The following is a 57,671-nucleotide window of genomic DNA, read 5'->3' as shown; positions in this document are numbered from 1 at the left end:
GCGCAATGACCGAACGTGATCATCGGATCGCATGTTTATGCCTTTTGCCGCAACGGATTCCGAAGCAGTTCCGACGTTGACGCGATCAATACGCCCAAGGTTCCATTGCGGCCCGGGAGCGACTGGACCAGATACCCAGCGACCAGCCAGCGGAGGCGATACCGCTCCCACCCCAGGACCGCACAGAGCCGATCGGAAGCCACATGACCGACACGCTTCGCCCGCCACAGACCGTAGCCGCCTCGGCGGCCGGGGCGGCCGCGCCCCAGCAGCTCAAGCGCTCGATCGGCGTCGTGGGCGGAACACTGCTCACGCTGTCCTGCGTCACCCCGGCGTCGACGCTGTTCGTGATCGTGCCGGAGCTGTTCTCCAGCATCGGCAGCGCCACCGCCCTGGCCATCGCCATCGGCACCGTGCTCTGCGTCGCCGTCGCGTTCTGCTACTCCGAGCTCGGCACCCTGATCCCCAGCGCCGGCGGCGAGTACGCGATGGTCGGCACCCTGGCCGGACGGCTGATGGGCTGGCTGGTCTTCGTGCTCTCGCTGATCGTGGTGATGATCGTCCCCTCGGTCATCGCGCTCGGCACCGCCGACTACCTGGCCCCCGTGCTGCACGTCGACAAGGCCATGACCGGCGCCGCCGTGATGCTGGCCGCCACCCTGGCCGGCCTGCTCGACCTGCGCGCCAACGCCTGGATCACCGGCATCTTCCTGGTGCTGGAGGTCATCGCGGCCGGCGTCGTCTCGGTGCTCGGCTTCGCCCACGCCAACGACCACGCCCCCAGCCTGCTGCACGGCGTGGTCACCGGGGACGGCGGCGCCACCACCACGGTGAGCATCGGCGCCATCGTCGGCGCGCTCGGCATCGCCCTGTTCATCACCCAGGGCTTCTCCACCGCCGTCTACCTCTCCGAGGAGCTGGAGAACCCCCGCCGCAACGTCTCCCGCACCGTGCTGTGGACGCTCGGCATCTCCTCCGCCGTCATCCTGATCCCGGTCGTCGCCATCACCATGGGCGCCCCCGACCTGCAGACCCTCACCTCCGGCGACATCTCCGGCATGGTCACCGCCTGGAGCAACTCCGCGGTCGGCACCTTCATCAGCCTCTGCGTCGCGCTGGCCATCATCAACGCCGGCATCGTCATGGTCATCCAGAACTCCCGGGTGCTGTTCGCCTCCGCCCGTGACAAGGCCTGGCCGGAGCCGGTCAACAAGGCCTTCGGCACCCTCGGCCGCTTCGGCTCCCCCTGGATCGCCACCCTGGCGGTCGGCCTGCCCGGCGCCGCGCTCTGCTTCGTCAAGGGCGAGCTGCTGAGCAACATCACCGGCGTCGCCGTCACCGGGATGTACCTGCTGGTCGCGATCGCCGCGCTGCTCTCCCGCCGCGCCCACCACAAGCACGCCCCCGCCTGGCGGATGCCGCTGTGGCCAGCCGTCCCGGTCGTCCTGATCGCCGTGCTGGTCTACGTGATGACCCAGCTGGACACCGAGCCCCTGCTGTGGACCGGCGGCATCACCGCCGCCGCCACCCTCTACTGGCTGTTCTACCTGCGCCCCCGGCAGGACACCCGCTGGGTGATCAGCCTCCCCGAGGACCAGCAGGACTGACCCCCACCCCCTCCCCCACCTCCCCCACACAGCGGTGCCCCGGGCCTCCCCCAAGCCCGGGGCACCGCCGCGTTCGCACCGCTACTTCCCGGCCTTCCAGGCCGGGCTGAGGGCGATCGCCCGCAGCTGCTCCTCGGTGAGCAGCGGCTTGCCGCTCGGGCCCTGGGCGGCCGTGACCGCGATGCCGTTCGGGTGCAGGGCGTTCACGGTGAGCGGCATCTTGTCGGCGCCGTCCGGGCCGCCCCGGGTGAGCACCTTGTTCCCGTCGGGCAGGGTGAGCGCGTCCTTGTAGGCCTGCTCGTCCGCGGACTTCGCGCGGTTCTCCACCCGCAGCACCACCGAGCCGGTGGTCTGGCCCTGGGCCAGCTGGAAGGTGGCCGCCAGCGGACTGCCGCTGCGACCGGTCACGGTCACCCCCGGCGGCAGCAGCCGGGTCAGGGTGGCCTCCCGCTCCTCCAGCGACAGGCCCGGGTCGAGCGCCGTGACGTCGACGCCGTCGAACCCGACCGACGCGACGACCCGGTCCCAGGACTTGTCGGTGACGATCGCCTTCAGCTGGTCGAGGGTGAGCGGCGGCTCGGGGCGGCTGTCCGGCGCACCCTTCTCCGCGGCCGCGTTCCACTCGCTCAGACTGATCTCCCGGCCGTCCGGACCGGTCAGCAGGGCGTGCCACTCCTTGGTGGTGGCCCGCTTGTCCGGGTACTCGTACCCCTGCAGGAGCTGGAGCCGGGAGCCGTCGGGCAGGGTCGTCCCGGTGCAGGAGTCGAGCTGGGCGAGCTTCAGGTCCGCCGGGCAGCTGTTCGGCTGCCCCTGGCCGGGGCGGTGCTTCTGGATGCCGATCTGGATCAGCGACTTGCCCCGGCCGTCGTCGAAGACCACGTCCGCGGCGGCGAAGGTGCCCTTCGTCTGCTCGTCGTCGGTGCCGCGTCCCTTGCCCTGGGTGGTCTCGCCCTTGGGCAGCAGGGCCCGGAGGGTCGCCAGCACCTCGTCGCCGGTGACCACGTTCGGGGCGGAGGGCTGCGCCGTCGTCGGCGTGGCCACGGGGGTGCCGCTGCCGGCGGTGAAGGTCCGGACGGGGGACGCGGCCACGGTGCCCGCGTCCTTCGCCGGGTGGCCGACCAGGTACACCGCGCCGGTGCCCACCAGGGCCAGCGCGGCCGCGCCGCCGACCAGGGCGGCGGTCGAGCGGCGCCGCCAGCGGCGGCGGCCGCGCTGGTAGCCGCCCGCGACCAGGCCGCCCTGCTCGGCGCGGAAGCCCTCACCCGTACGAGTGATGGCATAGAGAAGATCGTCCTCGAACTTGTCCGGTTCGGACATGGCTGTTTCACCGTCTCCTTGGGTCACGGGTCACGGGTTGCGGGAAGTGCCGGTCGGGGCCGGGGCCGGTCTCAGCGGACGGCGAGCTCGGCCAACGAGTCGCCGAGCAGGGCACGCAGCCGGGCCAGCGCACGGGTGGTGCGGGTCCGGACGGCGCCGGAGGACACCCGCATCACCTCGGCGGTCTCCTCGACGCTGCGGTCCTCCCAGTAGCGCAGCACCAGGACGGCGCGGTCCTTGGGCGGCATCCGGCCGAGCGCGTCCAGGAGGGTCAGCCGCAGGCTGCTGTCGGCGTCCTGCCCCGGCGAGTCCGGCAGGGCGTCGGTGGGCCGCTCACCGCTGGAGCGGCGTCGCTGCTGGGCGAGGAAGGTGCGCACCATGACGGTGTGGGTGTACGCCGCCGGGTTGGCGATCCGCTCCCGGCCGCCGGTGAAGGCGCTGCGCCGCCAGAGCACGTACATCCGCCCGAGGGCCTCCTGGACGAGGTCCTCGGCGTAGTGGGTGTCACCGCTGGTGAGCAGGCAGGCCGAGCGGTACAGGTGGTTGGTGCGACCGGCGACGAGTTCCAGGAACTCCGCGTCCTTGGCCTCCCGGCCGGTCCTGATCCACCCCATGTCCGCCGCCCCCCGCGGTCCGTCCTCCCCGACACTTCATCGATGCGGTGGGAGGGCGGCGGTGTTACACGCGTGGCGGAGGAACTTTCCGGGACGTCCGGATCAGTCGGCGGACTTGCGCCGGTGGTCGCGCAGCACCACGCCGCCGCCGACCAGCAGGGCCACCAGCAGCGCGCCGACGCCGAGGACGTACGTCGCGGTGCGGCCGTCGCGGTCGGCCTGGGTCTCGCCGAGGCCGACCGGCCGCGGCACGATCGGCACGGAGGCGAGCTGCACCGGGGCGTCCGGGGTGGCGGCCATCGGCGCGACGTCGGGAGCCTTGGTGACGGCCTTGACCGGGTCCACCACGCCCCAGCCGACGAAGACGTCCGGGTCGCGCTGGGTGCGCTGGGCGGTCTGCTCGATCCAGGCCCGCACCTGGGCCGGCTTCCAGTCCGGGTGGGCGCCGACCAGCAGCGCGGCCAGCCCGGAGACGTAGGGGGCGGCGAAGCTGGTGCCGTTGTCCACGCACTGGCCGCTGCCGGGCACGGTGGACAGCATGTCGACGCCCGGCGCGGCCACCTTCACGAAGGAGCCGTACTGGGAGAACGGTGCGCGCTCGTTGTTGCGGTCGGAGGCGCCGACGGACAGCACGGTCGGGAAGGCACCCGGATAGGTGTCCCCCTCCTTGCCGTCGTTGCCGGAGGAGGCGACCACCACGACCTTGCTCGACTCGGCGAACTCGACCGCGGCCTTCAGCTCCTGGTAGCCGCCGAAGCGCGCGTCACCGGCGCCGCGCACGTCCTGCGAGATGTTGATGACCTTGGCGCCCTTGGCGACGGCCTCCCTGATCGCCTGGACCAGGGTGGCGACGTCGCCGTTGCCGTCGCTGTCGTTCTGCCGGATCGACAGGATCTGGGCGTCGGGGGCCAGCCCGACGAAGCCGGTCTTGTCGCTCCTGCGGGCCGCGATGATGCCGGCCACCTTGGTGCCGTGACCGACCGGGTCCTCGTACGAGTGGCCGGGGATCGGCTCCTTCGTGTCCCGGTTGACCAGCAGGTTGGAGCCCTCCTGGACCTTGTCGACCAGCGTCGGGGGGTTCTTGTCGACGTTCGGGTCGGTGGCCACGACCTGGCCCGCCAACTGCTGGTTGACCCGGTCGACCCCGGTGTCGATGACCGCGACCTTCACGCCCTTGCCCGTGGTCCGCCCGCCCTGCCACAGCTCGTCCAGCAGCATCCGCTGGAGCGACCACGGCACGGTCTGCACGTCGGGCGCGTTCTTCGGGCAGTCACCCGCGGCGGCCAGGCCGGTCCCGCCGTCGGCGTACGCCGGAGCGGCGAGCGGGCCGCCCAGCACCGCGAGCGCGGCCAGTGCCGCGGCCGCCTTCCGGTACCCGCGTCCGGCCACCCTGCCACCCCTCATGTCGTCCACCCGTGCCGCGCGCCGAGGGGCGGGTGCCCGGAACCCGGGTACCCGCCCCTGTCGTTCCCGATGGGAACCCGTGATCAGTTGTGCCAGAGGCTGGCGTTCTTGTCCTCGGTGGTGCGGTAGCTCTGCGCCGCGCTCTCCAGCGAGGCCGCGATCTGGTTGCAGGTCGTGTGCAGGTCGTTGGCGGCCGAGTCCCACTTGTCCTGCTGGATCTTGTAGCCCTCCTGGGCCTTGCCCTGCCAGCTCTGGGCGATGCGGGTGACGTCCTTCTTCAGGTCGCTCAGCATCTGCTCGATGCGGCCGGCCGAGGCCTTGACCTCTTCGGCGGCGTTGTGAACGGTCTGGAAGTTGACGAGAATGTGGTCGGACACGTTGTCTCCCTTGACGAGGGTGCGGAGCGTCCCGCGGTCAGTCGCGGACACCCCGCCGAGCGGCGGTTCGGAACAGACCGGTGATCAGCGCGGGTGCGCCGATCAGCCCTGGGTGTTGGAGAACATCGCCTTCTGCTCTTCCTCGGTGGTCGCGTACTGCTTGGTGGTCGCCTCGATCGCGTGCTTGATCGCGGTCAGCGACTCCTTGAGCTTCCCGATGTCCTCGTTGACCCTGTTCTGCAGGTTCGTGTAGGCCGTCGCCGCCTGGCCCTGCCAGCCGACGGTGATGCCCGAAACCGTGCTGATCAGCTTGGCGCGCTCGCCCTCGATCTGGCCGATGGCCTGCTCGATCTTATTGGCGAAAGCCAGCATTTCCTGAGCAGTCATCGTGAACTGACCCTGAGCCATGCTCCACCGTCCCCCATGAGACAACAATTGCGTGTGCGGAGGGCCCCGGAGGACCCGACCGCCGCATCACAGGCGTGATGCCCAGCAGCACTGTAGTCGGCACACGCAGCTCGCCCAACACTGAGCACGGAGTAGTTACCAGACCATGACACTGCGGCCAATTCCGTTGCCGCGCTTGGCCGGTCAGGCGTTCTGCGGCTGCGCGGCGCTCTTCGCGGTGAGCGGCGGGCCCGCCGGCACCAGGTCCGACCACTCGTGCGGCACCGGCAGCGGCTGGAGGCCCTGGTAGCCCAACCGCGCCTGGTTGCCGCCGGTTTCGTCCTGCGGCGGCCCCGACTGCTGGCCCTGCTGCTGGTCCGGCGCCCCCGGGTTCGGGGTGCTCGCCGGCGGGGTCGGCGGCTTCGCCGCACCGCTCTGACCGGGCTGCGCGCCCGGCGTCGGGGTCGCACCGCGGCCGCCGTCGCCGTTCGCCGGAACGGCGTAACGCAGCCCGGTCTCGGTGATCAGGAAGTCGGTGCCGGAGCCGGCGGTGGTGTTGTTCAGCGCGCGGTAGAACAGGCCGTGACCCGGGGTCACGTACGCGGCGCCGGCGCCGTTGTTGTACGGCGCGGGGTACGAAGTCCCGGCCCAGACGCTGCGCTTGGGCGCCTTCCCGTCCTCGGCGACACCGTCGAAGGTGCTGCACACCACCAGCCGGGCGTCCTGGCGGTCCTGCCAGTTGTTCACCGGCGCACCGGACTTCAGCGGCCAGTCGGCCGCCGTGCCCGGCAGCGGGGTCTCGCTGCCCGACACGGACTGGTCGGCCGGGGTCATCTCGTCGCTGCGCGGCTTCTTGTCCTGGTCGTACTTGTAGAGCATCTGGAACGCCGGGTTCTGCCGGATCAGGTCCGCCTGGAACTGGGTGACCAGGAAGAGCCGGTCCTTGCCGACCACGTAGTTGCGGTCCTGGTAGTGCACCAGCCGGCCGATCCGGCGGTCGGCGGCGTTCCCCAGCTGCACGGTGGAGTTGGCGTTCTGGCTGTCCGCCGCCCCCTCGACCTGCGGGAAGGTGATCGGAGTCCCGGTGACCAGGGTCTCCAGCCAGTCCCGCTTCACCCGCTGCGGCACCGCGTTGGGCCCGAAGACCGCGGTGATCAGCGACTTGCGCTCCTTGTCGTCCGACTGCGGGGAACCGATCTCGTGCTTGCGGCCCTGCGCGTCGACCAGGAAGACCTTCGGGCCCGTGGCGGCCTGCTGACCCGGCGCCGGCGCGGCGGAGACCTGCTGCTCGTCGGCCTGCTGCACCAGCATCAGCTGGTCCTGGCCGAGCTTCCGGTCCTTGGCCGCGAGCGCCGCCGCGTCCGCGCCCGCCGCCACGAACACCGCCTGGTTGACGGTCTCCTGCTTCTCGTCCGAGCCCGGGCGGTCGCACACCGTCCACTTCATCGACTGGCTCGCGTTGTCCTTGCTCGGCAACTTGTCCGGCGCGTACGGGATGCCGATGGTCGGACCGTGGTTCGGGTAGCGGTCGAGCACCCCGTCGTCGACCACCACGACCTTGGCCTCGGCGGGCAGCACCAGCCGCGCCGAGGACATGTTGAGCACCTGGTGCAGCCGCTTGGTCTTGCCGTCCGGGTCGGTCAGCACCACGTACCGGGTGGTCGACTGCTTGCCCTGGATGATGTTCTTGCCGTCGTCCCACTTCAGCGGGGCACTGGGCTTGAACACCCCCCAGACCCCGAACCCGGCCACGGCCACCGCGCCGACCAGGATGCTCGGGAGCACCGCCTTCACCGGACGCGGCGCGTCCTCGTCGCTCCCGCCGCCGGAGGGCAGCAGGAAGGCCCCCACCGTCCGCTTGCGCGCGAAGGTGTAGGCGTTGAGCTCGTCCCGGCGCGATGCCATCCTCGTCGTCCCCCTAGTCAGACGTTGTCGGACGTGTCAGACCGACCTGCCCCGTGGTCCACCCGCCGGGCGCGAACCGGCGCGAACCCTCTACGATGCGGCAGCAGACGGTGAGTACGGTACGGGTACGGTCCGCGAACCAGCCAGCCGGGCCGCGACAACGGATCAGAGAGGGCCACCGGGGGATGCCAAGCCAGACCGCTCCAGGACGCCGCCGCAGCGTGGGCGGCGGGAGGTCGCGCCGGTCCGGCCGGGCGCAGCAAGGCGGCCCGGCCGCCGAGCCGGGGCCCGTCCGACCCCAGCCGGACGCGGGTGGCGGCGGCGCCGTCCAGGTCCGCGTCAACCCCCGACCCGGGCTGCTCGGCGGGCGGCTGAAACTCCAACAGCTCGTCCTGGTCGAGGTCGCGGTGGCCCTGGTCGCGATCGGCTGGACCATCAGCCGCCCGGTCGCGGCCGGCTTCGGCGCGGTCGCGCTGGTACTGCTCGTCCTCGCCGCCGTCCCGGTGCGCGGCCGGACCGTCCCCGAGCTGCTGCGGGTCCGATCCGCCCTCAAGTCCCGCCGCAAGCAGGCCCGTACGCTGCTGCCGCCGGCCGGCACCGACCCGGCCCTGGCGCCGGCGCTGGAGCTCGAACCGGGGCTGCGCACCTGCACCCACGCCACCGAGGCCGAGTTCGGCGGCCGCCCGGTGCGCCGCGAGACCGGCATGGTCGGCGACGGCACCTTCCTCAGCTCGGTGCTGCTCGTCCAGGCGAAGGACCAGCCGCTGCGCCCGGTGCGCACCGCCCTGCCGCTGCCGCTGGACGTGATCTGCTCGGCGCTCACGGTGGACGACATCACCCTGGAGTCCGTGCAGCTGGTCCAGCACACCCAGCCCGCCCCGGCCCCGCACCTGCCCGAGCAGTCGCTGGCGGCCCGCGCCTACCGCGAGCTGCCGGACGGCACCTCCACCCCCGGGCTGCGGCTGACCTGGGTCGCCCTCAAGCTCGACCCGGAGCGCGCGGCGACCGCCGTCCGCGCCCGCGGCGGCGGCGAGGAGGGCGCCCGCAAGGCGCTGCAGCGGGTGACCGACCAGCTGGCCGGACGGCTCAACAGCGCCGGGTTCAACGCGACCGTGCTGGACGAGCGCGAGCTGATCGCCGCCCTGTCCATCTCCGCCTGCGCCAACCCGATCGCGACGGCCGGCCGCCAGGGCACCGGCAGCGGCGGCGGCGGCACCCGCCGCACCCAGGAGGGCAACCGGTTCTGGCGGATCGACGACCGCTGGCACACCACCTACTGGATCTCCCGCTGGCCGCAGCTGAGCCGCCCCGGCGGCTCGCCCGGCCGGATCGCCGCGCCGGACCTGGTCAACCTGATCACCGGCACCCCGGCCCTGGCCAGCACCTTCAGCCTGACCGCCGGACACGGCACCGGCGGCTCGGTGACCGTCAGCGGACACCTGCGGGTGACCGGGCGCAGCGAGAGCGAGGTCGGCCAGGCCGGCCGCCAGGTGGAGACCCGGGCGCAGAGCGCGGGCCTCGGCCTCGTCCGCCTCGACCTGGAGCAGGCCCCCGGCATGCTCGCCACCCTGCCGCTGGGAGGAGCGTCCTGATGGCGTACCAGACCTATCCCGCCCTCGGCCCGCAGCCCGGCGCCGAGCAGCGCCGGACCCGGCCGCGGATCCTGCCCGGCTTCGGGCTGCGCGGCCCGCGCCGGGAGAAGCACGTGCTCGAACCCGCCGACCTCGCCGCGCTGGCCTTCCCGGTCGGCGACGACGGCGTGGTCATCGGCGTCGACCCGCAGGGGCTGCCCGCGGTGCTCGGCCTCTTCCGCCCCAGTGCGTACGACCTGGTGCTGGTCGGCGGCATGTGGACGGCGCAGGTCATCGCCCTGCGCGCGGCCGCGATCGGCGCCCGGGTCGTGGTGGAGACCGCCCGCGGGCAGCTGTGGGGACCGCTGGCGCAGGCCGCCGGCGGCGGACAGCCGTGCGTGACGGTCCACCAGGTCGGCCGGCTCGGGCCGCAGGGCGCCTCGGTGGCCTCACCCGTCCTGGTGGTGCGTGACCTCGGCGCCCGTCCGCCGCGCAGCCGGCTCTCCGCCGCGCCCTGGCAGACCACCCTGACGCTGCTGCCGTACCTGGGGCCGAACGCCTCCCGGGTGCTCAACGCCGCCGACCTGGTCGGTGTGCAGCGGATCTCCCCTCAGGAGGCGGAACTGACCGGCCGGGTGCTGTCGCTCCCGCCGGAGGACGTGGCCACGCTGCCCACCCTCGGCGACGACCTCACCCTGTGGGCGACCCGGATGCGTCGCCAGTACGTACGGGCCGTGGCGGGGCAGGCGGAACAGCAGGTGCTCGGCGGCCCGCGCCGGATGGACTGAGCGGTGGCTCGCCGCACCCGGCGGGCCGCCGCGGAACCGAAGCCGCCTTCAGCAGGGGTTGCCGTACGGCCTAGTCTTTGATGCGGCAACGGCACCGCTGAACAAGCGGCGGCGAACACGAGGGAGCCAGAGTGAGCAGCGATCGGGACGGCGTCTACGTCGGCGACAACGCGGCAGAGGACGACGACGACTGGTCGGACGCGCCTGACTACACTCCCCCGTCCTGGTACGTGCAGACGGACGCCCCGGCGGTTCCGGTGAGCCCGTCCGCCGGGCCGGCCGACGCGCCCGCGCAGGTGCCCGCGCCCGCGCCCGCGCCCGCCGCGGAGGCGGCGCACCCGGCTGCCCCGGTGGCGGCGCAGGCGCAGGCTCCGGTGCAGGCGCAGGCTCCGGTCCCGCACCAGGCGCCGGCCCCGACGGCCGCGCCGGTTCCGGCCCCGGTCCCGACTCCGGTGGCCGAGGTCGCGCCGACCGCCGTGCCGGCCCCTGCCCCGGCACCCGTCCCGGCCACGGCGCCGGCCCCCGCACCCGTCGCGCCGGTGCCCCCGGTGCCGCCCGTGCAGGCCGAGGCCCAGCACGTCCCGTTCCCGACGGCCACCCCGTCGGCCTCCGCCGCCCCGCAGCAGCCGCAGGCCGCCGCCCCGGCCTGGCCGGCCGCGGAGGCCCCGGCACAGCAGCCCGCGCCCCAGCCGTACCCGGCGGCCCCGGCACCCACCGCGACCGCGCAGCCGGGGCAGCCCGTCCCGCCGCAGTCCTACGCGCAGCCGCCCGCCCAGCCGCTCCCGCCGCAGAGCCCGCAGGGCTTGCAGGGCCCGCAGCACCCCCAGGAGCAGCCGGCCGCCTGGGACCCGCAGGCCGCGTGGGCGGCCCAGCAGGCGGCGGCCCAGGCCCAGCAGGCCCCCGTCGCCCAGCAGCAGCCCGCTCCGGCCCCGCAGGCCGGCCCGCTGGACCCGCGCCAGGGCGGCTGGCCGCAGCCCGCCGCGTACCAGCAGCCCGGCCAGCCCCTGCCGGGCCAGCCCCAGCCCGGCCAGCCGCTCCCCGGCCAGCCGCTCCCGGGCCAGCCCGTCCAGCCGCAGCAGACGCAGCAGCCGGGCCCCGCGCAGCCGTGGCAGCAGCAGCCGCAGGCGCAGCAGCCCGCCGCCTTCCAGCAGGCCGCCGCCCCGCAGCAGACCGCGCACGGCGCGCCGCTCGGCTACACGGCCGCCGTCGAGCTGTCCTCGGACCGGCTGCTGCGCAGCCAGCCCAAGCAGCAGCGCCAGCAGCCGCGGTTCCAGTTCGGCGGCAAGGCCGCGGCGGCCGAGAAGGCCCGCAGGCTGGAGATCATCCGTACGCCGGTGCTGAGCTGCTACCGGATCGCCGTGATCAGCCTCAAGGGCGGGGTCGGCAAGACGACGACCACCACCGCGCTCGGCGCGACCCTGGCCAGCGAGCGCCAGGACAAGGTGATCGCGATCGACGCCAACCCGGACGCGGGCACCCTGGGCCGCCGGGTCAAGCGCCAGACCGGCGCGACCATCCGCGACCTGGTCACGGCCATCCCGCATCTGCGCAGCTACATGGACATCCGTCAGTTCACCTCGCAGGACCTGAACTCGGGCCTGGAGATCCTGGCGAACGACGTCGACCCGGCGGTCTCCACCACGTTCAACGACTCGGACTACCGCCAGGTCATCGACGTGCTGGGCCGCCAGTACCCGATCATCCTGACCGACTCCGGCACCGGCCTGCTCTACAGCGCGATGCGCGGGGTGCTGGACCTGGCCGACCAGCTGATCATCGTCTCCACCCCCAGCGTGGACGGCGCCTCCAGCGCCTCGACCACCCTGGACTGGCTGTCCGCGCACGGCTACGCGGACCTGGTCCAGCGCAGCATCACGGTGGTCTCCGGGGTGCGCGAGACCAGCAAGATGATCAAGGTCGAGGACATCGTCGCGCACTTCCAGACCCGCTGCCGAGGCGTGGTCGTGGTGCCGTTCGACGAGAGCCTGGCGGCCGGCGCCGAGGTCAACCTCGACATGATGCGGCCCAAGGTCCGCGAGGCGTACTTCGAACTGGCCACCCTGGTCGGCGAGGACATCGCCCGGGCCCAGCAGGCCGCCGCCCAGCAGTCCGCCTGGCAGCAGCCGCAGGCCCCGCAGCCGCAGCCCTACCAGGGCCAGGCCGCGCAGGCCCCGCAGCCCGCCCCCGGCGCGCCCTGGGGGCCACAGCAGGGCACGCCACGGCCGGGTTACGACTACGACTGCTACCAGGTCGGCCAGGGCCAGCCTCCGGCACCCGCACCGGACGGCTACCAGCCTCCGCCGCCGCCGCCCGGCTACGGCTACCCGCCCGGCCAGGGCCAGCCCCCCGCGCCCGCGCCGCCGGCCGCACCGGAGGGCTACCAGCCGCCGCCCGGCTACGGCTACCCGCCGCAGGCACCGCGGCAGTGACGGAACGGGAAGGGCCCGCCGGCACCAGGTCGGCGGGCCCTTCCGGCGTCCCCGGGGCTCGGAACCCCGTCGACGCCGCTAGCGCGCTCAGGCGCCGTCGGTCAGCTCGCGGGCACGCTTGACGTCGTCGGCCATCCGGTCCAGCAGCGCCTCGATGGAGTCGAACTTCTCCATCCCGCGCAGGTAGACCAGGAAGTCCACCGCGACGTGCAGCCCGTACAGGTCCAGGCCGACCCGGTCGATGGCGTAGGCCTCGACGGTGCGGGCGGTGCCGTCGAAGGTCGGGTTGGTGCCGACCGAGATCGCGGCCGGCATCCTCTCGCCGTCGGCGGTCAGCCAGCCCGCGTACACGCCGTCCGCCGGGACAGCGCTGTGCGGGACGGTCTCGACGTTGGCGGTCGGGAAGCCCAGCTCGCGGCCGCGCTGCGCGCCGCGCACCACCTCGCCCTCGACCCGGTGCGGGCGGCCCAGCACCTCGTTGGCGCCCGCCATGTCCCCGGCCTCGACCAGCCGGCGGGTCAGGCTGGAGGAGAACGGCTCGCCGTCCCCGGCCGTGCCGCACACCTGCAGGTCGACCACCTCGACCTCGAAGTCGTCCGCCCGGCCCAGCTCCGTGAGCAACGCCACGTCCCCCGCGGCCCGGTGCCCGAAGCGGAAGTTGGGTCCCTCGATGACGACCCGCGCGTGCAGCGCGTCCACCAGGACCTGCCGGACGAAGGTCTCCGGGGACTCCTTCGAGAACTCGGTGGTGAACGGCAGCACCAGCACCGCGTCCACGCCGAGCTCCGCGATCAGCTCGGCCCGACGCGGGTGCGGGGCGAGCAGCGGCGGGTGGCTGCCCGGGCGGATCACCTCGCGCGGGTGCGGGTCGAAGGTCACCACGACCGAGGGGAGGCCGAGTTCGCGGGCACGCTCGACCGCCTGCCCGATGATCAGCTGATGCCCGCGGTGCACCCCGTCGAACGAGCCGATGGTGACGACGCTGCGTCCCCAGTCACCGGGGATCTCCTCCAGGCCACGCCAGCGCTGCACCCGAACCGCTCCTTGTTCCGTACGGCGCGTACCCTCTGTACGCTCAAACGCTCAAAACCCGAACCCCTATAGCGTGCCATGCGCCTGCCCCGGCTCAGGCACCGGAATACGGGTTGAGCGCACCGGCGGCCGTACGGCCCGGTCCGGCGCCGTGCGTTCCGCCTCCGCGGCGGCGTACTGCGGGTCCCGGCCGGCCGCCGTCAGGGCCCGCATCCGGGCCAGCCGAGGGCCCTCCGGCGCGGCCGGGGCGGCGTCGCTCGGCCACCGGACGAGCAGCCGGGCGAAGGCCGCGGAGTGCCCGGCGCAGCGCACCAGCAGCCCGTCGGCGTCCGCCAGCGCGGTCGTCGTCCGGGCCAGCACCGCGCGGGCCCGGGCCGGCTTCTCGGCCGCGCAGTGCTCGGCCAGCCGCTCCACGACGGCGGTCAGCACCGCCGGGTCGGTCTCGGTGGCGAGCAGGGTGTCCAGCAGTTCGCAGCGCAGCGCGTCCGCCGCCGGGTCGGCCACCGGGACGGACAGCACCTCGGCGAACGGCCGCCGCACCGCCGCCGCACCGGCGGCCAGCGCGGCGCCGAGCAGCACCCGCAGCTCCAGCCGGTCGGCCGGGCCGGCGCCGGACGCGCGCGCCAGCCGGCGGCCGAGGTAGTCGACGGCGACCGGACCGGCCAGTCCCGGGTGCGCGGCCAGCAGCCGGGCGGCCAGTTCGGTACCCCGCCGCACGGCCACCGGCGCCGAGGCGTCGGCCAGCACCCGCAGCGTCTCGGCGGCGGCCGGGTCGGGCGCGGCCAGCCGGTCGGCGAGCGCGGCCAGGACGGGCCCCGGGTCGCTCTCCAGGGCCGGGGCGAGCGCGCTCGGGGTGAGGAAGGCGTCGCCGCCCGCCCGGTGCAGCGCGAGCGCGGCTGGCAGGTACTCGGCCCGGGTCGCCGGGTCGCCGACCAGCAGCGCCAGCGCCGCGCCGTGCAGGCCGGGCTCGTCCTCGCGGGCGAGCAGGGTCAGCGCGGCGAAACGCAGCAGGTCCGCCGCGGCACCGGTCGCGTACGGGGCGGTCCGCAATGCGTGCGCGGCCGCGGCGACGTGCCGCTCGGGCCGCGGGTCGTGGCTCCAGCGGTCCACCGCGCGGCAGAGCGCGGACGGCTCCTCGGCGGCGAGCACGGTGAGCAGCGCGTCCGCCCTCGGGTGCGCGGCGTCGGCCAGCGCGTCGACCAACTCGTCCAGGGCGAACCACCGGTGGGTGTACAGCAGGTCGTGCGCGAGGTCGGCGACGCCGGGGCACCCGTGGGCGCCCGGGCGGCCCGGCAGCCCGCGCGGGTCCTCGAACCAGGCGCAGAGCAGGGGGAACACCGTGACAGGGTCGCTCCGCAGCCGCCCGGCCACCGCGGCGAGGTAGCGCCGGCCGGGGCCGTCGGCGACCACCAGCCTTCGCAACAGGTCGAGTTCGGCCTCGACCGGCAAGCCGAGGCCGGCCCAGAACGCCGGGCCGAAGGAGCCGAGCCCGGCGGCCGGGAGCACCGCCGCCCCGCCTGCCGCGCCACCCGCCGCAGCGGCCCGCTCGGCGATCCGGCCGGCCAACTGGTCGAGCAGCGCCCGGTGTTCGACCGGTTCGGGGCTGGCGGCCAGGCCGGCGGTGAGCAGCCGGGCCGCCCACCAGGCGGGGTCGCTGCCGGGCGGGCGCAGGTCCAGTGCGCGCCAGATCCGGTGCAGCCACGGGTCCAGCGCGGGGGCTCCCCAGGTCTCGCCCACCCGGCGCAGCGCGGCGGCGACCGGGCCGATCCGGTGCCGCGGGACGGAGTTCGCCCCGGCGGCCCGGCCGCGCTCCGCCGGCGCCCCGGCGGGCGACGGGGGCGTGTCCGCGGCCTCGCCGAGCAGCAGCCGCAGCGCCGCGTCCAGGTCCAGGTGCAGGCCCTGCAGCCAGTCGGCGAACTCCCCGTGCGCGAACCGGAATCCAGGCCCGGCGGGAACGAACAGGCCCTCGGCGAGCACCGCCGTGGCCCAGCCGCCGTCGACCGGGAACAGCTCCTCGAAGCCGGCCCGGTCCAGGCCGCCGGGCTCGCTGCCGAGCATCCGCCGGGCCGCCTCGTGCACCCGGCCCGCCACGGCCGCCGCCAGTCGGCGCACCCGCCCGTGGCGCGGTCCCTGCGGCCGGGCCGCACTCCGGCGGTGCGCGCCGGGGCGGCGCGGCCGGCCGCCATCGGCCAGCCGCTGGGCCACCCGCAGGCAGCGCAGGTCCAGGAAGGCGCCGAACAGCTCGCCCCGGCGCACCGGCCCGTCGCGCAGCCCCTCGGCCCACAGCTCCCCGGCCAGCCGGACGGCCAGCGGGTGCCGGGCGTCCTCGGCGGCGGCCGGGCGGCCGGGCGGCAGCCCGTACCGGCGGCGCACCCGCTCGGCGGCCTCGACCGGCAGCGGACCGAGCCGCTGCCCGGCCAGGCTCGGCGCGCCCGGGCCGCCGCCGTCCATCCGGACGGTGGGGGCGCTGCTGAGGTCCCCGTCCGGGAGCGGCTCCCCGGCGCGCTCCGCGCCCGCCGTGCCGCTGCCCCAGGTCTCGGCCGCCAGCCGCTCCCAGAGCTCCTCGCCGCAGGCTGTCACCAGCCGTGCCCCGCAGCCCGTCAGCCACTGCCCGGCGCCGCGCAGCCAGCGGGCGTCCAGCCGCGCCGGGGCCTCCTCCGGGCCGTCCAGCACGACCAGCAGCGGCCGTCCGGCCGCCGCGCACAGCGCCGCGACCGGCTCGGGCGCCGGTGCCGGGATCTCCAGCCCGGCCGCCGCCGCGGCCAGCGCCCGCTCCACCGGTTCGGCCAGCGAGCGGTCCTCGGCACGCAGGTCGGCGCCGCGCAGCCAGAGGGTGGGCAGCGGACGGGCGGCGCCGGAACGGCGGGCGGCCAGCGCGGCCAGTTCGGTGGAGCGCCCGCTGCCGGGGGCGCCGACCAGCGCGGTCACGGTCGCGGCCGGCTCGTCCCCGGTCAGGCCGTCCGGCCGGTCCACCCGGTCGGCGGCCAGTGCGGCCACCCGGCCCGGTCCGGCCCCGGCGCCGGCCAGTTGGGCCGCAGCCAGCCTCAGCACCCCGGCCAGGTTGAGCGCCGGGCCGTACGCGGGCACGGCCGCCGCATTGCGCGCCAGCAGCCCGGCCAGCGCCTCGGCGACCTCCACCGCCCCGCCCGCGACCGCCACCGCCGGCAGCGCCCCGCCGTGCTGCGGGCCCCGGACGGCGGGCGCGGCCAGCGCGACCACCGCCCCGCTGCGGGCGTCCAGCACCGGCGAGCCGGCCGGCACGGTGACGCCGCCGACCACCGGCACGTCCAGCAGCAGCACCCCGCCCAGCCGGTGCCCGCCGTACCCCGCGCCGGTGACCCCGAGCAGCCCGCAGCGCAGCACGACCGCCCGGCCGTCGTCGCCCGCCAGCGCCGGCAGCAGCACCTCGTGCCCGCCCCCGACGGCGGCCGCCGGCAGCGGGGGCACCGGCAGCCCGCCGACCGCGTCGGTGCGCAGCAGCGCGAGCCCGTGCTCGGGCAGCGGCAGGACGGCGTCCGGGCCGAGCACCCGGGTCTGCCCGCCGGGGGTGTGCAGGACGACGCGGTCCAGCCCGGCCACGCTCTCGTGCGCGGTGAGCACCCCGCCCTGCGGGTCGGCGACGAACCCTAAGCCGTGCAGCCGCCCGTTGAGGTCGCGGATCCGCAGCAGGTACCGCCCCGGATCGCCCTCCGGAAACCCCGACATGAATGCCCCTTCGACCGTCGCTCGCTCACCGCCGGGAGCCTGCCCGCCGGGGCGGCGCGCCGACCGCGCCCACGCCGCTCACCACGGGCGTTCACCTCGTGCGCTCCCTCGTGCGGGTGATCCGGTCCGACCGGAGGGTCCCCCGGAACGGGAAATCCCCGCCGGGAGTCCCGGCGGGGATGTCGCGCAGTACTGGAGCTGCGGGCGGCGGCGGGGCCGCGGGCGACGGTGGGGCCGCGGGCGGCGGTGGGCCGTCAGCCGACGAAGACCGCGACCGGCTTCGCCTGCCCGCCCTTCTCCTCGACCAGGGCGAGGAAGCGCCCGTCCGGGCCGAACACCGCGATCGGCCCGTCCACGCCCAGCCCGGGCGCCTTGAGCCGCGCGCCGTGCGACAGCTTCTGCGCCGAGGCCTCGTCCAGGTCCCAGCGCGGGAAGGCGGCCGCCGCGGCCTCCGCGATCGGCAGCACCTCCAGGCCCGTGGCGGAGTCGCCGGTGACCGCCTCCTCCAGCTGTTCCAGGGTGCGCGCCGACTCCACCCCGTACGGCCCGACCTTGGTGCGCCGCAGCGCGGTCAGGTGCCCGCCGACGCCCAGCCCGGCGCCGAGATCCCGGGCCAGCGCCCGGATGTAGGTGCCGGAGGAGCACTCGACGGTCACGTCCAGGTCGATCACCGGCGTGCCGTCCTCGGCGACCGCCGCGCGCTGGTCGTGCACGGTGAAGGAGTGGATCGTGGTCGGCCGGGCCGCGAGCTCGAAGTCCTCGCCCTCGCGCACCCGGGCGTACGAGCGCTTGCCGTCGATCTTGATCGCGCTGACCTTCGACGGCACCTGCATGATCTCGCCGGTGAGCGCCGCGATCCCGGCGTCGATCGCCTCCCGGGTGACGGCGTCGGCCGGGGTCGAGGCGGTGACCTCGCCCTCCCGGTCGTCGGTGACGGTGGTCTGGCCGAGCCGGACGGTCGCCTCGTACGTCTTGGCGGTGAGCATCAGGTGGCCGAGCAGCCGGGTGGCCCGCTCGACGCCGATCACCAGCACGCCGGTGGCCATCGGGTCCAAGGTGCCCGCGTGCCCGACCTTCCGGGTCCCGGCCAGCCACCGCAGCTTGGCGACGACCCCGTGGGAGGTGATGCCCTCGGGCTTGTCGACGATCACCAGGCCGTCCGGGCCGGTGCCTTTGCGCTTCATCGAGTTCTTTCTCTGAAAACTTCGGAATACGTCAGCAGGTGGTCAACGTACCGGGCGCAGTGCGCACCGGAACCGCTCGACCACGGCGGCCACGTCCTCCCGGACGCTGAATCCGGCCGCGTAGACGTGCCCCCCGCCGCCCAGTTCGGCACAGGCCGCGGCGACGTCCACCGCGCCCTTGGAGCGCGAGGAGCCGCGCAGCGTGCCGTCCGGGTCCTGCTTGAGCACCAGCGCCACCTCGGCCTCGGCCGGGCGGCGCACGATGTCGATCAGCCCCTCGATCTCCTCGACCGTGACGCTGAACAGCGCCAGGTCCTGGTACGGCACCCAGGTCCACACCAGGCCGAGGCCGTCGGCCGCGTCCGGCTCGTAGACGGCCCGGTCGAGCGCGCCCGCGAGCACCTTGAGGTACCCGAAGGAGGAGGTGTCCCACAGCTGCCGGGAGATCAGGTCGTGCCGGATGCCGGTGGCCAGCAGCCGCCCGGCGAGTTCGTGGGTGGCGGGCGTGGTCGCCCGGTACTTGAACGAGCCGGTGTCGGTGGCGACGCCGGTGTAGAGGCAGGCGGCCAGGTCCCGGTCGAGCTCGACGCCGAGCCGGCGCAGCAGTTCGTCGACCAGGACGGCGGTGGCCGGCGCGGTCGGGTCGATCAGCTGGTGGGTGCCGAAGCCCGGGTTGGAGGCGTGGTGGTCGAACACCACCAGGACGGGCGCGGCGAAGGCCTTGTCGTGCAGCAGGCCGAGCCGGCTCTCCGCGGCCACGTCGAAGCACAGCACCAGCTCGGGCACGTCCGGCACCTCGGCGGCCGGCACGATCAGCTCCTGGCCGGGCAGGAAGGCCAGCGACTCGGGCACGACCTGCGGGTCGTCGCCGAAGGAGACCCGCACCTGCTTGCCGAGCGCGCGCAGCGCCAGCGCCGCCGCCAGCGAGGAGCCGAGCGCGTCGCCGTCCGGGCAGATGTGGCAGATCAGGTCGATCGAGCGGGCCCGCCCGATCTCCGCCACCACCTGCTGCCAGACCAGCTCGAACCCGCTCTCCTCGGCGCGCGGCCCCGGGAGCGCCGCGAGGGCACCCTCCACCGTGATGGTGGAGGGCGCCCCCGTGGTCGATCCGGTTCGCGAGGCGGCCTTCGCCGGCTCACCCGCCATGACTACTCGTCCTCGTCGTCACGCTCGGACGCCGGGACCCGGTACGGGTCCGCGTCGCCGGCGTAGGTCGCCCCGGCGGCCTGGGTGCGCACCTCGGCGTCGGAGTGCCGGGCGCGGTCGAGCAGGTCGTCGATGTTCCGGGCGTTGTCCGGCAGCGCGTCCGCGACGAAGGTCAGCGTCGGGGTGAAGCGCACCCCGATCTTGCCGACCTCGGAGCGGATGACGCCCTTGGCGCTCTCCAGCGCGGCCGCGGTGGCCTGGCGCTCGGTCTCGTCACCGAAGACGGTGTAGAAGACGGTGGCCTCGCGCAGGTCGCCGGTCACCCGCGTGTCGGTGATGGTCACGAACCCCAGCCGGGGGTCCTTGATCCGCCGCTCCAGGGTCTGGGCGACGACCACCTGGATGCGGTCGGCGAGCTTGCGCGCCCTTGCGGTGTCGGTCACGTTGCCTCCTCGTGCAGTGGGCCCGGTACCCGGGCGAGCTGCGCACCCGTCGGGGCCCAAGCCCCAAAGTACCGGCCCGCGCCCGGCCTTGCGGGCGCTCTCGGTCCTGATCTGTGTGAGAACGGCGACTTCCGCCGACCGGCTCCACAGCTCTCATTCGTCGTCGTCGTTGTGGTACCTCCTCCTCGCGGAGAGGAGTTGCACCTCGGGGCGGCCGGCGACCAACCGCTCACAGCTGTCCAGGACCTCGGTGACGTACCCGGCTTCGCCGGCCACCACCGCGAGGCCGATCTCGGCCCGGCGGTGCAGATCCTGGTTCCCGGTCTCGGCAGCGCACACGCTGTACTTGCGCTGCAGTTCGGCCACGATGGGCCGCACGATCGAACGCTTCTCCTTGAGCGAGTGGACGTCGCCCAGCAGCAGGTCGAAGGTGAGTGTTCCCACGAACATGTGTGACAGGTCTCGCCGACCTGGAAGGCCTCGGGGGGCAGCCCGGAACGGGCTGACGCCGCTACGTCTGAACTACCCCGGACCCTACACAGCGAGACCGGGGCCGGTCGACGGAAATACCACCCGTCGACCGGCCCCGGCTGACACCGACTAGGCGCGCGGCTTCTCGCGCATCTCGTAGGTCTCGATGATGTCCTCGACCTTGATGTCGTTGAACGACCCCAGGGTGACACCGGCCTCGAAGCCCTCGCGGACCTCGGTCGCGTCGTCCTTGAAGCGGCGCAGACCCTCGATGGTGAGGGCTTCCGCCACGACCTTGCCGTCGCGCAGCAGGCGGGCCTTGGCGTTGCGGCGGATGATGCCGTCGCGGACCAGGACACCGGCGATGTTGCCGAACTTGGAGGAGCGGAAGACCTCGCGGATCTCCGCGGCGCCGAGGCGCACCTCCTCGTACTCCGGCTTGAGCTTGCCCTTGAGGGCGTTCTCGATCTCCTCGATCGCCTGGTAGATGACCGAGTAGTACCGGACGTCCACGCCTTCCTTGTCGGCCGCGGTACGCGCACGGCCTTCGGCGCGCACGTTGAAGCCGATGATGATGGCGTCCGAGCCCATCGCCAGGTCCACGTCGGACTCGGTGATGGCACCCACACCGCGGTGCAGGACCCGGAGTTCGACCTCCTCGCCCACGTCCAGCTTGACGAGGGCGTCCTCAAGGGCCTCGACCGAACCGGAGACGTCACCCTTGATGATGAGGTTGAGCTGCTCGATGGAGCCGGCGGCGATGGCCTTGTCCAGGTCCTCCAGGGACACCCGGACCCGACGCTGCGCGAAGGCGGCGTTGCGGTCGCGGGCCGAGCGCTTCTCGGCGATCTGGCGGGCGGTGCGGTCCTCGTCGACGACGATGAAGCTGTCGCCGGCGCGGGGCACCGAGGTCAGACCGAGCAGCAGCACCGGGCGGGACGGGCCGGCCTCGGCGAGGCTGTTGCCGTTCTCGTCCAGCATGGCGCGGACGCGGCCGTAGGCGTCGCCCACGACGATCGAGTCACCGACGCGGAGGGTACCGCGCTGGACCAGGACGGTCGCCATGGCGCCGCGGCCCTTGTCCAGGTGGGCTTCGATCGCAATACCCTGCGCGTCCTGCTCGGGGTTGGCCCGCAGGTCCAGCGAGGCGTCCGCGGTCAGGACCACGGCCTCCAGCAGCTGGTCGATGTGCAGGCCCTGGCGCGCGGAGATGTCGACGAACATGGTGTCGCCGCCGTACTCCTCGGCCACCAGGCCGAACTCGGTCAGCTGACCGCGGACCTTGGTCGGGTCGGCGCCCTCGACGTCGATCTTGTTGACGGCGACCACGATCGGCACACCCGCGGCCTTGGCGTGGTTCAGCGCCTCGACCGTCTGCGGCATGACACCGTCGTTGGCCGCGACCACCAGGATCGCGATGTCGGTGGACTTGGCACCACGGGCACGCATGGCGGAGAACGCCTCGTGACCCGGGGTGTCGAGGAAGGTGATCGGACGCTGCTCGCCGTTCACCTCGGTGACCACCTGGTAGGCACCGATGTGCTGGGTGATGCCACCGGCCTCGCCGGCCACCACGTTGGACTTGCGGATGGCGTCCAGCAGGCGGGTCTTACCGTGGTCGACGTGACCCATGACGGTGACGACCGGCGGGCGCGGGGCCAGCTGGTCCTCGTCGCCCTCGTTGGCACCGAAGTCGATGTCGAACGACTCCAGCAGCTCGCGGTCCTCGTCGTCCCGGCTGACGATCTCCAGCTGGAAGCCCATCTCGCCGGCCAGCAGCTCAAGGGTCGCGTCGGAGACCGACTGGGTCGCGGTGACCATCTCACCGAGGTTGAACATGACGGAGACGAGCGCGGCCGGGTTGGCGTTGATCTTCTCCGCGAAGTCCATCAGCGAGGCGCCGCTCGACAGGCGAACGGTCTGGCCGTTGCCGCGAGGCAGCATCACACCGCCGACGGACGGGGCCTGCATGGCCTCGTACTCCTGGCGCTTCGCCCGCTTCGACTTGCGACCGCGCGCCGGGCGACCGCCCGGGCCACGACCGAAGGCGCCCTGCGTGCCACCACGGGCACCCGGGCCGCCGGGACGACCGCCGAAGCCGCCGGGACGCGGGCCGAAGCCGCCGCCGCCACCCGGGGCACCGCCACCGGGACGCGGACCGCCGAAGCCGCCGCCACCGGCCGGACGCGAGCCCGGACCGGCCGGACGACCCTGGAAGCCCGGACGGGCGCCACCGGCACCCGGACCACCCGGACGGCCACCGGGGCCACCCGGACCACGGCCACCGGGACCCGGACGCGGGCCGGCCGGACGCTGCGGCATCATGCCCGGGTTCGGGCGCGGCATGCCGGACGGGGTCGGGCCGCCGGGACGCGGCGCGGCCGGACGCGGCATGCCGTCGGGACGCGGACGGTCGCCACCCGGACGGGGAGCGCCGGCACCCGGGGCACCGGCCGGACGCGGACGGTCGCCACCCGGACGGGGGGCACCCGCACCGGGACCACCCGGACGCGGAGCACCCGGACGGGGAGCACCGGCACCCGGGGCACCGGCGGGACGCGGACGGTCGCCACCCGGACGGGGGGCACCGGCACCGGGACCACCGGCCGGACGCGGACGGTCGCCACCCTGGGCGCCCTGGCGGCGGTCGCCGGGGCGACCCATGCCGGTGGCGCTGCCCGAGGTGAACGGGTTGTTGCCCGGACGCGGGCCGGCCGGACGGGGGCCCGGACGGGCGCCGCCGGAGGCCTGGCCGCTCGGGCGCGGGGCCTGGGCGGCGGGACGCGGGGCGTCACCGGCCGGAGCCGGCGAGGAGAACTCGGCCGCGGGCGCGGCCGGGGCCGCCGGAGCCGCCGGGGCGGCGGGACGCGCGGCCGGGCGCGGGCCCGGAGTCGGCGCACCCGGACGCTGGGCAGCGGGGGCGGGGGCGGCCGGAGCGGCGGGAGCCGATCCGGCAGCGGGACCTGCGGTCTGTGCGGGGCGGGGACCAGGGGTCGCGCCAGGGCGCGGACCCGGGGTCGGAGCACCCGGCTTGGGTGCACCCGCGGCACCAGCCGCGGGCTGGGGCGCCGCGGGCTTCCGCGGGCCAGGCTTGGCAGCGCCACCACCGGTGGGGGCCACACCAAGCGCGTCAGTCAGCTTGCGCACGACCGGCGCCTCGATCGTCGAGGACGCCGAACGGACGAACTCACCGAGCTCGGTCAGCTTGGCCATGACGGCCTTGCTCTCCAAGCCAAGCTCCTTGGCGAGTTCGTAAACCCGGACCTTAGCCACTTCACTCCTGTCTATGAGTCCGGGGGTCTCGTCCGCCGGACTGTCGCTACTTCATGGGCGTACCCATCGCGTACTCATCGCGTACTCATCGAGTGCTCATCGCAATCTCGACCTACTTCCACATCGCGAGGTACCTGACTGGTGCACGGCGCGCGGCTTCCCGAACGCTGTGCTTGTTGCGGTGGTTCTTCCGCCGCGTGGAGCGGCGGTCGTCGCGGGAGGTGGCCCGCCTAAGAGGCTCCGCCTACCCGCTCCCCGATGAACTCGCGGAGCCGCTCCGTGTCGAGCGCGCCCTGGAGCCGGAAGGCCCGGGGGAACGCCCGACGGCGGACCGCGAGGTCGAGGCAGGCCGGTTCGGGGTGCAGGTGAGCGCCCCGGCCCGGCAGTGCGCCACGGGGATCGGGGACGCACTCGCCCTCGACCGCCGTGACACGCAACAGCTGGTGCTTGGCCGCTCGCTTGCGGCAGCCCACGCAGGTGCGTTCCGGGCGTGCTCGGACGTGCGTCCGGCCAGACGAAGGCAAGTCTACCCCTCCGAAGCGACATGGCGCCGCCCCGCAGATCCCGGGGGACCGGCGAGGACGGCTACGACAACACGCACGACCGGTCGGGCTATTCCCGGCCGCCGTCCTCCGACTGGCCCTCGGTGTCCGGCCGGATGTCGATCCGCCACCCCGTGAGACGGGCTGCCAGACGGGCGTTCTGCCCCTCCTTGCCGATCGCCAGCGACAGCTGGTAGTCCGGCACGATCACCCGGGCGGAACGCTGGGCGGCGTCCACGATCTCCACGCTGGTCACCCGCGCGGGGGACAGCGCCGCGGCGACCATCTCGCGGGGGTCCTCCGACCAGTCGACGATGTCGATCTTCTCGCCGTGCAGCTCGCCCATCACGGCGCGGACCCGGGAGCCCATCGGACCGATGCAGGCGCCCTTGGCGTTCAGCCCGGCCCGGCGGGACCAGACCGCGATCTTGGTGCGGTGGCCGGCCTCGCGGGCGATGGCGGCGATCTCCACGCTGCCGTCCGCGATCTCCGGGACCTCCAGCGCGAACAGCTTCTTCACCAGGTTGGGGTGGGTGCGCGACAGCGTCACCGAGGCCCCGCGGACCCCGCGGCGGACCGCCACCACGTAGCACTTCAGTCGGGTGCCGTGCCGGTAGTCCTCGCCCGGGACCTGCTCCTGCGGCGGCAGGATGGCCTCCAGCTTGCCGATGTCGACCAGCACGTTCTTCGGGTCGTTGCCCTGCTGGACGACACCGGTGACGATGTCGCCCTCCTTGCCCGCGTACTCGCCGAAGGTCTGGTCGTCGGCGGCGTCGCGCAGGCGCTGCATCATCACCTGGATGCCGATGCTGGACGCGATCCGGCCGAAACCGTTCGGGGTGTCGTCGAACTCCTTCGGCTCGACGCCCTCGTCCAGCTCCGTCGGGTCCTCCATGGCCCACACGGTGACGTGGCCGCTCTTGCGGTCCAGGTGCACCCGGGCGCGGCGGCGCGAGCCCTCGGTGCGGTGGTACGCGGTGAGGAGGGCGGACTCGATGGACTCGACCAGCAGGTCGAAGGGGATGTTCTTCTCGTTGACCAGCGTGCGCAGGGCACTCATGTCGATGTCCACGGCTACGCCTCCTCGTCTTTCGTCACGTTCGTCATGGTCGTACGGCACCCGGGGGTCACTCGGCGCCGTCGTCCCCCTCGTCGAAGTCGGCGGCCTCGTCCAGGAGCTTCTCGTCGTCCTTGCGGTTGAACTCGACCTGGACCCGTGCCCGGGCCACCTCGCCGTACTCCAGACGGCGCTCCTTCGGGCGGCCGCGCCCCTTCACCGGCTGCACCTCGACCAGCGCGCCGTCCTCGTCGGCCTCCAGCACCCGGGCGACGATCTCCCCGCCGTCGACCAGGTGGATCGCGGCCAGCCGGCCCTCGGCCCGCTGCCAGTGCCGGGGCAGCACCAGCGGACGCTCCGCACCCGGCGAGCCGACCTCCAGCAGGTAGGCGTCGTCCCCCATCAGGTCCGACTCGTCCAGGGCCTCGCCGACCACCCGGCTGAACTCGGCGATGGTGTCCATGTCCACGCCGCCGTCGGTGTCGACGTCGATCTGCACCTGCCGGCGGCTGCCCGCCTTGGTGACCCTGACGTCCTCCAGGTCCAGTCCGGCCTGTGCGGCCAGCGGCTCCAGCAACGCTCGCAGCCGGTCGGTGTGGGTGGTGCTCATCCGGGTGGACTCCTCGGCCGCGTCTGCTGTTGTCAGAAGGTCGCCCCGCGCCCTCGGCGCCACACCGGGTCACGGCAGCTCGGCCCAAAGCCTAGCCGGTGAAGCCCCCAACCACCGATTCCGGACCACCCCCGACCGCTCGCACGCCACCCACTGCGAGCAAGCTCACACGCGCCCACCCGGGGCCCGGTGTACCCGAACCGGGCCACGGAACGTGGGGATTCTGTAATCATTCACGCCAACGAGGTCCGGCGGGGAGGCCGTCCTCCCGTACACGCCCCGGAGTGACCCCGATGCAGCCGCACAGCCGACGGACCTTCCTGGCCCTCGGACTGCTCACCCTCACCGCCTGCACCGCCGACCACACCGGCCCCGCCTCCGGCACCGGGGGCCTGCGCCCCGACCCGGACACCCCCGTCCGCCTCCGCGCGATCGCCGCCACCGACGCCCTCCTCGCCGGGTACGACACCCTGCCCCCGCCGCCCGGCGTCCGGAGCGCCGACCTCCGCGCGGAGGTCGCCCGGCAACGCGCCGCCCTCGCCGAAGGCCTGACCGCCGCGGCCGTCCCCACGCCGCCCGTGACCACCGCTCCCACGTCCGCCTCTCCCTCCCCCGCAGGTCCCTCCCCCGCAGATCCCACCCCCGCCGGTCCCGGCCTGGCCGAGCTGGAGCGCAGGACCGGCGAGTCCCGCCTCGCCGACCTGGACGCCGCGAGCCCGTCCCTCGCCCGTCTGCTCGCCTCCGCCGCCGCCGCCAACGGCGTCCACGCGGCGGTCCTGGGCGCCCCGGCCCCACCGGCGCCCGCCCGCGCCACCGCCTCCCCGTCGGCCCCCGCTCCGAGCCCCACCCCCGCGGCCCTCACCGCGCTCCAGAACGCCCTCGGCGCCGAACACGCCGCGGTCTACGGCTACGGCGTCGTCGGCGCCCACCTGCCCGGGGACCCCCGACTCGCCGACGCCCGCACGGCCTACGCCGCCCACCAGGCCCAGCGCGACACCTGGCAGCGCCTGGTCGCCGCCCTCGGCGCCGCCCCCACCCCCGCCGCCGGCGGCTACCGGCTGCCCTTCCCGGTCGCCTCCGCCGCGGACGCCGCCGGGCTCGCCGCCCACCTCGAAACCCGCCTGACCACCGTCTACGCCGACCTGGTCGCCGCGGTCCCCGCCCCGCACCGGCTCACCGCCGCCCTCGCCCTACGTGACTGCGCCCTCCGCGCCCACCGCTGGGGCGCCCCCGACCAGCCCTTCCCGGGCATCCAGGACCAGGCCCCGACCCCCTCGCCCACCGCCGGCTGAGAACCGGGAACCGCGACACCCACCCGCCCGAGCACCCCGCCCGCGCCGCCGAAGCCCGACAATGGACCCATGTCGGGAGCCGCACCCACCATCACCGTCCCCACCTGGCTGACGGACACCGTCACCGCCACGCAGGGCGAAGCGGGCCGCCAGTGGCTCGCCGCCCTCCCCGCCCGGGCGGCCGCCCACCTCGCCGCCTGGGACCTCACCCTGGAACGCGTCCTCGACCCCGGCGGCAGCCTGAGCCTGGTCGCGTACGTCCACCGCGACGACCTCTCACCCGCCGTCCTCAAGGCCGGCCTGCTCACCCCCGAGACCGCCCACGAGCACGCGGCCCTCACCCACTGGGCCGGCCGGGGAGCCGTCCTCCTGCTCGACGCCGTCCCCTCCGAGGGCGTGCTCCTCCTGGAACGCCTGCACGGCGAGATCCCGCTGCGCTCCCTCGCCGAGCCCAAGGCCATGCTGGAGGCCACCAGCCTGCTGCACCGGCTCTGGGTGGAACTCCCCGGGGAACACCCCTTCCCCACCCTCGCCCAGCGGGTCGCCGCCACCGCCGACCGGGTCGTGGAGCAGCGCGCCCACCCGGCCGCCGCGGAGGCGCAGGCCCTGGTGGACGAGGCCCTGGAGACCGCCCGGAGCCTGGCCGACTCCGCCGCGGAGTCCTTCCTGCTGCACGGCGACTTCCACCACGGCAACGTCCTCGCCGCCGACCGCGCCCCCTGGCTGGCCATCGACCCGCGCCCCGTCGTCGGCGAGCGCGCCTACGACCTGGCCCGCCTCGCGCTGGACCGCGCGGACACCCTGCTCGGCTCCCCCGGCGTCCCCGCCGCCGTCCGCCGGCGCCTCCACCAGCTGTCCGACGCGCTCGACGTGGACCAGGAACGCCTGCGCGGCTGGGCCCTCTTCCGCTCCGTCGACCTGGCGCTGCGCTCCCTCGCCGCGGACCGCCGCGAGGACGCCGAACTCCACCTCGAACTCGCCGGCTCGCTCTGACCGCGCTCCGTCCGGGCGGCCCCGCTCAGCCTCCCGACCTCCGCAGCGGCAGCCGGGCCCCCATCACCGCGTACAGCCGCTCCGTCGCCGGGAAGCGCACCGCCCGCGCCAGGTCCTGGTACCCGAGCGCCCGGTACAACCGCCGCGCCGGCGTCTCCGCGTCGATCGCCGACAGGATGCTCCGGTCCAGCCCCGAGCGCTCGCACAGCGTCCGGATGAGCCGCGAACCGACGCCCTGCCCCTGGAACTCCGGCAGCACGTGCAGTTCGGTCACGGCGAAGACGCCGTCCAGCCAGTCCGCGTGCCCCCGGACGGTCAGGTAGGGCTCGATCACCGTGCTCCACCAGTGCTCGCGCTGGTTGGGCATCCCGTACCCGAAGCCGACCAGCCGCCCCTCGCTCATCGCGCCGAACGCGATCACCCCCGGCTGCTGGGCGTGCCGCCCGACGATGTGCAGCCGAACCGCGACCTCCTCGGGCGTCAGCCCGAACGCCACCGCCTGGACCTCCAGCGCCTGCGGCGCCCAGGCCGCAAGGTCGATGGCCCCGATCGTCACCCCGGTCAGCTGATCCATGCTCCGGACGTTACTACCAGCGGCCCCGCGACGCGGCGGAAGATCCGAACACCGCGGTCCGGTGCGGACGACGGCCTCAGAACAGCACGCTCATGAACGCCCCGACCTCCCGGAACCCCACCCGGCGATAGGCCGCCCTGGCCCGCAGGTTGAAGTCGTTGACGTACAGCGACACCACGGGCGCCACCTCCCGCAACGCGATGTCCAGGACGGCCGCCATCCCCGACTTCGACAGCCCCCGGCCCCGGTGCTCCGGCGCGACCCAGACGCCCTGGATCTGGCAGGCGCCCTGCGTCACGGCCCCGATCTCTGCCTTGAAGACGACCTGCCCGTCCTCCCCGAACCGCGCGAACGACCGCCCGGTGGAAACGAGTTCGGCGACCCGGGCCTGGTAGAGCAGCCCGCCGTCCCCCGCCAGCGGCGACACCCCGACCTCCTCGGTGAACATCGCCACGCAGGCCGGCATCAGCGTCTCGACCTCGTTGCGGTGCACCCTGCGGACCAGCGGATCCGGCGCGATCTCCGCCGACGGCACCGAGGTGGCCAACAGCGGCTGGTGGCCGCGGACTTCACGCGCCGGGCCCCAACTGCGCTCCATCAGCGCCCAGAACCCCGCGGTGGCCTCGGCCGGCCCGACGATCGAGGAGCAGCGCCGCCCCTGCCGGCGGGCCCGCTCGGCGAAGGCCGCGACCGCCTCCGGCCCGGCGTCGACCAGGACCAGGTTCGCCCCGGCGTAGCAGAGCGCGTCCAGCGCGCCGTCCCCGTCGTACCAGCCCCACATCTCCCCGCCGAGCCGCCACGGGTCGAGCCCGACGGCCTCGACGCGGGTCGCGACGAAGGCGTTGGCGACCGGGTCGCGGTGGAGGATCTCCAGGGCGTCCGCGAGGTCGGGCGGCTCCAGCACCCGGGTGGTGGCCAGGGCCCGGGCGGCCTGGAAAGAGCTCGGGAGCATCACACCTCGATCGAGCATCGAGACAGCACCTCACTGAGACGACTCTGGCCGCACCCTACTCCGTGGCCCCACCCGGCTACGGCTGCGGGGCCGTCCACGAACGGACGGCCCCGCTTCCGGAAGACTTCACGCGGGCATCCCCGCGCCATCAGGACACGCTACGGGTTCACTCGCCCGCGACGACGGTCGGCGCCCCCGCCTCGACGCCGGCCGCCTGCATCTGCTCGGCGAGCTTGAGCGCCTCCTCGATCAGGGTCTCGACGATCTTCGACTCGGGGACGGTCTTGATGACCTCGCCCTTGACGAAGATCTGGCCCTTGCCGTTGCCGGAGGCGACGCCCAGGTCGGCCTCGCGCGCCTCGCCCGGACCGTTCACGACGCAGCCCATGACCGCCACCCGCAGCGGCACCTCCATGCCCTCCAGGCCGGCGGTGACCTCCTCGGCGAGCTTGTAGACGTCCACCTGGGCGCGGCCGCAGGACGGGCAGGAGACGATCTCCAGGCCGCGCTCGCGCAGCCCGAGCGACTCCAGGATCTGGTTGCCGACCTTGATCTCCTCGGCCGGCGGGGCGGAGAGCGAGACCCGGATGGTGTCTCCGATGCCCTCGGCCAGCAGCGCGCCGAAGGCGACCGCCGACTTGATGGTGCCCTGGAAGGCCGGACCGGCCTCGGTCACGCCGAGGTGCAGCGGGTAGTCGCAGGCGGCGGCGAGCTGGCGGTAGGCGTTGATCATCACAACCGGGTCGTTGTGCTTGACCGAGATCTTGATGTCGCGGAAGTCGTGCTCCTCGAACAGCGAGCACTCCCACAGCGCGGACTCGACCAGCGCCTCCGGGGTGGCCCGGCCGTACTTCTCCATCAGGCGCTTGTCGAGCGAGCCGGCGTTGACGCCGATCCGGATCGGGACGCCCGCGTCCTTGGCGGCCTTGGCGATCTCGCCGACCTTGTCGTCGAAGGCCTTGATGTTGCCCGGGTTGACGCGCACGGCCGCACAGCCGGCGTCGATCGCCGCGAAGACGTACTTCGGCTGGAAGTGGATGTCCGCGATGACCGGGATCTGCGACTTCTTGGCGATGATCGGCAGCGCGTCGGCGTCGTCCTGCGAGGGCACGGCGACCCGGACGATCTGGCAGCCGGACGCGGTGAGCTGGGCGATCTGCTGCAGCGTGGCGTTGATGTCCGAGGTCACGGTGGTGGTCATCGACTGCACCGAGATCGGGGCGTCGCCGCCGACCGGCACGTTGCCGACCATGATCTGCCGGGAGTGCCGGCGCTTGGCGAGCGGCTTGAGCGGCAGGGACGGAATACCGAGCGAGATCGCGGTCATGTGCGCAGGGTTCCCCGGGGTAGAGGTGTGGTCGACCGCCCGGCCGTTGGGACGGCCGAGGCCGGGTGCGCTGACGTCGCGCACCCGGCCTCAACGGTACGGCACGGCAGCGGGCCCCAGCACACCCGCCGTACCCGAGCGCCCTAGCTGATCTTCACCGGGTTCACCAGGTCGGCGACCATCACCAGCAGCGTGAAGCCGATGAAGATGCTGGCCACGACGTACGCCACCGGCATCAGCTTGGCGACGTCGAACGGGCCCGGATCGGGCCGCTTGAACAGCTGTGCGAATCGGCGGCGGACCGCCTCCCAGACCGCGCCGGCGATGTGGCCGCCGTCCAGCGGGAGCAGCGGCAGCATGTTGAAGAGGAAGAGCGACAGGTTGATGCCGGCCAGCAGGTTCACGAAGAACGCGATCCGCTGGGTGCCGGGGATGTCGAGCGAGAAGACCTCGCCGCTCACCCGGGCGGCGCCGACCATGCCGATCGGCGAGTCCGGATCGCGCGGGGCGTCGCCGACGACGGCGTTCCACAGCCCGGGAATCTTGCCCGGCAGGGCGACCAGCGACTTCACCCCGCCCTCGGCCATGTCGTACATCCGGTCGAGCGACTGCCCGAAGCCCAGCCGGACGACACCACTCGCCGGAGTGAATCCGAGGAACCCGGCCTGGATGGTCTGGCCCTTGATCGGGACGTTGTTCCCGTCGTACTTCTGGACGTCGTTGACGGCGATGGTCGGGTTGAGGGTGACCTGCTGCCCGTCCCGCTGGACCACCACGGGGACGGTCCGTCCGGCCGACCGGCGGATGTCCGCCTGGAGCTGGTCGTAGGTGCGGATCCGGTCGCCGTCGAAGGAGACGATCTTGTCCCCGGCCTTCAGCCCGGCCTGCGCGGCCGGCGTCTGCGGGGCGCCCGCCGGGCAGTTGTCGGTCGGCTGGCCCGCCTTGACCACGCACTGCGCGACGGTGCTGACCGTCGGCACGTTCATGGAGACGCCGAAGCCCATCATGACGGTCAGGAAGAGCCCGAACGCCAGGACCAGGTTCATGAACGGCCCGGCGAACATGACGATGACGCGCTTCCAGGGCTTGCGGGTGTAGAAGAGCCGGTGCTCGTCCCCCTCCTGGAGCTCCTCGTAGGAGGCCTCGCGGGCGTCCTCGATCATGGTCCGCCAGGGCGAGCTGCTGCGCTTGGTGATCCGGCCGTCATCGCCCGGCGGGAACATCCCGATCATCCGGATGTACCCGCCGAACGGGATCGCCTTGATGCCGTACTCGGTCTCGCCCTTGCGGCGCGACCAGAGGGTCGGGCCGAAGCCGACCATGTACTGCGGCACCCGGATGCCGAACAGCTTGGCCGTGGAGAGGTGGCCGAGTTCGTGCCAGGCGATCGAGATGAGCAGCCCGATGACGAAGACCAGGATGCCGACCACCGTCAAAACCGTTGCCACCGCTGGTCCTCCGTCATGCCGCTCCGCTCATCGTCTCGTCCTACCGCTATCGAGGCCGTCAGTCCGCCGTCGGCCGACCGTCAGCCGGCCGCCAGCTCGCGGGCCCGGGCGCGCGCCCAGCCCTCCGCGTGCAGGACGTCCTCCACCGTCAGGGAAGTTCCCGGGGCCGCCGACCGACCGTCCTGCTGTCCGTGCTCGGCCACGACCTTGGCAACAGTGTCCACGATTCCGGTGAAGGCGAGGCGGCCCTTCAGGAATGCCTCCACACACTCCTCGTTCGCCGCGTTGAACACGGCCGGGGCGGTACCGCCCAGGGTGCCCACCTCGCGCGCCAGCTCCACCGCCGGGAACGCCACGTCGTCCAGCGGGAAGAACTCCCAGGTGGCGGCCTTCGTCCAGTCGCAGGCGGGGGCGGAGTCCGGCACCCGGTCCGGCCAGCCCATGCCCAGCGCGATCGGCATCCGCATGTCCGGCGGGCTGGCCTGCGCCAGCGTCGACCCGTCGGTGAACTCCACCATCGAGTGCACCACCGACTGCGGGTGGACCACGACCTCGATCCGGTCGAACGGCACGTCGTACAGCAGGTGCGCCTCGATCACCTCCAGGCCCTTGTTGACCAGGGTGGCCGAGTTGATCGTGACCACCGGGCCCATCGCCCAGGTCGGGTGCGCCAGCGCGTCCTGCGGGGTCACCCCGGCCAGCTGCTCACGGGTGCGGTTGCGGAACGGGCCGCCGCTGGCGGTGACCACCAGCTTGCGCACCTCGGCACGGGTCCCGCCGGCCAGCGCCTGGAACAGCGCCGCGTGCTCGGAGTCCACCGGCACGATCTGGCCCGGCTTCGCCACCGCCTTCACCAGCGGACCGCCGACGATCAGCGACTCCTTGTTGGCCAGCACCAGCACCCGGCCGGCCGCCAGCGCGGCCAGCGTCGGCCGCAGGCCGATCGACCCGGTGATGCCGTTCAGCACCGAGTGGCACTCCACGGCGGCCAGCTCGGTCGCCGCGTCCGGGCCCGCCAGCACGGCCGGCAGCGGACGGCCCGCCGCCTTCGCGGCCAGCGCCTCGCGCAGCGCCGGCTCGGCCGCGGGGTCGGCCACCGCCACGGTGTGCACGCCCAGCTGCAGCGCCTGCTCGGCCAGCAGCTCCACCCGGCCACCGGCCGCCGACAGGGCGACCACCCGGAAGCGGTCCGGGTTGCGGAGCACCACGTCGATGGCCTGGGTGCCGATCGACCCGGTGGAGCCGAGGATCACCAGCTCCCGGGGGCCGGAGGGGTCCGCCACGGTGGGCGTGAAGCGCAGCTGCGGGTGGGCGAGCGAAGTCATGGGCCCATTGTGTCCTGTCCGCGACCGCACCGGTCCCCGGCACCTCCCCGGTGCTCCGCCGGCTTCCCCTCGCGTCCCCGGTGCTCCCCTCGCATCCCCGGGGGCCGCCCCCGGGCTTCCCCAGGACGACCGGGCACCCCCGGGCTACCGTCGGAGCCATGCGCACCGTCATCGCCGGGGGCCACGGACAGATCGCGATGGAACTGGAACGGCTGCTCGCCGCACGCGGCGACCGCCCCGCCGGGATCATCCGCCGCCCCGAACAGGCCAGGGACCTGATCGACGCCGGAGCCGAGCCGCTGCTGCTCGACCTGGAGGCCACCACCGCCCCCCGGCTCGCCGAACTGCTCACCGACACCGACGCGGTGGTCTTCGCCGCCGGAGCCGGACCGGGCAGCGGCGCCGCTCGCAAGAACACCGTCGACCGGGACGCCGCCGTCCTGCTCGCCGACGCCGCCGAAATCGCCGGCGTCCGCCGGTACGTGATCGTCTCCTCGATGGGCGCCGACGCCGCCGCCCACCACCCCGCCGACGAGGTCTTCGAGACCTACCTGCGCGCCAAGGGCGCCGCCGACGACGCGGTACGGGCCCGGACCGCGCTGGACTGGACGGTGCTGCGTCCGGGGCGGCTCACCGACGGCCCCGGCACCGGCCTCGTCCGGCTGGCCCCCTCGGTCGCCCGCGGCGCGGTGGACCGGGCCGACGTGGCCGCCGTCCTGGCCGCCCTGCTCCACGAACCCGGCACCGCCGGACTCACCCTGGAGCTGGTCGCCGGGAACGCCACCGTCGAGGAGGCCGTCGCCGCCGCGGCCGGGCACGACGGCTGAACGCGCGCAGGGCCCGGTTCGTCGAACCGGGCCCTGCGTCAGCGGATCACTCGATCGGTCGATCGGTCGGCCAATCGGCCGGATGGCCGGTCGGCCGATTCGGCGGTCGGCCGGTTCAACGGTCGGTCGGTTCAACGGTCGGCCGGTTCAGCGGTCGAACCGACCGACCGGGATCGAGTCGATCAGAGGTCGAGGCCGGTCAGGACCAGCACCTTCTCGACCGTGTAGTCGTCCATCGCGTACTTGACGCCCTCACGGCCGACGCCGGAGTCCTTCACGCCGCCGTACGGCATCTGGTCGGCGCGGTAGGACGGCGCGTCGCCGATGATCACACCGCCGACCTCCAGCTCCCGGTGGGCGCGGAAGGCGGTCTGCACGTCGTGCGTGAACACGCCCGCCTGCAGGCCGAACGCGGAGTCGTTGACGGCGGCGAAAGCCTCGTCCACACCGTCCACCTTGTGCAGCGACAGCACCGGGCCGAACACCTCGGCCTTGGCCAGGATCGCGTCCTCGGGCAGCTCGGCCAGCACGGTCGGGGCGTAGGTCGCGCCCTCGCGGGTGCCACCCGTCAGCACCTTGGCGCCCTTGGCGACCGCGTCCTCCACCCAGGACTCCACGCGCTTCGCGGCGTTCTCGTCGACCAGCGGGCCGACATCCGTCGCGGAGTCGTTCGGGTCACCGGTGACCTGCGCCTTGACCTTGGCCACGACCTTCTCCACCAGCGCGTCGTACACCGACGCGTCGGCGATCACCCGCTGCACCGAGATGCAGGACTGGCCGCCCTGGTAGTTGGCGAACATCGCGATCCGGGTGGCCGCCCAGTCCAGGTCGGCCTCCGAGGACCAGTCCGCGAGGACCACGGCCGCGGCGTTGCCGCCCAGCTCCAGGGTGCAGTGCTTGCGCGGCACCGAGTCCATGATCTGGTAGCCGACCTTGTCCGAACCGGTGAACGAGATCACCGGCAGGCGGTCGTCCTGCACCAGCGCCGGCATCCGGTCGTTCGGCACGGTCAGGATCGACCAGGAACCGGCCGGCAGGTCCGTCTCGGCCAGGATCTCGCCCAGCACCATCGCGGACAGCGGGGTCGCCGGAGCGGGCTTCAGGATGATCGGGGCGCCGACCGCGATCGCCGGGGCGACCTTGTGGGCGACCAGGTTCAGCGGGAAGTTGAACGGGGCGATGCCCAGCACCACACCGCGCGGGAAGCGGCGCACCACCGCGAAACGGCCCACGCCGCCCGGGTCGGTGTCCAGCCGCATGGTCTCGCCGTTGGTGCGGCGCGCCTCCTCCGCGGCCCAGCGGAAGACCGACACCGCGCGGCCGACCTCGCCGCGGGCCCACTTGATCGGCTTGCCGTTCTCGGCGGTGATCAGCTGGGCGAGCTCCTCGGTGCGCTCCGCCAGCCGCTTGGCCACGTGGTCCAGGGCGGCGGCACGCTGGTGCGCCGGGGTCGCGGCGAACACCGGCAGCGCAGCGACGGCGGCGTTCAGCGCCTCCTCGACCTGGGCCTCGGTCGGGATGCTCACCTTGCCGACCAGACGGCCGTCCCAGCTGTTGTGCACCTCGAAGTCGGCGTCACCGCTCGCCCGGCGGCCGGCGAGCCAGAAATCGTACGTGGTGGTCACCGTGGTACCGGCCCTCTCCTCGTCGTCGTACGGCCCGCACGGACGTGGGACCAGAACCCGAGGGTAGGTGGGTCGGCGCGCCGACCGGATTGGCCGACTAGGAGCGTTCGGGTCCGGGGCCACTCCACCGCGTCCAGCGGAGCGCCCGAGCGGGCGTTCGGGCGACCCTTCGGGCGGGTGTCCGGACGAGCCCGGGGCGGGTGTCCGTGCAGGCCTCGGGGAGCGGTGCGGCAAGGCTTTCGGGCCGGTACCGGCCGGGCCGGTCTACTCCTCGCCGGAACGGAGGGCCAGCCAGAGCTCCATCCGCACGTCCGTGTCGTCCAGCGATCGGCCCAGCAGCTCCTCGACCCGCCGCATCCGGTAGCGCAGCGTGTGCCGGTGCACCCCCAGGTCCGCCGCGGCCGCGTCCCACTGGCCGTGCCTGGACAGCCACGCCCGCAACGACGCCACCAGGTCACCGCGGGCCGTCCGGTCGTGCTCGCGCAGCGGCCGCAACAGCCCCTCCGCGAACGCCGTCACCGCGTCCTCCCCGAGCAGCGGCAGCAGCGAACCCGCGCCGACCTCCTCGTGGTCCACTGCCCGGCGGCCGCCGCGCAGCGCCACCGCCAGCGCCCGCTCGGCCTGCGCGTGCGCCGTCCCGGCCTCCTCCAGCGCGGCCGGCGCCGACACGCCCAGCGACAGGCCCTCGTGCTCCTCCACCGCACCCAGGCACGCCCGGTGCACCGCGCCGTTGTCCAGCGCCAGCACCATCAGCCGCGGCCCGTGCGCGCCGTCCTCCCGCGCCACCAGCAGCTTCTCGCCCACCCGGGAACCCGCCTGCTCCGCCCGGTCGCCCAGCTCCCCGAGCGCCTCCGCGGCATCCGCGTTCCCCGCACCGGCACCCGCCACCAGGACCCGTATCGTCCCCTCCGGCAGACCGCCGAACAGCCCCGCCGCCACCTGCCGGGCCGTCACCACCTCACCCGCCAGCACCATCCGCAGCAGCGCGGCGCCCATCCGCTCCTCCGCCTGCCGCAGCTCGCGCGAGCGCTCCAGGGTGAGGGTCAGCAGCGCCACCGCCGCGTTCAGCACGTACCGCTCGGTCGGCGTGATCCGGTCCTCGGTCCCGACCGCGAGGAAACCCCGCGCCCGCCGGTCCGCCCCCAGCGACTGGACCACCACGTAGTCCTCGTCGGCCGTGTCTATCCCCGGCGCGCGCCCCTGCAGCGCGGCACTCGACGGCGCCGGCCGCCGACGCAGCCGGTCCACCTCCGCCGCCAGCCGCCCGGCCCGCCGCGCCGCCCAGTCCGGCGCCACCACCGACAGCGCGCCCGACCCGTCGTACAGCGCCGCCCAGCCACCCAGCCGCGCCGCCAACCGGCGCACCACGGCCGTCGTACCGTCCTTGCCCAGCGCCGCCCGGGTCAGCTCCTCCTGCGCCTCGAAGCTCGTCGTCACCGCCTCGTACTGCTCCGCGGCCAGCGCCGCCGACACCACCTTGCTGATCGCGATGAACGGCGTCGGCTCCGGCACCCGCAGCAGCGGCAGCCCCCGCTGCGCCGCCGCGTCCACCAGCGGCTGCGGCACCTCGGTGTGCGACAACCCCACCCCGAGCCCCAGCCCCACCACCCCGGCATCGGCCAGCCGGTGCACGTACGCCTGCAACTGCGCCGCCGTACGGCCCAGCTTGATACCGGTGGTGAGCAGCAGCTCGCCACCCTCCAGGAACGGCGTCGGGTCGTCCAGCTCACTGGTGTGCACCCAGCGGACCGGCCGCTCCAGGTGGTCCGCGCCGGCGAGGACCGTCAGATGGAGCGAGCTGTTGCGGACGACGGAGGCGAGTGTGGGGGGCATGGCACCTTCGGGGGATCGACCTGACCGCGCCATTGCGGCCGGGCGAGGAGAGGGGCGTGGGAATGGTGAGGGTCTCTCCCCTTCATTATGGACGCCCCGGACAACCGGCACTGCCGAATCCACCTCGAAGGCGACTTCCACCCCGTCTCCCGCCGCGCCCTGGGGCCCGCCCGGAACTCACCCCCGCAGATCCACCAGCAACGGCGGCACCTGCTCCCCCGACACCGCCGTCAACGACACCACCGCGTGCCCCGCCGGCAACGCGTGCGCCAGGTCCGACGGCGACCACCGCAGCCGCTCCACGTCCCGCGTCGTCACCGACTCCGTCTGCGCCGTCGTCCCCGACAACGCCTTCCGCCCGACCCGCCCCGCCCGCCGTATCACCCCACCGGAGGTGTCGGGGGTGTGGGTGACCTCGGTTTCGTGGACGACGTGTGTGCCCCACGCCTCGGAGAAGAACTTGCCATCCCACGGAGCGATGCCGGGGAAGACCATGCGGCACCCCACGGCCCCGAAGAGCGGCGTCCGGAGCGCTTCCGGCAGGTCCATCAAGGTACGGAGCAGGAGCACCGCACCCGCGTTGGCTCCCCGCATCCGCTGGAGACCCCGGATGGTGTTCGCGTCCACGGCGGCGGACGCGTCGTCCACCACCAGCCCGGCGAACAGCGAACGGTCCTCGCGGGCGGCCGCCGCCACGACGAACTGGCCGACCACAAGACGCGAGAGGATCCGGGCAGCCTCCGGATGACTGCGCTCGGGCAGCTTCACCCGAACTCGCAACGGGTGGTCGAGCGCCCGCATGGCGAAGGGCAGACGCCCCGTACCGTCCGTAGCGAACGCCCCCGCGAAAGCCGGCCGATCGAGCAGTGCCAAGCGGTCCGCCAGCAGGATCCCCGGGTCGTCGGCTCGCTCCTGCTGGCGCTGCCGGAAGTCGAGGTCCCGCTCGTAGACAGCCAGCTGGCCCGTTGCCCGAAGGGTCTTGACCAGCGGCTCCATCACCTCGGGTTCTCCGGACAGCAGCGCCCGCAGCTCGCGGACTCCCGGATAACGCCCGTAAGCAGTACGGAACGGCCCGACCACTTGCTGAAGGGTCGTCCGGGCACTCTCCGCGCGCGCGATCAACTCGTCCGGCAGCAGCGCGTCGGCCAGCCTCGCAGCCGCCTCGTCCGAGTCCTGGGTCGCTCCGTAGAGGTCCAGTCCATAGACCGAACCCGGTTCGCCCGGCGCGATCACTACGTCGTACCAGGAGTCCGGGCCGAGGTCCGCGTCCGCCGCTCCCACCACCACTGCGCACGCCGTTCCGGCCAGCGTCTGCAGGCACAGGGCCTCCGTGACCGGTCTTGCGAGCCGCACCGTCTTACCGGTTCCCGCAGGACCGACAGCGAGCAACGAGGTCCCCAGGACCGTGGGGTCCAAGGCGAATCCGGTCGACCGGTGCCCGTGCGGGTTCTTCACGACGTCCTGGGTCGTACCGAGGCGCACCTGTTGCAGCAACAGGTCGTGCCACGCCTTCCGAGTCGCCAGGTCCCGCGCCTCCGACGGGTGCGAGAAGGCCGCTGCGCCCCGGGAGAGCACCTGATCGACGAAAGCGGGGAGGAAGACGGCATCCGCCTGGGCGGACTCCCATGCCCGCTGGATCCGGACGTAGTCGACGTCCCCGATCTCTGCCCGGTCCAACGTCTCCGCCGCTGCCGACGCCCCGCCCGATCGTTGGGCGAACCACGGGTCGGTGACGGACGCCGGTTCGGAGTGGACGTGCGGCCTGGTCGGAGCAGGCCCCTCATGGGTGATGGCGCGAGCGAGGACCGGAGAGACGTTCGTCCGCCACCCGGTCGGTGTCAGGAAACGTCGGCCGACCTCCCGCCACCGGCCGGTGCGCCAGAACACGGCGGCGGCGCAACCGATGGTGATCAGGTTGATGAGGATCTGCACGGTGTTGAACTGTTCCGGCGACGTTCCGGCAAACCAACCGAGAAGCCCCGCCGCCCACACCAGCACGAGCGTGCCGATGTAGTACGTCGCGACGGTCGCGACCAGATTCAACCCGGCACGCCACAACAGTTGTCCGGTGGGGACCTTCGACTCCTCCGCCTCGGTGGGGTCGATCCACTTGTAACCCTGCCGGAAGATCCCCGGCGCCGCGTCCGGCCGGGGAACCGCGACCCAAGCCGGGAGGTCGAAGGACCCGTCCGCAGCCGTTCCGGGCCGTTGGTGGGGCAGGGGGGTCGGGGGTCTGGTGGTGGTGCGCTCGCCGTGGTGGTGTGACCCGTCCTGTGCCATGTACGGCCCCGCTCCCTCGCCCGCCCCGGCCCGACCGCCGTCGGTGCCGCCATACCCATGCCGCCGTACCGGCGACACGCCCGCGCTCAGGGTAGTGGAGCGGGGCCTGCGGGTAGTCGCGCAACCCGCGCTGGCCGCGCAGGACAAGTCGGACGGCTCACTGCTACCGAGTGGCGCATGCCTGGGCGGGGAGGGCGGCCGTAGCCTGCGAACCACCGAGCCGAGAAGTCTGGAGAAACCCCATGAGCGCCGCAACGCCGCTCCCGCAGGAGCGCTGTCTGGTCACCGCGATCCCCGGTCCGAAGTCGCAGGAGCTGCAGGCCCGCAAGCTGGGTGCGGTGGCGGCCGGCGTCGGCACCACCCTGCCGGTGTACGTGTCCCGTGCCAACGGCGGTGTGCTGGAGGACGTGGACGGCAACTCGCTGATCGACTTCGGCTCCGGCATCGCCGTGACCAACGTCGGCAACAGCGCCGAGGCCGTGGTGGCCAAGGCGAGCGAGCAGCTGGCCGCCTTCACGCACACCTGTTTCATGGTGACCCCGTACGAGGGTTACGTGGCCGTCGCCGAGCAGCTGAACGAGCTGACCCCGGGTGACCACGAGAAGCGCACCGCGCTGTTCAACTCGGGCGCCGAGGCGGTCGAGAACGCGGTGAAGATCGCCCGCGCCTACACCAAGCGCACCGCCGTCGTGGTGTTCGACCACGGCTACCACGGCCGTACGAACCTGACCATGGGTCTGACGGCGAAGAACATGCCGTACAAGCAGGGCTTCGGTCCGTTCGCCCCGGAGATCCACCGGGTGCCGGTGGCCTACCCCTACCGCTGGCTGACCGGTGCGGAGAACTGCGCCGCCGAGGCCGCCGCGCAGGCGATCGACATCATCAACAAGCAGATCGGCGCGGAGAACGTCGCCGCGATCATCATCGAGCCGATCCAGGGCGAGGGCGGCTTCATCGAGCCGGCCAAGGGCTTCCTGCCGGCGATCGTGGAGTACGCGAAGGCGAACGGCATCGTGTTCGTCGCGGACGAGATCCAGACCGGCTTCTGCCGCACCGGCCAGTGGTTCGCGTGTGACGACGAGGGCATCGTCCCGGACCTGATCACCACCGCCAAGGGCATCGCCGGCGGTCTGCCGCTGGCCGCCGTGACCGGTCGCGCCGAGATCATGGACGCTGCGCACGCCGGCGGCCTGGGTGGCACCTACGGTGGCAACCCGGTGGCCTGCGCGGCCGCCCTGGGCTCCATCGAGACGATGAAGGAGCTGGACCTCAACGGCAGGGCGCAGCGGATCGGCGAGGTCATGCTGGGCCGCCTGCGGGCGATGCAGGAGAAGTTCGACGTGATCGGCGAGGTCCGCGGCCGCGGCGCGATGATCGCCGTCGAGCTGGTGAAGCCGGGCTCGAAGGAGCCGAACCCGGAGGTCACCGCCGCGATCGCCAAGGCTTGCCACGCCGAGGGCCTGGTGGTCCTCACGGCCGGCACCTACGGCAACGTGCTGCGCTTCCTGCCGCCGCTGGTGATCCCGGAGCACCTGCTCACCGAGGGTCTGGACATCATCGAGGGCGCGTTCGCGCTCCAGGGTGTCACTGCCGCCTGATCGAGGCGCCACCTGCCCGCCGGAGGGATGTCCGGACAGCGCTGAACGGCCCGTGGGGACCTTTGGTCCGCACGGGCCGTTCGGTTGTGCGGGGAAGCCGTTCGCGGGCCCGACACGGCGGCCGGGCATGATCGACGGGGGACCCCGGAGGTTGCCCGGGGCGGGGTGAAGATGATGTGCGGAATCGCTGAAGGCACTCGGCGTGGAAGGGCTGTTGACGTAGTGTCATCGCAGATGGACAGCGAGCCTCAGCCATTGGCGGAGCCGTCCGCGGAGCCTCCCTCGGGGGTGGGTCCGCGCGCGCCCCGCGAGGACAACCAGGCCGCCCCGGGAGGGGTGGTGCATACCGAAGGCCGATCGACCGACCGTCCGACCCACACCCCCCGGGGCGCGCGGAACGGCGATCATCAGAGCCGCCCCGGAGCTCTCCCCCCTGCTCCGGGGCGGCTGTCCGCTGTCCCGGTCCGGCCGGGCCGGTGGTCCGCCGGCCCGGCCCGGGCGGCGCGGTCGTCGGCCGTGCCGGTGGTGGTGGCGGTGGTGCTGCTGGCGGTGTCCTGGCAGGTGGCGGTGGCCGGGCCGCTGCTCGGGCTGGACCGCTGGGTCCGCCGGGCCGTGCACACGGCTCGCCGCGATGCCCCGAGCGCACTGTTCGACCACCTCGGCCACGCCCTGTCGGATCTGGGCAGCAGCGTCCCGGCGATCCCGGCGCTGCTGCTGGCGGGCGGGTCGGCCGCGTGGTGGTGGCGCCGGTCCGGGGCCGGCCGCTGGTGGCTGCCGCTGCCGGTGGCGGCGCTGACGGCGGGGCTGATCCCGCTGCTGGTGGTCCCGGCGAAGGCGACCTTCGCCCGGCCGGGCCCGCTCGGGGATCCGCTGACACCGGAGCAGTGGGGCTGGTACCCGTCCGGGCACACGGCGACCGCGACGATCTCGTACGGGGTGGCGGCGCTGCTGCTGGCACGGGTGTCGGGGCCGCGCGCCGCCCGGGGGCTGGCGGCGGGCGCGGCTGTGCTGGCGCTCGGGGTGGGCGCGGGGCTGGTGTGGAGCGACTTCCACTGGCTGCTGGACGTGGTGGCCAGTTGGTGCCTGGCCGTCCTGGTGCTGTGGCCGCTCGACCGGTGGCTGCCCCGGCCGGAGGTCGGGGGGCGTCAGGCCTCGGGGTCCTCGTTGCGGTGAACCAGGCCGGCCTCGCCGTTGTCGCGGTGCCACTCGACGACGAGCTCGTCGCGGGCGCCGAAGCGGACGAGGTGGCGGCCGACGACGTCCTCCAGGCCGGGCAGGTTCTCGCGCTCGCCCTCGACGGTGAGCAGCAGCGCGTCGGGCTGCGCCTCCAGGGTGGCGGTGCCGGCGCCGAAGACCAGCGTGCCGCGGCCGGCCTCCTCGGAGTAGGCGGCCTCGATCTTGCGCCCCATGTGGGCGGCGAGCTGCTTGGCGTACCGGCCGGGGCGGTCGGTGGTGACGCGTGCGGTGGAAACGGGCATGGGCCCTCCAGGGTGATGGAGGGGACTTAGGGTCCCCTCAGTTGACGCCTACGCTAACGCAGATACTGAGCTAAGCTCAACATATTTCTCCGACCGTCGTCGGCCGACCCACCGGGAGCGCCGGACCGGTCGCTAGGCTTGGCCGGACACCAGCCGAGGAGACCGCCGATGACCACCACGCCGACCGACGACCCGGCGGACTCCTCCTCCGACCCCCGGCCCTGCTCCCCCGGCTCCCCCGAGTCCCCCGCGTTCGGCGGTTCCGCCGACTCCCCCGCCTCCGCCGCCGAACTGGCCGACGCGATGACCAGGGCGATCAAGCGGATCCGCCGCCAGACCGGCTGGCGACTGGAGCCGTACGGCATCACCCCCGGCCAGGCCCGGGCGCTGCGCACCCTCGCCCACGTGCCGGGCTGCGAGACGCCGGACCGCGCGATGCGGCTGAGCGACCTCGCCGACAAGCTGCACATCGCCCCGCGCTCGGCCACCACCGTGGTCGACGCGCTGGAGGAGGCCGGCCTGGTCGAGCGCAGCCCCGACCCGGCCGACCGGCGGGCCGTGCGGATCCTGCTGACCGAGGCCGGTCGCGCCGCGGTGGAGCGGATCGGACAGGTCCGCGACGAGGTGGCCCAGGAGTACTTCGGCGAGGTCAGCCCCGCCGACGAGGAGGTGCTGCTGCGAGTGCTGCGCTCCGCCGAGGCCCGGTTCCTCGCAGCCGGGCCGCCACGGCGCTCGGCACCCCCGGACGCAGCGCGGTGATCCCGATCCCGGCGATCACCAGCAGCGCGGCCGCAGCGGCCGCCGGAGTGACCCGCTCGCCGAGCAGCAGCCAGGCCGAGGACATCCCGAACACCGGCACCAGCAGCGAGTAGGGCGCGACGGCCGTGGCGTCGTAGGTGCGCAGCAGGAAGCTCCAGGCGACGAAGCCCAGCAGGGTGGAGACGAGCCCGACGTAGCCGATCGCGCCGAGCCCGGCGGGGGTGATGTCGCGCAGCGCGCGCAGGTCCGCCCCGGGGCCCTCGACCAGCAGGGACAGGCCCAGCAGCGGCAGCGGCGGGACGGCGCTGACCCAGACCATCCAGCGCAGCGCGTCCGGCGGCGCCGCCTTGCGGGTCAGCACGTTGGCCAGGCCCCAGGCGACGGCGGCCAGGACGACCAGCACGAAGGCGCCCAGCGGGCCTCCGGCGCCCTGGTCGTACGCGCTCAGCGCGATGCCCGCGAAGGCGACGGCCAGGCCCAGCAGCCGCTGCCCGCCGGCGCGTTCGCGCAGCAGCACCGCGGCGAACAGCGCGGTGAAACCGGCCTGCCCCTGGAGCACCAGGGAGGAGAGGCCGGCCGGCATCCCGGCGTGCATGCCGAGGAAGAGCAGCCCGAACTTGACCACGCCGAGGACCACGCCGACCGCCACCACCCAGCGCCAGGCCACCTTGGGCGGCCCGACGAAGAAGACCGCCGGCACGGCGACGACGGCGAACCGCAGGGCACAGAAGAGCAGCGGCGGGAAGTTGTCCAGTCCGACGTGGATGAGGACGAAGTTGAGGCCCCAGACGGCGGCCACCAGGACGGCCAGGGCGATGTGGGGCGCGCGCATGCCCCTGCCGCCCGTCGCCGTACCGCTCGTGCTCGGGTTCGGGTTCGTGGTCGTGTTGGTGTTCGCGCTCATGGTCGTGCTCGTGGTGCCGATGGCGCCGGTGCTGCCGGTGCTGCCGGCGCTGGCGGTGCTGCCGGTGCCGCGCGCGGCGGCGGGTGTCGCGGTCATGGGTCGAGCATGGCGGCGCGGAACCGTGTAGCACCAGCGATGAATACTGAAGGAGACACTTTAGAATCGCTGCATGATGGACCTGGGGCGCCTGCGGGCGCTGCACGCGGTGGCGGTGCACGGCTCGGTCGGCGGGGCGGCGGCCGCGCTCGGCTTCACGCCCTCGGCGGTCTCGCAGCAGATCGCCAAGCTGGAACGGGAGACCCGGACGGTGCTGCTGGAGCGGCAGGGCCGGGGCGTGGTGCTGACCGACGCGGCGCGCGAGCTGGCCGGCACCGCGCAGACCGTGCTGGGGCTGGTGGAGCAGGCCGAGGTGCGGCTGGAGGAGCAGCGCGGCCAGGCGGTCGGGCGGCTGCTGGTGGCCGCGTTCGCGTCCGGGGCGCGCGGGCTGATGCCCGGGGTGCTGGCCGATCTGCGGCGGCGTTGCCCGGAGCTGGACGTACGGCTGCTGGAGCGCGATCCGTACCCGGCGGCCGATCTGGTGGCCCGGGGCGAGGTCGACCTGGCGCTGGTCCAGGACTGGCCGACCGTGCCGCTCCCGGTGCAGGACGGGGTCTCCCGGATGGAGCTCGGGACGGACCCGGTGGACCTGCTGCTGCCCGCCGACGACGAGCTGGCCGCGCTCGACCCCGTACCGGTGCAGCGGCTGTGCGGGCAGCGCTGGATCAGCGTGCCGCCGGGCAACATCTGCCACGACTGGCTGGTCCGCACCCTGCGCGAGGTCGGGGAGGAGCCGGACGTGCGCTACCAGGTCGGCGAGTTCGAGACGCAGATCGCGCTGGTCGCGGCCGGCCTCGGGATGGGCCTGGTGCCGAAGCTCGGGCGGGGGCCGCTGCCGCCCGGGGTGGCGGCCCGCCGGGTGACGCCGGAGCCGAGCCGGCGGGTCTTCGCGCTCTGGCGATCCGGAGCGTCCCGGCGGCCGGCCATCACCGAGGCGCTGGCCGCGATGCGGGAGGGGTGGGAGCGGCTGCAGTCCTCGGGGGGTGCGGAAGTCCGCTGACCCCGGACGGCCGGGTCACCCGGCCTCCCTGCTGCCTCGGCGGCCTCGGCGGCCTCGGCGGCCTCACTTGGCGAGGCCGATCACCAGCCACATGAAGCCGACCCCGGCGAGGGTGCACAGCAGGGTGCTGCGGGAGGGGTGCGGGCTGTGCGCCTCGGGGAGGATGTCGGAGGTCGCCAGGTAGAGCAGGAAGCCGGAGAAGAAGCCCAGGTAGAGGCCGAGCAGGTGCTCCGGGATGGTGAACGCCAGGGTGATCGCGGCGCCGGACACCGGGGCGATCGCGTCGGCCGCGAGCAGCGTCAACGCCCGACGCCGGTTGTTCCCGTACAGCCGGGTGATCGTATAGGTGTTGAAGCCGTCGGCGAAGTCGTGGGCGACCACCGCGATGGCCACCACGGTGCCGACCGTGGTGCCGGCCTGGAAGGCGGCGCCGATCGCGAAGCCGTCCATCACGCTGTGGCCGACCAGCGCCAGGGCGGCCGTCAGCCCGACGCCCTGGTGCCCGGCGCCGTGGGCGTGCCCGTGGTGGTGGCCGCCGTGGGTGTGCTCGGCGTACTCGCCCTCGTGGCCGCGGTGGATGGCCACCGCGCGCTCGACGACGTGGATGGTGAGGAAGCCGGCCGCGAACATCAGCAGTGCCTGCGGGACGCCGTGCACCTCGCCCGGCGCCTGGTCGATCGCCTCGGGCAGCAGGTCGAAGGCGACCACGCCGAGCATCAGTCCGGCCGCGAAGCCGAGCACCAGGTGGCGGCGGTCGCCGGTGCGCTGGGCGACGAAGCCGCCGATCAGGGTCATCAGGAACGCCCCCGCGGCGACCAGGACGGCGGTCATCGGGCCGCCTCCGTCGCAGGTGCGGCCGGGTGGCCGGTGCCGTCGTGTGGTCTGCCGAGCGCTCTGCCCATTCCTCTCCCCCTGGGGTCCGCCCGTCGCCGGGCCGACCGCCGACCGTACCGGACGGCCGTTCGACGGCTGTCGACCGGGGTGCCGGGCGGGGCCGGGGCCCGTTCCCCAGCCTCGGTCCGGACGTGACGGGGCGCCCGCCGGACGGACTGTCGGGGTGATGCCGCTGGTGGGAGGGTCAGCGGCCGACGGCGAGCGGCAGACCGAGGTGGGTGCGGGCGAGCTCGCGGACGCCGTCGCCGTCGACCAGGTGGATGTGGCGGTGGCCGTCCTCCGCGGCGAGGTCCAGGGCCTCGTCGCTGAAGCCGCCGGTGGTCAATCGCAGGCCGCGCTCGGCGGACTCCTCGTCGACCGCCTCGGCCAGCGTGACGAGCTCCTCCGCGGCGACCGGCTCCAGGCCCCGGGAGGCCCAGACCACCCAGCGGCCGGGCAGTGCGCTGCCGGGTGCGCCCTCCCCGGTGGCGACCAGCCCGGCCGGGCCGCGCAGCCGGACGCTCCACTGGGCGATCCCGCCCCGGGTGAGCAGGTCGCGCACCAGCTGGGCGAACTCGTTGGCGGACAGGTCGGACGCGGCCGGCACGGTGGCCCCGGCCCGGGCGGCCGGCCGGACACCCGCCCGGTCGTACGGGTCCGGGGTGACGGCCGCACCGAGCTGTCGCAGCCGGACGAGGGCCTCGTCCTGCTCGGCGTCGGCGTAGACGCCCTCGTCGTCGCGCTCCTCGTACGGGGTCTCCGGCGGCAGCAGCCGGGTGCGGGCCAGCGCGTCGCGGTCGGCGTCCACGCTGACCAGGCAGAGCGGTTCGGCCGCGCCGGGCTCGCGCAGCCAGCCGTTGAGGACGACGCCGGCGAGTATCTCGTCGGTGTCCACCGCGTCGGCGGCCTGCAGGGCGCGCAGGGCGAGCCGGGCGACCAGCCGCAGGTAGTCGGTGGCCCGGTCGGCCGGCGGGCGCGGCACCGGGACGATGTCGCCGTCCGGGGCGAGCCGGTAGCCGGCGAGCGAGGGCACCAGGTCGAGCGGCGGCAGATCGAGGTCCAGCACCGCCGTGCGGGTGAGCGGACGGAACACCGCCCGGCAGGCGGCGGGCAGGTCCTGGGTCGCGGTCTCGGCCGCGGCCAGCGCCCGCTCCAGCAGTGACTCCACGGCGGCGGGCTCGGCCAGCCGGTAGGCCCGTCGGCACTCCTCCAGGCTCTCGTTGTACTCGCGCACCGCGCGGGCGCGGGCCTCCTCGGCCGCCTCGTGGGCACGGCGGGACTCGTCCGCGGCCGGACTGCCGGCCTCGGCCCGGCGGGTGCGCCACTCCCGCAGGGCGCGCTGGTGGGCGAGCCTGGCCCCGGCGAGTTCGCGCTGGTAGCCGGAGTCGAGCAGTCGGCGGGACGGGTCGGCCGAGGCCGGCTCGGCGGGTGCGAAGTCCTCCCAGCGGGGCTCCGGCACGTCGGCGGTGCCCGGGCCGTCGGCCGGGTAGGGCCGGGGCTCGTAGTGGCGCAGCTGGCTCTCGAAGTCCATGGCCGAGACGGGCAGCGCGGCCCGCCGCAGCAGGTCGGTGAGCCGGTCGTGCTCGGCCTGGACGGTGACCGTGCGGTGGTGGGTCAGGGCGGCGGCCCGGGCGTGCGACGCGACGGCCTCGTCCGGGTCGGCCGGGCCGGGGGCACCGGCGCCCGGCTCGGCCGCGTCCGGCTCACCCGCGTCGGGCGCGGCCGGGCCGGGATCGACGGCGCGCGGGCGGGCCCCGCCCCGGCCTGCGCCCCCGGCGGGGCCCGGGACGGACGGGCCGTCACCGACCGGACCGTCACCGGCCGGGCCCCCGCCGGGACGGCCGGTGGCGTCGGCGTCCGACTCCGCGGCCTCGTCGACGCCGAGGTCGCGGAAGACCGAGGCGAGGAAGCCCGGCTGGGGGACCCGGACGGTGGTGCTGCCGTCGGACCGGCCGTCTGCTGAGTGCTGCATCGGTCGTCGTTCCCCCATGCTCGTCCGGCGCCTGCCCGGGGGCGGTCGGCGAGCCTGCGGACCCACCCCCTGCCGGACATTGTCCACCGAACGGGCGCGACGGTCAGCCAAGCCCGTCAGTTGGTCCGGGTGTTGGTCAGGTGCAGACCGATGTAACCGACGTAGATCCGGCCACTGCCGGAACAGTCGTCCAGGTAGTGCAGCCGGGGCGCGGTCCGACCGCCGCCGATCCGCAGGTGCGCGCCCATGAACGCACGCCGGGAGGCGTCGACGCATTCCGGCACCGGCAGCATCCGCTCGCGTTTCCACTTGGTGTGGCTGAACACCGTCCTGGACTCCCCGCGCACGGCCTTGCGCGGCGGGAAGCGGTGGCAGCCCTCCGGTGTGTGCTCGCACCACTGCTTGAAGTCGCCGCCGGCCCTGCCGCACACGGCCGCCTCGGCGTACTCCTGAAGGGCGGTCAGACCATCCCAGGCGAGCCGGGCCCAGCCGGCACCGACGCGCTGGAGCTCGTCCAGGGCGAGCGCGCTCTTCTGGTCCCCGGTGAACGTCAGCAGCGTGAACTCGCCCATCCTGGACATGAGTTCGGTGAAACTCTCGGGCTTGCCGCAGGGGTCGGCGGGCTGGGCGGCGAAGCGCGGACCGAGTGCCGGGCCGGCGCCCGGGGTGGTGCAGTGGCGGCCGGTCAGGGCGCGGGGGCCGGACCGGAGACGACCCTCGTGGGCGTCCCGGCCGTCCCGGGCGTCCCGGGTGTCGTGGCAGTCGCGGCGCTCCAGGCGCAAGCTGTGCCGGACCCGCTCCAGTTCGTCGGCCCTGGCCTGCTGCTCGGCGCGGTCCTGCTGCTCCTCATGGGCGAGGGCGGCCAGTTCGGCCCGGACGACGGCCCCGTCGGCACCCGGGTGCGCGGCACTCCGATGCACGACGGTCGAGTCGGCGGCCCGCCCGGAGGCCGGGCGGAGCTGCGGCGGCGGGACGCGCAGCACCGGAACGGCCGCCAGCGGTACCGGCAGCGGCTGGTCGGCGGCGAGGCGGCGCGGTTCGCGGGCGAGCAGCCCGGCGGCGCGCCGCAGGTCCTGTTCTATTCGACCCCGGGCGAGCACCGGGTGTCGCGCGCCGTCCTGCCGGGAGGCCGGGTCCACCTCGGGCAGGTAGGTGCGCACTGCCCCGCCGTACACCGAGTGGTACTCCAGCGCGACGTTGAATCCCGTGCGGGCGCCGGGATCCAGGACGTAGGCGGTGGCGAGGCCGGGCAGCTGGTGACAGAGCGGGCCGACCACGTCCGCCACCCAGTGGTCGACCGGGAGGTTCACCGGGACGCTGGCGACCACGGTGGGCAGCCGGCGTTCCGGGTCGCACAGCTCGTCGATCAGGGCGTCGACCTCGGCGGCCGTGATCACCCGGGGCGCGGTGTGGACGGCGGCCGGGCCGTCGGCGGCGTCGAGCAGCGGCAGCAGCGAGCGGGCCAGCTCGGGCACCGGCACCCGGCAGGGGGTGCGTACGCCGCTGCCGGTGCTGTGCGTCTCGGCCTCCAGCCGGACCCAGGTGGAGCCGTCGGCGCCGGTGGCCACGGTGAGCGTGAGCTGCTGGGTGCCGTGCGCGGCCGGGGTGCGCAGGCGGCGGCGGTCGTAGCGGCCGGCGCCCGGGCCGCCGCGCAGCGGGCCGTGGTCGCGGTCGAGCAGGACGCGCTCGCCCAGGCGGAGGCGTTCGGCGAGGCCCGGCGGCTCGGGGGGCGGTGCATCGGACGCCGGCGGGGGCTCGTCGCAGCCCTCCTGCTTCAGCCAGGAGGCGAGCTGTTGGTCGGCCAGAGAAACCGCCTCGGCGTGCGGGAGCGCCGTGGTGACGGTCATCCGGTAGGGCGTCGCGGGACCGCGGGGGCCGGGGAGGTCGGAACCGGCGTGCGAGCGGGCGCGGTTCGAGGTCGGGCGGGTCGGGGTCGAACGGTCTGAAGTCCAACGGTCTGAGGTCATGCGCATACCTCCGTGGTGCGGGGTGGGGTCCTGTGTCCTCCATCGATGGGTTTCGTCCGGTTCCGCCGGATCCTTGCCCAGGAAACGCCATGGCCCGGAGCGGAAGTTCCAACTCCGGGCCACGACCCTACGTTCGAGTGAATCTGTTCAAGCCGTCTTCCGCGTGGCGCAGGGCCTGGGCTACCGGACGCCGCCCGCGGAGGGTGCGCGGGGTGCCGCGCCGCACGGGCTCCCGCCCGGACGCCCGGACCCCGCTCGGGCCCCGTCGTGCCCCGCTGAGCTGCGGTTCCCGGCGGGCGCCGGGACGGGACGGCCGACGGGCAGCCCGCCGGGGCCGCGTGGTTCGCGACCGGTACCACGGGTTCGGCCCCGGGGCCGCGCCCGATGCGCACGCGGACCGGCGCCGCCGCGCCGGGTGCTCAGACCGGGACCTCGACGTAGGTGCGTCCGGCCGGGACGGCCGCAGCGGTGCCCCCGGTCGCCTCGGCCAGCCAGGTGTGGAAGGCCGCCACCCCGGGCTCCGGCACGCCCACCTCGATCCGTACCCCCGACGCCTCGTAGGCCAGGTCGTTCACCGCGTACCCGGCCGCCCGCAGGTCGTTCTCCAGCCGCCCGGCCCGGACGTGGTCCACCGTCACCGCGAGCAGCGCGACCGGCCGGCGCTCCAGCAGGCCGATCCCGTCCACCGCCTCGGACACCGCGTTGCCGTACGCCCGCACCAGGCCGCCCGCCCCGAGCTTGATCCCGCCGAAGTACCTGGTGACCACGGCGACCGTGTCGGTCAGGCCGCGTCGGCGGAGCACCTCCAGCATCGGTACCCCGGCCGTGCCGCCGGGCTCGCCGTCGTCGCTGGAGCGCTCGCGGCGCTGCTCGTCGCCGACCACGAAGGCGGTGCAGTTGTGCCGGGCGTCCCAGTACTGCTTGCGGATGCCGGCGATGAAGGCCTGCGCCTCCTCCTCGTCGGTGACCCGGGCGAGGTGGCAGATGAACCGGGACTTCTTGATCTCGGTCTCGTGGCTGCCGGCCCGCCGGATGGTGAGGTACGGCCTGGCGGTGGGCTCCGGCGTGGCGGACATGGCGCGGTGCTTCTCCCGGGAACGGCGACGGCTGGCGGCGCACCCCGGTCGCCGGGGCGGCACCGCCAGCCTAGTTGGCGCACCGGCCGGTGGACCGGCGGCCGCGAGGTCAGCGGCCGGCGAGGGTGTTCAGCCGCTCGCGGTCCAGCCCGGTCAGCGCGGTGACCTCGGCGAGGTCGACGGCGCCGCAGTCCAGGCCGCGCAGCAGGTAGCCGCTGAGCGCGCGGGCGGTGGCCGGCTCGTCCATCACGTCGCCGCCCGCCTTGGCGACGTACGCGGACAGCCGGGCCGCGGCGGCGGCCAGGCCCTCGCGGTAGAAGGAGTACACGGCGACGTAACGGGTCGGCAGGTGCGCCGGGTGCATGTCCCAGCCCTGGTAGTAGGCGCGCGCCAGCGACCGGCGGACCAGGTCGTGGTGGAGCTTCCAGGCGGCGTGCACCTGCTCGGTGGAGCCGGTCGGGATGACGTTGGTCGAGCCGTCGGAGAGCCGGACGCCGGTGCCGGCCGCAGCCACCTGCATGACCGCCTTCGCGTGGTCGGCGACCGGGTGGTCCATGCTCTGGTGGGCGGCGCTGACCCCGCAGGCCGCGCTGTAGTCGAACGTGCCGTAGTGCAGACCGGTGGCCCGCCCCTCGGCGGCCTCGATCATGAGGGCGACGGTGGCCCGGCCGTCCGGGCCGAGGATGGCCTGCGTGGTCTCGATCTGGATCTCGAAGCCGATGCGGCCGACAGGCAGCCCGGCCCGGCGCTCGAAGTCCTCCAGCAGGCGGACCAGTGCGGTGACCTGCTCGGCGTAGGTCACCTTGGGCAGGGTCAGGACCAGGCCCTCCGGCAGGCCGCCTTCCGCGAGCAGGGTGGCCAGGAACCGCTCCAGGGTGCGGATGCCGCGGGCGCGGACCGGCCCTTCCATGCACTTGATCCGGATGCCGATGTACGGCGGGGCGTCGCCCCCGGCCACGGCCGCGGCGACCAGTCCGGCGGCCCGGACGGCGGCCGCGTCCTCCTCCGCGTCGGGGCGTGGGCCGTAGCCGTCCTCGAAGTCGATCCGCAGGTCCTCGATCGGCTCGCGCTCCAGCTTGGCGCGGACCCGGGCGTGCACGTCGGCGAGCAGGGCGTCGTCGGCGACGCCGAGGGCGCGGGCCAGCTCGGCGGGGGTGCCGGCGTGGGCGTCGAAGGCCGCCAGCGCCTGGCGGCCCCACTCCCGTACGGTGTCGGCGGCGAAGGCGTCGGCCGGGACGTAGACGGTGTGCACCGGCTGCCTGGTCCCGGAGTCGCCCGGGTAGCGGCGCGCCAGGTCGGCGTCGACCGGCGCGAGCAGCGCCTCCACGGCGGCCAGGGCGGCAGCAGAGAAGGAAGCCCCGCCCGTCGGCCCGTTTCCGTCCACCTCGACCTGCGACATCCGCACTCCTCCATGCCGAACCAGCTCTTCAACAATTTGTTGAGGCGAAGGTAGCTGCGGTGGGGACGGCCGTCAATGGCCGACCGAGCGCCGGACGGTGGACCGCTGCGGTCAGTCCCTCCCGGCGGCGGCGTAACGGTCGCGCAGCGCCGGGAAGAGCTCGGCGACCTCCTTCGGGTGGACCGAGCCGTCGGGGCCCTTGCCCGTGACGCCGTACTCCCTGGTCAGCCAGTCGGCGAGGCGCTGCGGGTCGGGCTGGTGGCCGTGGTTGTCCATGTACGAGACGAGGGCCTCGTAGGCGAGGTCCGGGTCGAGCCGCGAGGCCGCCGGGCGGGTTTCGGCGTGCTCGGCTTGGGCGGGCTCCTCGGCCGGAACCGGCTGCTCGGCCTGGGCGGACTGCCCGGACGAAGCGGGCTGCCCCGGCTGCTGCGGCGCCTGGGCCTGCTGCGCGACCGGCTGCTCGGGCTGCTGCGGGGCGGCCGGCCGCTGGGCCTGCGGCCGGGGCCCGGACCCGGCGGGCGCCGGGACGGAGGCGGGGCCGGGGGCAGGAGCGGCGGCCGCAACGGGCTCGTCGGCGACCGGGCGCGGAGGCTTGAACCAGGGCGAGGCCTGGCCGGGAACCCGCCCGCCCGGACCGGCGTCGGCCGGGTGACCGGTGGTGCGGACCGGTCGCTCGGTCCAGACGTTCAGCTCCTCGCGGTGCGGCTCCGGGACGGCGTCCCCCGCCGCCTCCGGCTCCTGCGCGGCGCGCAACCGGACGGCCGCCAGCTTCGCCAGCATGGGCGCGGCCACCTCGGCGGGCATCGGTGCGACGGCCGCCGGGGCGTCGGCCTGGGCCGCCGCGGACTGCGGCTGGGCCTGCGGCTCCAGCGGGGCCTGCTGCGGGCGGGCGGCCTGCGGGGCCTGCGTGGTCTGCTGCGGGTGCTGGAGCTGCTGCGGTGCGCCGGCCGGGGCCGCGGCCGCCGGGGCGATGGCCGTGGCCCTGGCCCCCTGGGGAGCCGGCTCGCGCGACTCCTGACCAGCCGGCACCTCGGCGGCCTCGCGCTCGCGGGCCTCGTCGTCCAGCCGGTCGAGCAGCCCCGGGTCCAGCGGAACGCCGAACTTGGCGAGCTTGAGCGGCAGCAGCGCCTGGATCGGCGCCGAGCGGCGCCAGCCGCGGCCGTAGCGGAAGCGCAGCTGCGCCCGGTAGACCAGACGGTTCTGTTCCAGTCGGATGACCTCGTCGTAGGAGCGGAGCTCCCAGAGCTTCATCCGACGCCAGAGCCGGAAGGTCGGCACCGGGGACAGGAGCCAGCGCATCACCCGGACCGATTCCATGTGGCGGTCCGCCGTGATCGCCGCGATCCGGCCGACCGCGTGACGGGAGGCCTCCACCACGACGACGAAGAGCACCGGGATGACGGCGTGCATGCCCATGCCGAGCGGGTCGCCCCAGGAGGCGGCCGCGTTGAAGGCGATGGTGGCGACGGTCAGCAGCCAGGCGGTCTGCCGGAGCATCGGGAAGGGGATCCGCAGCCAGGTCAGCACCAGGTCGAGCGCGAGGAGCACCACGATGCCCGCGTCGACGCCGATCGGGAAGGCGTAGGAGAAGGCGCCGAAACCTTTCTCCAGGGCCAGCTCGCGCACCGCGTTGTACGAGCCCGCGAATCCGATGCCCGAGATGATGCAGGCACCGGCCGCGACCAGGCCGAGTAGGCCTCGGTGGGCTTTGGTGAGCGTTGGGCGTGCCATTACGTCTATCAACCCCTGGATGTCGGCTGCGGCCGTACGCTGCCTCGACTGTCGGGTCCCGCTGGTCGGGCCGCCGGATGGCTGAAAGCCACCGGGCTCGGCCAACCGGAGTTTACTCGTACACCTGTTTAAGCGTTCCCGCAGCCTGGGGTGTCACGGTCCACGGCACGCCGGCGGCCGTGGACGGTCCGGCCCGCAACTGGGGACCGGCCGGACCGTCAGCGGCTCTGCCCCGCCGTACCGTTGAGGTACGTCAGCACGGCCAGCACCCGACGGTTGGCGTCCTCGGCCGGGGCCAGTTCGAGTTTGGTGAAGATGTTGGCGATGTGCTTGGCCACCGCGCCGTCGCTCACCGAAAGACGGGCGGCGATCGCCGAGTTGGAACAGCCCTCGGCCATCAGCTCCAGCACCTCGCGCTCGCGCGGGGACAACCGCAGCAGCGGGCCCGGCCGGCGCGAGGTGGTCTGCATCAGCTTGGCGATCACGTCCGGGTCCATCGCCGTCCCGCCCGCCGCCACCCGGCGGACCGCGTCGATGAACTGCCCCGCGTTGAACACCCGGTCCTTCAGCAGGTACCCGATCCCGCCGGTGCCGTCCGCCAGCAACTCCCGCGCGTACAGCTGCTGGACGTGCTGCGAGAGGACCAGGACGGGCAGGCCCTGGATCTTCTGGCGGGCCTTGAGCGCGGCCTGCAACCCCTCGTCGGTGAGCGTCGGCGGCAGCCGGACGTCGACCACGGCCACGTCCGGGCGGTGGGTGAGCAGCGCCTCCAGCAGCTCGGGCCCGGTCTCCACCGCCGCGACCACGGTGAACCCGTGGGCCTCCAGCAGCCTGATCAGGCCTTCGCGAAGGAGGTAGAGGTCCTCGGCGAGGACAACTCGCACGGCAACTCCAAGGTGATGGTGGTGGGACCGCCCGACGTGCTGTCGATGGCGAGGACACCGTCGAAGGTACCCAATCGCTTCTCGATCCCGCGCAGTCCCGTCCCCCGCGAGGGATCGGCCACGCCCACGCCGTCGTCCGTCACCGTGACCCGCAGGAAGCCGGCGCGGTACAGGATGTCCACCCACACCTGTTCGGCGCCGGAGTGCTTGGCCGCGTTCGCCATCAGCTCGCAGATGCTGAAGTACACTGCGGCCTCCACCGGGGCCGCCGGCCGGTCCGGCAGACTCACGCACACCTCCGTCGGCAGCGAGCTGTCCAGCGCCAGGGCGCGGACGGCATCGCCCAGGCCCCGCTCGGCGAGCACCGGCGGGTGGATGCCGCGCACCAGGTCCCGCAGCTCCTGCAGGGCCCGGGCCGAGGACTGCCGGGCCTCGGCGAGGAGCTCCCGGGCCGCCGTCTGATCGGTGTCCATGAGGTGTTCGATGGTCCCCAGCGTCATCCCGATCGCGACCAGCCGCGCCTGCGCGCCGTCGTGCAGGTCCCGTTCGATCCGCCGCAGCTCGGCCGCCTGGTTGCCCGCCGCGTCCGCCCGCGTCTCGGTCAACTCGGCCACCCGCCTGGTCAGCTGGGCGTGCGTCGCCCGGCCGTCCCGGTCCAGCACCCGGCGGGCCGCCTCCGCGTACGCACGCACCGCGAACGGTGCCACGAGTATCCCGACGACGATCATGGCGGCCCCGAGCCCGCCGCTCAGCAGGATCGACACCGAGCGCGCGCTCAGCGGCCCGAACCCGGCCGACGGAACCGGCCCCGCCAGGGTGTAGGCCGCCCCCACCACGAGCAGGGCGGCCACCGGCCCGGCCAGGGCCAGGGCCAGGAACGGGTTCACGGCGAGCCAGGTCAACTCACCGCGGGTGGTGCTGTCCCGCAGGCCCCAGTGGACCAGCTGTGCGTACTTCGCCACCGTCTGCGAGCGGTGGTACGAGTACCCCGTCCACCAGTGCCCGCGGTCGTCCAGCTCCAGCCCCGGCATCGCTCCGTAGACCGCAGGAAGGCGGATCCCGAACCAGCGCTCCAGCAGTCCCCGCGTACGGTTCGCGGTGCGGCGGATGTTGTTGGCGGCCACGACGGCCCCGACGGCCACTCCCACCAGGAGGGCGAAGAAGACCTGGAGGTCGTAGGCCTCCAACAACTGGGACGTCACCACGCCCGCGATGATCGCGGCGCCCAGCGGCAGCACCGTCCCGGGCACCGCGGCGAGCACCACCACCGCAAGCCGGGCCAGCCCCTCACCGCCGGCCACGAAGGCCGTCCGGGCCTGAGCACGTACGGACGTGCCGCTCGTACGACTCGCTGTTGTCACGGGAAGCTCCTGATGCCGGTACCGATCGTCCTCCCTCAGTGTTCACGAACCGCCCGCCACCCACACTGGCCGTGGTACCCCAATCCCGAGGTGGACCTAGGACCACCTGCACGGTTGAAGCAACACCAGATCATCGGATTTCCGGGAAAGCACGCCGGGAGAAAGTCCCGGGAAACGCGAAGAACCCCCATCCGGAAACCGGATGGGGGTTCTTCAGCAATGATTGTTCGGCGGC

General features: G+C 74.2%; 45 protein-coding genes. 11 read left to right on the top strand and 34 right to left on the bottom strand.

The genetic code is table 11. The annotated features are described in order from the left end of the window. Window positions 1–203 precede the first annotated feature (203 nt). A complete protein-coding gene (locus ACIGG8_RS33520; protein WP_396552423.1) occupies window positions 204–1,607 on the top strand; it encodes an APC family permease in 1,404 nt (467 codons plus the stop codon). An 81-nt stretch (window positions 1,608–1,688) separates the two neighbouring features. Here the strand turns inward: ACIGG8_RS33520 and ACIGG8_RS33515 are convergent, their stop codons facing one another. From ACIGG8_RS33515 to eccB, 6 genes are all read right to left on the bottom strand, one after another. Continuing rightward, complete coding sequence (locus tag ACIGG8_RS33515) at window positions 1,689–2,924, bottom strand: hypothetical protein (RefSeq protein ID WP_396552422.1); 1,236 nt, start codon at window positions 2,922–2,924, stop codon at window positions 1,689–1,691. A gap of 71 nt (window positions 2,925–2,995) precedes the next feature. Then, on the bottom strand, window positions 2,996–3,538 hold the full coding sequence (locus ACIGG8_RS33510) for a SigE family RNA polymerase sigma factor (protein ID WP_396552421.1): 543 nt from the start codon (window positions 3,536–3,538) through the stop codon (window positions 2,996–2,998). A 102-nt stretch (window positions 3,539–3,640) separates the two neighbouring features. Further along, window positions 3,641–4,942, bottom strand: a complete 1,302-nt coding sequence (locus ACIGG8_RS33505; RefSeq protein WP_396552420.1) for a S8 family serine peptidase — start codon at window positions 4,940–4,942, stop codon at window positions 3,641–3,643. 83 nt (window positions 4,943–5,025) lie between these two features. Continuing rightward, window positions 5,026–5,319 carry a WXG100 family type VII secretion target gene (locus tag ACIGG8_RS33500; protein WP_396552419.1) on the bottom strand — a complete coding sequence of 98 codons (294 nt, stop codon included), beginning with the start codon at window positions 5,317–5,319 and terminating at the stop codon, window positions 5,026–5,028. 102 nt (window positions 5,320–5,421) lie between these two features. After that, window positions 5,422–5,706: a WXG100 family type VII secretion target gene (locus ACIGG8_RS33495; RefSeq protein ID WP_396552418.1), complete on the bottom strand. Its 285-nt coding sequence runs from the start codon at window positions 5,704–5,706 to the stop codon at window positions 5,422–5,424. A 204-nt stretch (window positions 5,707–5,910) separates the two neighbouring features. Then, window positions 5,911–7,611: a type VII secretion protein EccB gene (eccB, locus tag ACIGG8_RS33490; RefSeq protein ID WP_396552417.1), complete on the bottom strand. Its 1,701-nt coding sequence runs from the start codon at window positions 7,609–7,611 to the stop codon at window positions 5,911–5,913. 221 nt (window positions 7,612–7,832) lie between these two features. Between eccB and eccE the strand changes: the two genes are divergently transcribed. The 3 genes from eccE (at window position 7,833) to ACIGG8_RS33475 (ending at window position 12,399) form a co-directional block, all read left to right on the top strand. Beyond that, a complete protein-coding gene (eccE, locus tag ACIGG8_RS33485) occupies window positions 7,833–9,203 on the top strand; it encodes a type VII secretion protein EccE (RefSeq protein WP_396552416.1) in 1,371 nt (456 codons plus the stop codon). After that, window positions 9,203–9,970: a hypothetical protein gene (locus ACIGG8_RS33480; protein WP_350525455.1), complete on the top strand. Its 768-nt coding sequence runs from the start codon at window positions 9,203–9,205 to the stop codon at window positions 9,968–9,970. The genes eccE and ACIGG8_RS33480 overlap by 1 nt, the downstream gene beginning before the upstream one ends. Before the next feature lie 131 nt (window positions 9,971–10,101). Then, complete coding sequence (locus tag ACIGG8_RS33475) at window positions 10,102–12,399, top strand: MinD/ParA family protein (protein ID WP_396552415.1); 2,298 nt, start codon at window positions 10,102–10,104, stop codon at window positions 12,397–12,399. Between the two features lie 87 nt (window positions 12,400–12,486). Here the strand turns inward: ACIGG8_RS33475 and ACIGG8_RS33470 are convergent, their stop codons facing one another. The 10 genes from ACIGG8_RS33470 to rimP all read right to left on the bottom strand — a co-directional run bounded on the left by ACIGG8_RS33470 (window position 12,487) and on the right by rimP (window position 25,862). Then, entirely contained in the window at window positions 12,487–13,431 is a 945-nt protein-coding gene (locus ACIGG8_RS33470) for a bifunctional riboflavin kinase/FAD synthetase (protein WP_396552414.1), read from the bottom strand. 66 nt (window positions 13,432–13,497) lie between these two features. Next, entirely contained in the window at window positions 13,498–17,136 is a 3,639-nt protein-coding gene (locus ACIGG8_RS33465; RefSeq protein ID WP_396552413.1) for a serine protease, read from the bottom strand. A 254-nt stretch (window positions 17,137–17,390) separates the two neighbouring features. Beyond that, window positions 17,391–18,320, bottom strand: a complete 930-nt coding sequence (truB, locus tag ACIGG8_RS33460) for a tRNA pseudouridine(55) synthase TruB (protein ID WP_396552412.1) — start codon at window positions 18,318–18,320, stop codon at window positions 17,391–17,393. A 42-nt stretch (window positions 18,321–18,362) separates the two neighbouring features. Next, a complete protein-coding gene (locus tag ACIGG8_RS33455) occupies window positions 18,363–19,466 on the bottom strand; it encodes a bifunctional oligoribonuclease/PAP phosphatase NrnA (protein WP_396552411.1) in 1,104 nt (367 codons plus the stop codon). 2 nt (window positions 19,467–19,468) lie between these two features. Continuing rightward, entirely contained in the window at window positions 19,469–19,909 is a 441-nt protein-coding gene (gene rbfA / locus ACIGG8_RS33450) for a 30S ribosome-binding factor RbfA (RefSeq protein WP_350525461.1), read from the bottom strand. Between the two features lie 153 nt (window positions 19,910–20,062). After that, a complete protein-coding gene (locus ACIGG8_RS33445) occupies window positions 20,063–20,359 on the bottom strand; it encodes a DUF503 domain-containing protein (protein ID WP_030311386.1) in 297 nt (98 codons plus the stop codon). Window positions 20,360–20,509: 150 nt separating this feature from the next. Further along, window positions 20,510–23,653: a translation initiation factor IF-2 gene (gene infB / locus ACIGG8_RS33440; protein WP_396552410.1), complete on the bottom strand. Its 3,144-nt coding sequence runs from the start codon at window positions 23,651–23,653 to the stop codon at window positions 20,510–20,512. 230 nt (window positions 23,654–23,883) lie between these two features. Beyond that, window positions 23,884–24,177 carry a YlxR family protein gene (locus tag ACIGG8_RS33435; protein WP_350525463.1) on the bottom strand — a complete coding sequence of 98 codons (294 nt, stop codon included), beginning with the start codon at window positions 24,175–24,177 and terminating at the stop codon, window positions 23,884–23,886. A gap of 88 nt (window positions 24,178–24,265) precedes the next feature. Then, window positions 24,266–25,267, bottom strand: coding sequence for a transcription termination factor NusA (gene nusA, locus ACIGG8_RS33430; protein ID WP_350525464.1), 1,002 nt, complete (start codon window positions 25,265–25,267; stop codon window positions 24,266–24,268). Between the two features lie 55 nt (window positions 25,268–25,322). Next, window positions 25,323–25,862 (bottom strand): ribosome maturation factor RimP, encoded by a 540-nt coding sequence (gene rimP, locus ACIGG8_RS33425; RefSeq protein ID WP_350525465.1) that lies wholly within the window; start codon window positions 25,860–25,862, stop codon window positions 25,323–25,325. Between the two features lie 293 nt (window positions 25,863–26,155). On the opposite strand from rimP, the gene ACIGG8_RS33420 reads away from it, so the two are divergent. Both ACIGG8_RS33420 and ACIGG8_RS33415 read left to right on the top strand, forming a co-directional pair. Next, window positions 26,156–27,154: a ferritin-like domain-containing protein gene (locus tag ACIGG8_RS33420; protein ID WP_396552429.1), complete on the top strand. Its 999-nt coding sequence runs from the start codon at window positions 26,156–26,158 to the stop codon at window positions 27,152–27,154. Window positions 27,155–27,223: 69 nt separating this feature from the next. Continuing rightward, window positions 27,224–28,147 carry an aminoglycoside phosphotransferase family protein gene (locus tag ACIGG8_RS33415; RefSeq protein WP_396552409.1) on the top strand — a complete coding sequence of 308 codons (924 nt, stop codon included), beginning with the start codon at window positions 27,224–27,226 and terminating at the stop codon, window positions 28,145–28,147. A gap of 25 nt (window positions 28,148–28,172) precedes the next feature. Here the strand turns inward: ACIGG8_RS33415 and ACIGG8_RS33410 are convergent, their stop codons facing one another. The 5 genes from ACIGG8_RS33410 to dxr form a co-directional block, all read right to left on the bottom strand. After that, window positions 28,173–28,721 (bottom strand): GNAT family N-acetyltransferase, encoded by a 549-nt coding sequence (locus tag ACIGG8_RS33410; protein WP_396552408.1) that lies wholly within the window; start codon window positions 28,719–28,721, stop codon window positions 28,173–28,175. A gap of 76 nt (window positions 28,722–28,797) precedes the next feature. Beyond that, the gene (locus ACIGG8_RS33405; protein WP_350525468.1) at window positions 28,798–29,673 is read right to left on the bottom strand and encodes a GNAT family N-acetyltransferase; all 876 of its coding nucleotides are present in this window, start codon (window positions 29,671–29,673) and stop codon (window positions 28,798–28,800) included. A 166-nt stretch (window positions 29,674–29,839) separates the two neighbouring features. Then, window positions 29,840–31,000 (bottom strand): flavodoxin-dependent (E)-4-hydroxy-3-methylbut-2-enyl-diphosphate synthase, encoded by a 1,161-nt coding sequence (gene ispG, locus ACIGG8_RS33400; protein WP_350525469.1) that lies wholly within the window; start codon window positions 30,998–31,000, stop codon window positions 29,840–29,842. Between the two features lie 143 nt (window positions 31,001–31,143). Further along, window positions 31,144–32,448, bottom strand: a complete 1,305-nt coding sequence (locus ACIGG8_RS33395) for a M50 family metallopeptidase (protein WP_350525470.1) — start codon at window positions 32,446–32,448, stop codon at window positions 31,144–31,146. A gap of 80 nt (window positions 32,449–32,528) precedes the next feature. Further along, complete coding sequence (gene dxr, locus ACIGG8_RS33390; protein ID WP_396552407.1) at window positions 32,529–33,773, bottom strand: 1-deoxy-D-xylulose-5-phosphate reductoisomerase; 1,245 nt, start codon at window positions 33,771–33,773, stop codon at window positions 32,529–32,531. Between the two features lie 158 nt (window positions 33,774–33,931). On the opposite strand from dxr, the gene ACIGG8_RS33385 reads away from it, so the two are divergent. After that, window positions 33,932–34,600, top strand: coding sequence for an NAD(P)-binding oxidoreductase (locus ACIGG8_RS33385; RefSeq protein WP_350525472.1), 669 nt, complete (start codon window positions 33,932–33,934; stop codon window positions 34,598–34,600). Window positions 34,601–34,782: 182 nt separating this feature from the next. Here ACIGG8_RS33385 and ACIGG8_RS33380 read toward each other — a convergent pair whose 3' ends face one another. The 3 genes from ACIGG8_RS33380 to ACIGG8_RS33370 form a co-directional block, all read right to left on the bottom strand. Then, the gene (locus ACIGG8_RS33380) at window positions 34,783–36,225 is read right to left on the bottom strand and encodes an aldehyde dehydrogenase family protein (protein ID WP_396552406.1); all 1,443 of its coding nucleotides are present in this window, start codon (window positions 36,223–36,225) and stop codon (window positions 34,783–34,785) included. A gap of 264 nt (window positions 36,226–36,489) precedes the next feature. Further along, the gene (locus ACIGG8_RS33375) at window positions 36,490–38,058 is read right to left on the bottom strand and encodes a PucR family transcriptional regulator (protein WP_396552405.1); all 1,569 of its coding nucleotides are present in this window, start codon (window positions 38,056–38,058) and stop codon (window positions 36,490–36,492) included. 177 nt (window positions 38,059–38,235) lie between these two features. After that, complete coding sequence (locus tag ACIGG8_RS33370; RefSeq protein ID WP_396552404.1) at window positions 38,236–40,338, bottom strand: ATP-binding protein; 2,103 nt, start codon at window positions 40,336–40,338, stop codon at window positions 38,236–38,238. 242 nt (window positions 40,339–40,580) lie between these two features. Between ACIGG8_RS33370 and gabT the strand changes: the two genes are divergently transcribed. Both gabT and ACIGG8_RS33360 read left to right on the top strand, forming a co-directional pair. Continuing rightward, on the top strand, window positions 40,581–41,936 hold the full coding sequence (gene gabT / locus ACIGG8_RS33365) for a 4-aminobutyrate--2-oxoglutarate transaminase (protein ID WP_396552403.1): 1,356 nt from the start codon (window positions 40,581–40,583) through the stop codon (window positions 41,934–41,936). Between the two features lie 516 nt (window positions 41,937–42,452). Beyond that, window positions 42,453–43,109, top strand: a complete 657-nt coding sequence (locus tag ACIGG8_RS33360) for a phosphatase PAP2 family protein (protein ID WP_396552402.1) — start codon at window positions 42,453–42,455, stop codon at window positions 43,107–43,109. Here ACIGG8_RS33360 and ACIGG8_RS33355 read toward each other — a convergent pair. Further along, window positions 43,082–43,414, bottom strand: a complete 333-nt coding sequence (locus tag ACIGG8_RS33355; protein WP_396552401.1) for a DUF2218 domain-containing protein — start codon at window positions 43,412–43,414, stop codon at window positions 43,082–43,084. The genes ACIGG8_RS33360 and ACIGG8_RS33355 overlap by 28 nt on opposite strands. 168 nt (window positions 43,415–43,582) lie before the next feature. On the opposite strand from ACIGG8_RS33355, the gene ACIGG8_RS33350 reads away from it, so the two are divergent. Beyond that, entirely contained in the window at window positions 43,583–44,173 is a 591-nt protein-coding gene (locus ACIGG8_RS33350) for a MarR family winged helix-turn-helix transcriptional regulator (protein ID WP_396552400.1), read from the top strand. On the opposite strand, the gene ACIGG8_RS33345 is transcribed toward ACIGG8_RS33350, so the two are convergent. Further along, entirely contained in the window at window positions 44,064–45,173 is a 1,110-nt protein-coding gene (locus ACIGG8_RS33345; RefSeq protein ID WP_396552399.1) for an EamA family transporter, read from the bottom strand. The two genes, ACIGG8_RS33350 and ACIGG8_RS33345, sit on opposite strands and share 110 nt — an antisense overlap. Window positions 45,174–45,246: 73 nt before the next feature. Between ACIGG8_RS33345 and ACIGG8_RS33340 the strand changes: the two genes are divergently transcribed. Further along, window positions 45,247–46,173, top strand: a complete 927-nt coding sequence (locus tag ACIGG8_RS33340) for a LysR family transcriptional regulator (protein ID WP_396552398.1) — start codon at window positions 45,247–45,249, stop codon at window positions 46,171–46,173. A gap of 63 nt (window positions 46,174–46,236) precedes the next feature. Here ACIGG8_RS33340 and ACIGG8_RS33335 read toward each other — a convergent pair whose 3' ends face one another. The 8 genes from ACIGG8_RS33335 to ACIGG8_RS33300 all read right to left on the bottom strand — a co-directional run bounded on the left by ACIGG8_RS33335 (window position 46,237) and on the right by ACIGG8_RS33300 (window position 57,436). Then, the gene (locus tag ACIGG8_RS33335) at window positions 46,237–47,004 is read right to left on the bottom strand and encodes a ZIP family metal transporter (RefSeq protein ID WP_396552397.1); all 768 of its coding nucleotides are present in this window, start codon (window positions 47,002–47,004) and stop codon (window positions 46,237–46,239) included. 247 nt (window positions 47,005–47,251) lie between these two features. After that, window positions 47,252–49,018: a restriction endonuclease gene (locus ACIGG8_RS33330; RefSeq protein WP_396552396.1), complete on the bottom strand. Its 1,767-nt coding sequence runs from the start codon at window positions 49,016–49,018 to the stop codon at window positions 47,252–47,254. Window positions 49,019–49,134: 116 nt separating this feature from the next. Then, entirely contained in the window at window positions 49,135–50,865 is a 1,731-nt protein-coding gene (locus ACIGG8_RS33325) for a hypothetical protein (RefSeq protein ID WP_396552395.1), read from the bottom strand. 539 nt (window positions 50,866–51,404) lie between these two features. Further along, on the bottom strand, window positions 51,405–52,061 hold the full coding sequence (locus ACIGG8_RS33320; protein ID WP_396552394.1) for a YigZ family protein: 657 nt from the start codon (window positions 52,059–52,061) through the stop codon (window positions 51,405–51,407). 109 nt (window positions 52,062–52,170) lie between these two features. Then, the gene (locus ACIGG8_RS33315; RefSeq protein ID WP_396552393.1) at window positions 52,171–53,460 is read right to left on the bottom strand and encodes a DUF6986 family protein; all 1,290 of its coding nucleotides are present in this window, start codon (window positions 53,458–53,460) and stop codon (window positions 52,171–52,173) included. A gap of 111 nt (window positions 53,461–53,571) precedes the next feature. Then, window positions 53,572–55,191 carry a DUF2637 domain-containing protein gene (locus tag ACIGG8_RS33310; RefSeq protein ID WP_396552392.1) on the bottom strand — a complete coding sequence of 540 codons (1,620 nt, stop codon included), beginning with the start codon at window positions 55,189–55,191 and terminating at the stop codon, window positions 53,572–53,574. Between the two features lie 218 nt (window positions 55,192–55,409). Further along, on the bottom strand, window positions 55,410–56,075 hold the full coding sequence (locus ACIGG8_RS33305; protein WP_350525487.1) for a response regulator transcription factor: 666 nt from the start codon (window positions 56,073–56,075) through the stop codon (window positions 55,410–55,412). After that, the gene (locus ACIGG8_RS33300; protein ID WP_396552391.1) at window positions 56,027–57,436 is read right to left on the bottom strand and encodes a sensor histidine kinase; all 1,410 of its coding nucleotides are present in this window, start codon (window positions 57,434–57,436) and stop codon (window positions 56,027–56,029) included. The genes ACIGG8_RS33305 and ACIGG8_RS33300 overlap by 49 nt, the downstream gene beginning before the upstream one ends. Window positions 57,437–57,671: the final 235 nt, after the last annotated feature.

The organism is Kitasatospora sp. NPDC085464 (assembly GCF_044541955.1).
In the GTDB taxonomy this organism is placed as follows: Bacteria; Actinomycetota; Actinomycetes; order Streptomycetales; family Streptomycetaceae; genus Kitasatospora.
The sequence above is the reverse complement of the archived record's forward strand: the minus strand, read 5'-3'. Positions and strand labels throughout refer to the sequence as shown.

Bases quoted from the DNA above. Each gene is read 5' to 3' on its own strand.
- ACIGG8_RS33445 (WP_030311386.1), bottom strand. From the start codon at position 20,359: ATGTTCGTGGGAACACTCACCTTCGACCTGCTGCTGGGCGACGTCCAC.
- ACIGG8_RS33520 (WP_396552423.1), top strand. From the start codon at position 204: ATGACCGACACGCTTCGCCCGCCACAGACCGTAGCCGCCTCGGCGGCC.
- ACIGG8_RS33350 (WP_396552400.1), top strand. From the start codon at position 43,583: ATGACCACCACGCCGACCGACGACCCGGCGGACTCCTCCTCCGACCCC.
- ACIGG8_RS33355 (WP_396552401.1), bottom strand. From the start codon at position 43,414: ATGCCCGTTTCCACCGCACGCGTCACCACCGACCGCCCCGGCCGGTAC.
- ACIGG8_RS33320 (WP_396552394.1), bottom strand. From the start codon at position 52,061: ATGTCCGCCACGCCGGAGCCCACCGCCAGGCCGTACCTCACCATCCGG.
- ACIGG8_RS33385 (WP_350525472.1), top strand. From the start codon at position 33,932: ATGCGCACCGTCATCGCCGGGGGCCACGGACAGATCGCGATGGAACTG.
- ispG (WP_350525469.1), bottom strand. From the start codon at position 31,000: ATGACCGCGATCTCGCTCGGTATTCCGTCCCTGCCGCTCAAGCCGCTC.
- ACIGG8_RS33315 (WP_396552393.1), bottom strand. From the start codon at position 53,460: ATGTCGCAGGTCGAGGTGGACGGAAACGGGCCGACGGGCGGGGCTTCC.
- ACIGG8_RS33465 (WP_396552413.1), bottom strand. From the start codon at position 17,136: ATGTCGGGGTTTCCGGAGGGCGATCCGGGGCGGTACCTGCTGCGGATC.
- ACIGG8_RS33340 (WP_396552398.1), top strand. From the start codon at position 45,247: ATGATGGACCTGGGGCGCCTGCGGGCGCTGCACGCGGTGGCGGTGCAC.
- ACIGG8_RS33415 (WP_396552409.1), top strand. From the start codon at position 27,224: ATGTCGGGAGCCGCACCCACCATCACCGTCCCCACCTGGCTGACGGAC.
- eccB (WP_396552417.1), bottom strand. From the start codon at position 7,611: ATGGCATCGCGCCGGGACGAGCTCAACGCCTACACCTTCGCGCGCAAG.
- ACIGG8_RS33325 (WP_396552395.1), bottom strand. From the start codon at position 50,865: ATGACCGTCACCACGGCGCTCCCGCACGCCGAGGCGGTTTCTCTGGCC.
- rimP (WP_350525465.1), bottom strand. From the start codon at position 25,862: ATGAGCACCACCCACACCGACCGGCTGCGAGCGTTGCTGGAGCCGCTG.
- ACIGG8_RS33515 (WP_396552422.1), bottom strand. From the start codon at position 2,924: ATGTCCGAACCGGACAAGTTCGAGGACGATCTTCTCTATGCCATCACT.
- ACIGG8_RS33370 (WP_396552404.1), bottom strand. From the start codon at position 40,338: ATGGCACAGGACGGGTCACACCACCACGGCGAGCGCACCACCACCAGA.
- ACIGG8_RS33330 (WP_396552396.1), bottom strand. From the start codon at position 49,018: ATGCAGCACTCAGCAGACGGCCGGTCCGACGGCAGCACCACCGTCCGG.
- ACIGG8_RS33420 (WP_396552429.1), top strand. From the start codon at position 26,156: ATGCAGCCGCACAGCCGACGGACCTTCCTGGCCCTCGGACTGCTCACC.
- ACIGG8_RS33405 (WP_350525468.1), bottom strand. From the start codon at position 29,673: ATGCTCCCGAGCTCTTTCCAGGCCGCCCGGGCCCTGGCCACCACCCGG.
- ACIGG8_RS33375 (WP_396552405.1), bottom strand. From the start codon at position 38,058: ATGCCCCCCACACTCGCCTCCGTCGTCCGCAACAGCTCGCTCCATCTG.
- ACIGG8_RS33345 (WP_396552399.1), bottom strand. From the start codon at position 45,173: ATGACCGCGACACCCGCCGCCGCGCGCGGCACCGGCAGCACCGCCAGC.
- ACIGG8_RS33510 (WP_396552421.1), bottom strand. From the start codon at position 3,538: ATGGGGTGGATCAGGACCGGCCGGGAGGCCAAGGACGCGGAGTTCCTG.
- ACIGG8_RS33480 (WP_350525455.1), top strand. From the start codon at position 9,203: ATGGCGTACCAGACCTATCCCGCCCTCGGCCCGCAGCCCGGCGCCGAG.
- ACIGG8_RS33335 (WP_396552397.1), bottom strand. From the start codon at position 47,004: ATGACCGCCGTCCTGGTCGCCGCGGGGGCGTTCCTGATGACCCTGATC.
- ACIGG8_RS33505 (WP_396552420.1), bottom strand. From the start codon at position 4,942: ATGAGGGGTGGCAGGGTGGCCGGACGCGGGTACCGGAAGGCGGCCGCG.
- ACIGG8_RS33310 (WP_396552392.1), bottom strand. From the start codon at position 55,191: ATGGCACGCCCAACGCTCACCAAAGCCCACCGAGGCCTACTCGGCCTG.
- ACIGG8_RS33410 (WP_396552408.1), bottom strand. From the start codon at position 28,721: ATGGATCAGCTGACCGGGGTGACGATCGGGGCCATCGACCTTGCGGCC.
- dxr (WP_396552407.1), bottom strand. From the start codon at position 33,773: ATGACTTCGCTCGCCCACCCGCAGCTGCGCTTCACGCCCACCGTGGCG.
- truB (WP_396552412.1), bottom strand. From the start codon at position 18,320: ATGAAGCGCAAAGGCACCGGCCCGGACGGCCTGGTGATCGTCGACAAG.
- ACIGG8_RS33495 (WP_396552418.1), bottom strand. From the start codon at position 5,706: ATGACTGCTCAGGAAATGCTGGCTTTCGCCAATAAGATCGAGCAGGCC.
- gabT (WP_396552403.1), top strand. From the start codon at position 40,581: ATGAGCGCCGCAACGCCGCTCCCGCAGGAGCGCTGTCTGGTCACCGCG.
- ACIGG8_RS33455 (WP_396552411.1), bottom strand. From the start codon at position 19,466: ATGGCGGGTGAGCCGGCGAAGGCCGCCTCGCGAACCGGATCGACCACG.